36 protein-coding genes, 1 tRNA gene, 2 pseudogenes and 1 riboswitch are annotated in these 48,792 nt (G+C 36.5%); of the genes and pseudogenes, 23 read left to right on the plus strand and 16 right to left on the minus strand.

Annotation, left to right across the window (positions count from 1 at the left end; genetic code table 11):
* Positions 1 to 728: 728 nt before the first annotated feature.
* Complete coding sequence (locus Q1A47_RS06360) at positions 729 to 3,230, minus strand: PIG-L family deacetylase (RefSeq protein ID WP_166530197.1); 2,502 nt, start codon at positions 3,228 to 3,230, stop codon at positions 729 to 731.
* A gap of 498 nt (positions 3,231 to 3,728) precedes the next feature.
* On the opposite strand from Q1A47_RS06360, the gene Q1A47_RS06365 reads away from it, so the two are divergent.
* Genes Q1A47_RS06365 through argH form a run of 5 tightly spaced genes read left to right on the plus strand, consistent with a single transcriptional unit; the run spans position 3,729 to position 10,254 of the window.
* Positions 3,729 to 4,904, plus strand: a complete 1,176-nt coding sequence (locus Q1A47_RS06365; RefSeq protein ID WP_166530196.1) for an ROK family transcriptional regulator — start codon at positions 3,729 to 3,731, stop codon at positions 4,902 to 4,904.
* Positions 4,905 to 4,909: 5 nt separating this feature from the next.
* The gene (locus Q1A47_RS06370; protein ID WP_026680406.1) at positions 4,910 to 6,001 is read left to right on the plus strand and encodes an extracellular solute-binding protein; all 1,092 of its coding nucleotides are present in this window, start codon (positions 4,910 to 4,912) and stop codon (positions 5,999 to 6,001) included.
* A gap of 30 nt (positions 6,002 to 6,031) precedes the next feature.
* The gene (locus tag Q1A47_RS06375) at positions 6,032 to 7,129 is read left to right on the plus strand and encodes an ABC transporter ATP-binding protein (RefSeq protein ID WP_166530195.1); all 1,098 of its coding nucleotides are present in this window, start codon (positions 6,032 to 6,034) and stop codon (positions 7,127 to 7,129) included.
* A gap of 4 nt (positions 7,130 to 7,133) precedes the next feature.
* The gene (locus tag Q1A47_RS06380) at positions 7,134 to 8,819 is read left to right on the plus strand and encodes an iron ABC transporter permease (protein ID WP_166530194.1); all 1,686 of its coding nucleotides are present in this window, start codon (positions 7,134 to 7,136) and stop codon (positions 8,817 to 8,819) included.
* Between the two features lie 28 nt (positions 8,820 to 8,847).
* Positions 8,848 to 10,254: an argininosuccinate lyase gene (gene argH, locus Q1A47_RS06385; RefSeq protein ID WP_026680403.1), complete on the plus strand. Its 1,407-nt coding sequence runs from the start codon at positions 8,848 to 8,850 to the stop codon at positions 10,252 to 10,254.
* Between the two features lie 225 nt (positions 10,255 to 10,479).
* On the opposite strand, the gene Q1A47_RS06390 is transcribed toward argH, so the two are convergent.
* The 8 genes from Q1A47_RS06390 to Q1A47_RS06425 all read right to left on the minus strand — a co-directional run bounded on the left by Q1A47_RS06390 (position 10,480) and on the right by Q1A47_RS06425 (position 18,896).
* Complete coding sequence (locus tag Q1A47_RS06390) at positions 10,480 to 10,812, minus strand: hypothetical protein (RefSeq protein ID WP_152525404.1); 333 nt, start codon at positions 10,810 to 10,812, stop codon at positions 10,480 to 10,482.
* A complete protein-coding gene (locus tag Q1A47_RS06395; RefSeq protein ID WP_166530193.1) occupies positions 10,796 to 10,981 on the minus strand; it encodes a hypothetical protein in 186 nt (61 codons plus the stop codon). The genes Q1A47_RS06390 and Q1A47_RS06395 overlap by 17 nt, the downstream gene beginning before the upstream one ends.
* An 80-nt stretch (positions 10,982 to 11,061) precedes the next feature.
* Positions 11,062 to 11,196: a hypothetical protein gene (locus Q1A47_RS06400; protein ID WP_299631168.1), complete on the minus strand. Its 135-nt coding sequence runs from the start codon at positions 11,194 to 11,196 to the stop codon at positions 11,062 to 11,064.
* A gap of 376 nt (positions 11,197 to 11,572) precedes the next feature.
* Positions 11,573 to 11,645: transfer RNA gene (locus Q1A47_RS06405), tRNA-Thr, on the minus strand.
* Between the two features lie 628 nt (positions 11,646 to 12,273).
* Positions 12,274 to 14,571: a 5-methyltetrahydropteroyltriglutamate--homocysteine S-methyltransferase gene (gene metE / locus Q1A47_RS06410; protein ID WP_166530192.1), complete on the minus strand. Its 2,298-nt coding sequence runs from the start codon at positions 14,569 to 14,571 to the stop codon at positions 12,274 to 12,276.
* Between the two features lie 29 nt (positions 14,572 to 14,600).
* On the minus strand, positions 14,601 to 16,451 hold the full coding sequence (locus Q1A47_RS06415; RefSeq protein ID WP_026680399.1) for a bifunctional homocysteine S-methyltransferase/methylenetetrahydrofolate reductase: 1,851 nt from the start codon (positions 16,449 to 16,451) through the stop codon (positions 14,601 to 14,603).
* A gap of 226 nt (positions 16,452 to 16,677) precedes the next feature.
* Complete coding sequence (locus tag Q1A47_RS06420) at positions 16,678 to 16,839, minus strand: YezD family protein (RefSeq protein ID WP_080668636.1); 162 nt, start codon at positions 16,837 to 16,839, stop codon at positions 16,678 to 16,680.
* Between the two features lie 94 nt (positions 16,840 to 16,933).
* Positions 16,934 to 17,050, minus strand: a riboswitch (SAM riboswitch).
* A gap of 73 nt (positions 17,051 to 17,123) precedes the next feature.
* Positions 17,124 to 18,896 carry a glycoside hydrolase family 13 protein gene (locus tag Q1A47_RS06425; RefSeq protein WP_166530191.1) on the minus strand — a complete coding sequence of 591 codons (1,773 nt, stop codon included), beginning with the start codon at positions 18,894 to 18,896 and terminating at the stop codon, positions 17,124 to 17,126.
* 359 nt (positions 18,897 to 19,255) lie between these two features.
* On the opposite strand from Q1A47_RS06425, the gene Q1A47_RS06430 reads away from it, so the two are divergent.
* The 4 genes from Q1A47_RS06430 to Q1A47_RS06445 all read left to right on the plus strand — a co-directional run bounded on the left by Q1A47_RS06430 (position 19,256) and on the right by Q1A47_RS06445 (position 24,266).
* Complete coding sequence (locus tag Q1A47_RS06430; RefSeq protein ID WP_166530190.1) at positions 19,256 to 20,530, plus strand: extracellular solute-binding protein; 1,275 nt, start codon at positions 19,256 to 19,258, stop codon at positions 20,528 to 20,530.
* 452 nt (positions 20,531 to 20,982) lie between these two features.
* Positions 20,983 to 22,278 (plus strand): carbohydrate ABC transporter permease, encoded by a 1,296-nt coding sequence (locus Q1A47_RS06435; RefSeq protein ID WP_166530189.1) that lies wholly within the window; start codon positions 20,983 to 20,985, stop codon positions 22,276 to 22,278.
* Positions 22,279 to 22,283: 5 nt separating this feature from the next.
* On the plus strand, positions 22,284 to 23,126 hold the full coding sequence (locus tag Q1A47_RS06440; protein WP_026680395.1) for a sugar ABC transporter permease: 843 nt from the start codon (positions 22,284 to 22,286) through the stop codon (positions 23,124 to 23,126).
* A gap of 123 nt (positions 23,127 to 23,249) precedes the next feature.
* Complete coding sequence (locus Q1A47_RS06445; RefSeq protein WP_026680394.1) at positions 23,250 to 24,266, plus strand: LacI family DNA-binding transcriptional regulator; 1,017 nt, start codon at positions 23,250 to 23,252, stop codon at positions 24,264 to 24,266.
* A 60-nt stretch (positions 24,267 to 24,326) separates the two neighbouring features.
* Here the strand turns inward: Q1A47_RS06445 and Q1A47_RS06450 are convergent.
* The 5 genes and pseudogenes from Q1A47_RS06450 to Q1A47_RS06470 all read right to left on the minus strand — a co-directional run.
* Positions 24,327 to 25,172: pseudogene (locus Q1A47_RS06450) on the minus strand (6-phospho-beta-glucosidase); the annotation flags it as partial.
* 34 nt (positions 25,173 to 25,206) lie between these two features.
* A complete protein-coding gene (locus tag Q1A47_RS06455) occupies positions 25,207 to 26,274 on the minus strand; it encodes a MupG family TIM beta-alpha barrel fold protein (protein WP_166530187.1) in 1,068 nt (355 codons plus the stop codon).
* Positions 26,267 to 27,715: a PTS transporter subunit EIIC gene (locus Q1A47_RS06460; protein WP_121605711.1), complete on the minus strand. Its 1,449-nt coding sequence runs from the start codon at positions 27,713 to 27,715 to the stop codon at positions 26,267 to 26,269. The genes Q1A47_RS06455 and Q1A47_RS06460 overlap by 8 nt, the downstream gene beginning before the upstream one ends.
* A gap of 20 nt (positions 27,716 to 27,735) precedes the next feature.
* Positions 27,736 to 28,629, minus strand: coding sequence for an N-acetylmuramic acid 6-phosphate etherase (murQ, locus tag Q1A47_RS06465; RefSeq protein ID WP_121605710.1), 894 nt, complete (start codon positions 28,627 to 28,629; stop codon positions 27,736 to 27,738).
* Complete coding sequence (locus tag Q1A47_RS06470; protein WP_121605709.1) at positions 28,622 to 29,476, minus strand: MurR/RpiR family transcriptional regulator; 855 nt, start codon at positions 29,474 to 29,476, stop codon at positions 28,622 to 28,624. The genes murQ (Q1A47_RS06465) and Q1A47_RS06470 overlap by 8 nt, the downstream gene beginning before the upstream one ends.
* Before the next feature lie 450 nt (positions 29,477 to 29,926).
* Between Q1A47_RS06470 and murQ (Q1A47_RS06475) the strand changes: the two genes are divergently transcribed.
* Genes murQ (Q1A47_RS06475) through Q1A47_RS06485 form a run of 3 tightly spaced genes read left to right on the plus strand, consistent with a single transcriptional unit; the run spans position 29,927 to position 32,676 of the window.
* The gene (gene murQ / locus Q1A47_RS06475) at positions 29,927 to 30,775 is read left to right on the plus strand and encodes an N-acetylmuramic acid 6-phosphate etherase (protein WP_166530186.1); all 849 of its coding nucleotides are present in this window, start codon (positions 29,927 to 29,929) and stop codon (positions 30,773 to 30,775) included.
* Complete coding sequence (locus Q1A47_RS06480) at positions 30,765 to 31,763, plus strand: N-acetylglucosamine kinase (protein ID WP_080668717.1); 999 nt, start codon at positions 30,765 to 30,767, stop codon at positions 31,761 to 31,763. Before murQ (Q1A47_RS06475) ends, Q1A47_RS06480 begins: the two co-directional genes overlap by 11 nt.
* A 13-nt stretch (positions 31,764 to 31,776) precedes the next feature.
* Positions 31,777 to 32,676 (plus strand): MurR/RpiR family transcriptional regulator, encoded by a 900-nt coding sequence (locus tag Q1A47_RS06485; protein WP_034679317.1) that lies wholly within the window; start codon positions 31,777 to 31,779, stop codon positions 32,674 to 32,676.
* Positions 32,677 to 32,754: 78 nt separating this feature from the next.
* Here Q1A47_RS06485 and Q1A47_RS06490 read toward each other — a convergent pair whose 3' ends face one another.
* The gene (locus Q1A47_RS06490) at positions 32,755 to 33,174 is read right to left on the minus strand and encodes a helix-turn-helix domain-containing protein (RefSeq protein WP_166530185.1); all 420 of its coding nucleotides are present in this window, start codon (positions 33,172 to 33,174) and stop codon (positions 32,755 to 32,757) included.
* Positions 33,175 to 33,759: 585 nt separating this feature from the next.
* Between Q1A47_RS06490 and Q1A47_RS06495 the strand changes: the two genes are divergently transcribed.
* The 4 genes from Q1A47_RS06495 to Q1A47_RS06510 all read left to right on the plus strand — a co-directional run bounded on the left by Q1A47_RS06495 (position 33,760) and on the right by Q1A47_RS06510 (position 38,379).
* Positions 33,760 to 34,716: a GNAT family N-acetyltransferase gene (locus Q1A47_RS06495; RefSeq protein ID WP_026680690.1), complete on the plus strand. Its 957-nt coding sequence runs from the start codon at positions 33,760 to 33,762 to the stop codon at positions 34,714 to 34,716.
* Between the two features lie 365 nt (positions 34,717 to 35,081).
* Entirely contained in the window at positions 35,082 to 36,440 is a 1,359-nt protein-coding gene (locus tag Q1A47_RS06500) for an ABC transporter substrate-binding protein (protein WP_026680689.1), read from the plus strand.
* Between the two features lie 172 nt (positions 36,441 to 36,612).
* The gene (locus Q1A47_RS06505) at positions 36,613 to 37,506 is read left to right on the plus strand and encodes a carbohydrate ABC transporter permease (RefSeq protein WP_166530184.1); all 894 of its coding nucleotides are present in this window, start codon (positions 36,613 to 36,615) and stop codon (positions 37,504 to 37,506) included.
* Positions 37,507 to 37,536: 30 nt separating this feature from the next.
* Positions 37,537 to 38,379, plus strand: coding sequence for a carbohydrate ABC transporter permease (locus Q1A47_RS06510; RefSeq protein ID WP_026680687.1), 843 nt, complete (start codon positions 37,537 to 37,539; stop codon positions 38,377 to 38,379).
* A 232-nt stretch (positions 38,380 to 38,611) separates the two neighbouring features.
* Here Q1A47_RS06510 and Q1A47_RS06515 read toward each other — a convergent pair whose 3' ends face one another.
* Complete coding sequence (locus Q1A47_RS06515; protein WP_026680686.1) at positions 38,612 to 39,670, minus strand: dipeptidase; 1,059 nt, start codon at positions 39,668 to 39,670, stop codon at positions 38,612 to 38,614.
* A gap of 454 nt (positions 39,671 to 40,124) precedes the next feature.
* Between Q1A47_RS06515 and Q1A47_RS06520 the strand changes: the two genes are divergently transcribed.
* The 7 genes and pseudogenes from Q1A47_RS06520 to Q1A47_RS06550 all read left to right on the plus strand — a co-directional run bounded on the left by Q1A47_RS06520 (position 40,125) and on the right by Q1A47_RS06550 (position 48,677).
* Positions 40,125 to 42,152, plus strand: a complete 2,028-nt coding sequence (locus Q1A47_RS06520; protein WP_034678842.1) for a glycoside hydrolase family 3 protein — start codon at positions 40,125 to 40,127, stop codon at positions 42,150 to 42,152.
* Between the two features lie 28 nt (positions 42,153 to 42,180).
* Positions 42,181 to 42,693 carry a SipW-dependent-type signal peptide-containing protein gene (locus Q1A47_RS06525; RefSeq protein ID WP_026680683.1) on the plus strand — a complete coding sequence of 171 codons (513 nt, stop codon included), beginning with the start codon at positions 42,181 to 42,183 and terminating at the stop codon, positions 42,691 to 42,693.
* Complete coding sequence (gene sipW / locus Q1A47_RS06530) at positions 42,659 to 43,264, plus strand: signal peptidase I SipW (protein ID WP_051388299.1); 606 nt, start codon at positions 42,659 to 42,661, stop codon at positions 43,262 to 43,264. The genes Q1A47_RS06525 and sipW overlap by 35 nt, the downstream gene beginning before the upstream one ends.
* Positions 43,261 to 43,848, plus strand: a complete 588-nt coding sequence (locus Q1A47_RS06535) for a CalY family protein (RefSeq protein ID WP_026680682.1) — start codon at positions 43,261 to 43,263, stop codon at positions 43,846 to 43,848. The genes sipW and Q1A47_RS06535 overlap by 4 nt, the downstream gene beginning before the upstream one ends.
* 182 nt (positions 43,849 to 44,030) lie before the next feature.
* Positions 44,031 to 45,524, plus strand: coding sequence for a serine hydrolase (locus Q1A47_RS06540; RefSeq protein WP_166530183.1), 1,494 nt, complete (start codon positions 44,031 to 44,033; stop codon positions 45,522 to 45,524).
* Positions 45,525 to 45,664: 140 nt separating this feature from the next.
* Positions 45,665 to 46,921: pseudogene (locus Q1A47_RS06545) on the plus strand (DUF1343 domain-containing protein); the annotation flags it as partial.
* Positions 46,922 to 47,546: 625 nt separating this feature from the next.
* Positions 47,547 to 48,677, plus strand: coding sequence for an endonuclease/exonuclease/phosphatase family protein (locus tag Q1A47_RS06550; RefSeq protein WP_226983545.1), 1,131 nt, complete (start codon positions 47,547 to 47,549; stop codon positions 48,675 to 48,677).
* Positions 48,678 to 48,792: the final 115 nt, after the last annotated feature.

Consider the following 48,792-nt stretch of genomic DNA (forward strand, 5'->3'; position numbering starts at 1 on the left):
AAACCCCACGGAAAGGGAAGTGGACAGCCGGAGTGGTGGTCAAGCAGTAGCTATTATTCCATAATAGCTACTAGAGGGAGCGTAAATCTGAGCATTTAGTGATAAGGACTGAGCGAATTTCGCTCCGTTTTTCTTTTCTAGCAAACCTTTTAGTAGTTAAAGACATTATCAGGGTATTTTCTTGATCAATATGGTCTATTCAACATATAATTGGCAGTACAATAAGACCCTCACTTCAAGTAATAAAGTGAGATCAATATTGGTAAGTGGTGGGATAAACAAAATTCCCAACTGATTGAAGTCGCTTTATAAGGCTAACGTAGGAATAGGATACAAAAAAAGAATGCTACGGTATCCAATTAATCGCCAAAGCTGATCAGTGCCATGTCTTATTATGTCACGAAAGACTTTGATGAGTGAACAATGATTAAGTAAGATAATAGCAGAGTCTATCATTTCTATATTTAAAATAGAATAATCTTTTTATTAATATTGGAATATCATCGCCCAGTAAAGAAAAACACGTAGCTTTATTCAAGATTTCTTTTACCTCTCACTATAACTCTAAATGGAAAATAGTGAGCAAAATCATCTGTCGATGACTGATATGCTCCCCTTAAGGTAGACAGGTAAAAAATAAAATCCATTTTTATTATTTCCACTGTCTACTTGACAGGGAGCAGTTCAGACTTTACCAACTAATCTTCTTATGTTTATAACAGCTAATATTATTCATTCACACCGTAGCTAATTAAATTCGTAAATATTCTATAACCGCCTGGGACTTGGTTATCTATTTGTCGATAAAATACAAGATTTGTATACAAATAAGTCCCTTTGCCATATTCCGCCATTAAAATGCCGCTCGTAAATGGATCTTCATTTGGATCAGACATGCTAACAAAGGTTTCAAAGTTGCTGTCCCAGCTCATCGGGAAGTATAATCCTCTTTCCTGCACCCAGTTTTGCCAATCATTTTCTGTAATTGTATTAGGGTAATTAAATAACTTGTGCTCAGGCTTCAATATGTTCACAACAGCATTTTCATCCGTTACACGCCATTCGATAGATGGACTTCCGATTTTTAATTGGTAAGGTGCGCTATTTTGAGTGTCCCAGTTATCGCCCGGTTTGTGATATTGGACAACGAGGTGACCGCCATCTTCAACATATTGAAGCAAACGTTGATTATTGGTCACTAAGTCTGTTCGAGATAAATTCGCTCTTATACCTGTAATAATGGTATCAAATTGTGAAAGATCTCCGGATGATAGATCTTCTTCTTTTAACGTTGTAACATCAAATCCAGTCTCTATTAAATAATCGGCTACTTTATCAAAACCACTTTCAATATAGCCGATTTTTAAGTTGTCTGGTTTTAATAATTTAAAAGCTTCCGCGTTAATCATTGAAGGATATTGGTAATAGGAATCTTTTATATGATCATATTGAATTTCTTGTACCGCTGTTTGATAGGTTTTTCCACTTGAATTAACTTTTGCCTCAATAGATAGACTGCCTTCTTCTATTTTAGAAGGGGGAATTAGATTGAATGTCACCTCTTTTTCATCATATCGTTCTTCGAATGAAATGTTGCTCTGCTTTGGTTCACTATTCCATCCCTTAGGAAGATTTAATGAGACGCTACCTTTTCTTTTTCCAGAGCTATAATTTTTAACAGTGATCGTAACAGGTATTTTGTCTTGAACGTCAGCTGTATTTACCACTATATTTGTTGGATTCGTAGTGACACTAAGTTCTGGTAAAATGGCCAACGTTTCTGGAAGCTCTTCGATAGCTGTAGCTTTCGTACCTTTTCCATTCATTGAAACCTTTGTTTTGATAATAGGTTCCTCATAAGGTTGAAAATACCCTGCGTTTTTTGGTACTTCATAGTCAAAAATAATAGTTTTTGATTCATTTGGTTTTAATGACTTTATCTGCTTTGAATTTACGTTTACCCAATCTTTAGGTAGAAGTAGATCAGCATTTATTTTTTTGAGTGTTTTCTTTCCTTTGTTTGTAAGTTCCATTGTAATAGATGATTGCTCACCCTGTGTAACGATAGATGATGCTGCACGGGTTTTAATTTGTAAGTTTGAAGCTGTAAAAATAACTTTTTGTAACTGTTCCTTTTTAAGTTCGAGTTTATGAAGCAGATCACGCTTCATTGATGTATCAAATTCTGTACGTTTTGTTTTATTTATGATTCGTTCAACAGTTTTCAGTGATTGCTGTGACTTTACGAAAATGGATTCTCTGTTTGGATATTCTTGAATAATCGAATCTAAGTCGTTTTGTAATTTTTTTAAATGATTGCTTATATTCTTTTTAGATATTCGTTTTGCCCAATCATTAAAGTCATATGCTATCCCATCAAATAGTTCGGTATTGTTATCTTCTACAGATTTGATTAACTCTAAATGTATTTGCCGTGGTTCCGCTGGAATATCGTTTCCCATACCTTGGCTCTTGTGCATATATCGAGACGCTTCTCCTAATTGTGGATACGTCATTTCATATATAGGATCATAATCACCAATTTCAATGGAAGTAGATGCTGTATCTTTCGACGCAGCAGGTAGATACATTTTTTTAATCTGCCAAGTAGATAAACCATTTTCTAGTTGTTCTGGGTAAACATTAGGGTTTGCTGCATCTTCAAATGCTCTTTCAGTTAGAAGACTTATTGCTCGATGGTGTCCATGTTGACTATCAACATTTCGAAAAGAAGGCATAACAATATCTGGCTGTTGGGTTCGAATAAATCGAATGAGTCTTTCATAAGTTACATTCTCTCCCCATTTGTCTAGCGTTTCTTCTGGTGATTTAGAAAATCCAAAATCATAAATAGTGTCAGAAGTCGTCCTGCTTAAATGAAAAGCTTTTACACCAGTAATTTTTGCAGCTTCGATCATTTCATTAGAGCGAATGATTCCAAGCGCATTGCCAAGTTCATCACCTATTTCGTTTTGTCCGCCTTCTCCACGGTTAGCAATTAAACTTGTGGTTTTAACACCTAACCCCCTAGATAAATAGGCGAGAAAATCACTTCGTTCATCGTCGGGGTGAGCACCTGTATTTAAAAAAGTAACGGTCGTGCTCAAAGGATGAACAACATTCCAAAGTTCTTTATCGTGCTGTTTATCTGTTTCTTTTGCACTCCCATTGATAGATGTTAGGCTGAATACTAATAGCAAAACAAGTAAATTAGCAATAATTCTTCTCATGTATGAAACCCCTTTCAAAAAATGGATTAAAACACACTTCCCTCCTTTAAAATAATGTAGGTTAGTAAAATTTACTAACTAACTTGATGTAAACTACAACAACAAGATAACATAATTTGAACTAATGTAAATATTACAAAATATCTATTTATTTAAAATGAGTAGGGAAATAGTTGCAAAATTTTATTTTTCCCACATATAACTGGCAGTAAGACCTCAACTCAAACAATAAAGTAAAAACTAATGTTGGAAAGTGTAGGATCAACTGCCAGTAAATGTCCGATTGGTTCAAAGGCCTTTAGGTCATACCCTTGTGGTACTAACAATCAGTGTAGGTTTAATATCCCCAACTGATTGAAGTTTCACTTTATATGAATTTTTTAATTATTTTATCTTTACAATGATAAGGCTTTCATTTATAATAATTAAAGTTGTTAGATTAGTAAGTAAACTTTACTAACTAAAATGCAAGGAATATCAGTATAAGGAGCTTATATAATGCACAAAGGTAATCCATCCTATATGAAGCAGATGAATCGAAGGCTAATAATCAATTACATTAAAGAAAATGAAACGGTAAGCCGTGCAACAATTTCAAAGCAACTCTCGTTAAGTAAACCGACAGTTTCTGCTGTAGTGGATCAGCTTTTAAAAGAGGGCTGGATTTTGGAAACTGGTAGTGGAGAAGCTTCTTCGAGTGGAGGAAGAAAACCAGTTAATTTAAAGTTTAATCCTCATAAAGCTTATATTATCGGAGTTGATATTGGTGGTACAAAGGTAGCGATAGGCATTACAGATTTAAATGGATCTATGATTTCCTTTAGCGAGTTTCCTACCCAAGTTTATTTAGAAAAAAATTTATTTGAGCAGATAAAAAAGCATGTGGAGGAACAAAAAGAGAAATTAAATATTGATAACTCAAAGATACTTGGTATGGGTGTAGGTATACCAGGAGTAGTACATGTAGAAAAAGGAATAGTAAAGGAAGCTCCTGCTTTAAGGTGGATTAATTTCCCTATAAAAAAGGAGTTAAACAGCAAATTTAATTTCCCCATTTATATTGATAATGACGTTAATATTAGTGTGTTAGGGGAACATTGGAAGGGTATTGGAAGTACTCGTTCAAATCTGATCTACATAGCAATCGGTACAGGGATCGGTAGTGGATTAATTATAAATAATCGATTATATCGAGGTAGTAATTATAGTGCTGGAGAGATTGGTTATATGGTTACTGATAAGGAACATGCGCAGCAATATTATCCAGTTTATGAAGGTTATGGATATTTAGAAAGCGTTTCCAGTGGTTCTTCTATAGGGAGTCAATTATCGAAAAAATTAAAGAAGACATTAACAGCAAAAGAAGCTTTTAAACTGTATGAAAAAAATAATAAACAAGCAGTAGAAATAATTGAAACTGCAATAGAAAATCTTGGGATTGGTATAGCGAATTATATCTCTTTATTTGATCCAGAAATGATTGTTTTAGGAGGTGGTGTAAGTGAATCGTATTCATTAATAATTAATAAGATGCAACCTATTATTGATCGGTTCACACCTGAAAAATGTGATGTTGTAAAATCAATTCTTGGAAAAGAAGCAGGGGTTGTTGGGGCAGTTGCATTGTTTTTAAAGGAGCATGACAGCATGTTAACAATTAAGGGAGAGGGGTAATTTTAGTGCGTCTATTAAAACGAGGTTATTTATTTTTTTTAGTAGTAATAGTGATAGGTATCCTTTCTGGATGTCTTGCTGGTGGCTCTGAAGAGTCAGGAGGAAAGTCCAAAAACGAATCTGGTAGTGATCTAGAAGAAAAGGTAGTTGTTTATTCTCCTCATGGAAAAGATATATTAAGTGAATTTGAAGCACAGTTTGAAGAGGAATACGGAATTGAAATGGAATTCTTAGATATGGGATCACAGGAAATTCTGGATCGAGTAAGGTCTGAAAAGAATAATACCCAAGCAGATGTCTGGTGGGGAGCACCACAGGTGAATTTTGATCAGGCTAAGGATGAGGGATTACTTGCTGAGTATAAGCCTTCTTATGCAGATGCCTTGGATGAAATGTATCATGATGAAGACTGGACTTGGTCCGGAACCTCCATTACACCAGAAGTTATCTTATATAATTCGAAAGAAATCTCCGCAGAGGAAGCACCTAAAGATTGGGACGATTTACTTGATCCTAAATGGGAGGATGAACTCATTATTCGTTATCCATTAGCTTCTGGTACGATGCGGACAATTTACTCATCGATGATATACAGAACGTATAAAGATACGGAAAGCCCTGATGAAGGTTATGAATGGCTACGTAAGTTAGATGAAAATACAAAAGAATACTCCGCAAATCCGGAGATTATGTACAATCAGGTAGCTAAGGGCGTTGGGAATTTGTCGGTCTGGAATATGCCCGATACCGTTATGCTTGCTGAAGAGAAAGGCTACCCGTTTGACTATGTTATTCCAGAAAGCGGTACACCAGTTCTGACAGAGGGGATAGCAATCATAAAAGATGCACCGCATCCTAAAGCGGCTGAAGCATTTTACGAATTTGTGAATACAAAGGAAGCTGCTAAATTGCTTGCTGAGACATATTACAGAATTCCGACAAGAGAAGATGTAGAAGATTTACCGGAATGGATTACTGAAACGGAGATTAATCCGATGGAAATTGACTGGTCACTGTTTCAGGAAAAACAAAGTGAATGGATGGAGTATTGGGACAATAATATCAAAAATGCAGAAAAAGATTTAAGCGAAGAATGATTGGAATAATGTCAAAGGGGGTTGTTGTGCATGTCAACAGTGAATTTATCTGCAATTACAAAGCAATTCGGTGATGTTACAGCAGTAGAAGAGTTGGACATCCTAATTAAGGAAGGGGAATTTTTTACATTTCTTGGTCCTAGTGGCTGTGGAAAGACAACAACGTTACGAATGATAGCGGGGTTCTATTATCCAACGAAAGGAAAAGTAACATTTAATGATAAAGATATGACTACTGTCCCCCCTGAAAAAAGAAATACAGGCATGGTTTTTCAAAACTATGCCTTGTTTCCCCATATGACAGTTTTTGAGAATGTTGCCTTTGGATTAAAGGTCAGAAAAATAACTAAATCTCAGACTAAAAAGCGTGTGGAGGACATACTCAAAAAAGTTAGACTTGATCAGTATATGGATCGGCAAGTAAGTCAACTGAGTGGGGGACAGCAGCAGCGTGTTGCATTGGCACGAGCTTTAGTCATCGAACCTGACATTCTTTTACTGGATGAACCATTAAGTAATCTAGATGCTAGATTACGAGATGAAATGAGAAATGAAATCCTACGTCTGCAAAGGGATTATGGCATAACAACAATCTATGTTACCCATGATCAGGCAGAAGCATTAACGATGAGTGATAGAATTGCAGTTTTTAACATGGGAAAATGTCAACAAGTAGGAACCCCTACAGAGATTTATAATCAGCCAGTTAATGATTTTGTAGCGGAGTTTATTGGTGAAACGAATTTAATACCTATAGCTTTTAAAAAGGAAAAAAATAATGAGAAAATTTATCACTGTGAACAATTGGATGCAGACATTCAAGTTCAGGCAACAGAGGTAAACATAGCCGAATACAACCGTAATGATCAGCTTTTAATGTCGATTCGTCCCGAATCCGTACAGATAGATAAAGCGTCACTAACAGGGGAAAACGTATTTAAAGGTGAAGTAATACTTGTACAATTTACAGGTGCCTCTGTACACACTTATATTAAGCTAAGTAGCGATGCAATTATTCGGGCAACGGATTTAAATGAAGGTCCAAGTACATATCTAACCAATGGATCAAAGGTAAATGTAAAGCTTCCCGCCGATCAAATAAGAGTGATCCCAAAGGCTAGGATGTGATGAAATGCTAAACGCTGAAAAAAGGAAAACATTACTTTTATTAATACCGGTTATTTTAGTTTTAATTGGGTATGTCCTCTATCCTTCAATTGAGACACTACTTGAAAGTTTTAAGAAAAATGGTGTTTTCTCATTAGAAAACTATTCGGATTTTTTTGGAGAAAAATCTGCTGCAAATTTTGAAGCATTATGGAATTCTGTCTACATTTCACTTTTATCTGTACTTTTAAGTGCATTAATAGGAATCCCCTTGGCTTATATATTTAATAGGTATGATTTTCCTGGACGCCAATTTTTCTCTAATATTGCAATAATGCCAATAGTACTTCCTTCTCTTGTTGGGGTAATGGCATTTATGTATTTATATGGAGAAGCAGGACTTGTTCCAAATGCTATTAAAGATGTACTAAATCTATCAGAGGTTCCATTTAGCATTGGCGGAATAACTGGAATCTTGATCGTACACGCTTATACGATGTATCCATACTTTTATATGACGACATCGTCAGCGTTAAACAATATCGATCCTTCTTTGGAGGAAGCCGCGTATAATCTTGGTTCAAATAAGTTTAAAGTTTTTTGGAAAGTTACATTTCCATTGTTAACACCAGGTTTAGTAGCAGCTTCATTATTGGTATTTATGGTTTCAATGGCGTCATTCAGTGCCCCATTTCTTCTGGCAGGCGGCTTTCGAGTTCTAAGCTTGCAAATATACTTTTCTAAAATCAATGGGGACCTCGAAATGGCTGCTACTCAATCGGTTATTTTGTCAGTTGTCTCCATATCATTCTTGCTATTTATGCGCTGGTATCAAGATAGGAAAGACTATCGAATGGCTAGTAAAGGGATAGGAGCTCACCGAAGTGAAGTAAGTAACCCTGTATTAAAATGGTGCATGGTAACTTTAGGGATTCTAGCAATGATCGTTTTACTGTTGCCACATGCTACTTTACTTATTTTATCGCTCGTGCCAGAGGGAGCTTGGACATGGCAAACGTACCCAACAGCATTCAGTTTAGAAAATTTCATCCTGTTATTTGAGGATCCAAATATATGGGATCCAGTTAGAAACAGTATGGTGATGTCTCTTTTGGCATGCTTAGGTGTATTCGTATTTGGAATCATAACTTCATATGCATTGGTTAAACGTAAATTTATTGGAAAGAATCTTTTGGATATATTAGTTATGATTCCATGGGCATTACCCGCTACAGTTGTGGGGATGAATTTAATTCTTGCATTTAACGAACCTTCAGCTTTTTCATTTGGAAAAATTTTAGTTGGCACGTTTTGGATCTTACCATTAGCTTATTTTGTACGATTTATTCCATTGGTTGTTCGATCAACAACTGCTGTTTTAGAACAAATGGATGACTCTATAGAAGAAGCTGCTCAAAATCTTGGAGCCAAATGGTTCTATACATTTAGACGTGTTGTCATACCTATTATTATGCCAGGCGTACTTAGTGGTACATTGTTGGCTTTTGTACAGGCAGTTGGAGAATTTCCTACTTCAGTCCTGTTATATACACTAGATAATCGACCAATTTCAATAGAAATTATGAATCAATTAAGGATGTTCAATATAGGACAGGCATCTGCCTACGGAATGATTCAGGTTGGACTAATTGCAATCGTGATGTTTATTTCATATAAATTTCTCGGTGTGAAAACAGAGAATACATTGTAAATTTACTGAAATATAGAGGTGTATGAATATGGATTTTGTAAAGCAATTTGAAATGGATGAAGGTGTTGGCTTCCCCGGAAAAACATATATAACAGAATTACTAAAGCCTGTTTTTGATGACCAAAAAAAATATTTATTTCATGCTATGTTTATGATCCATAAAGCTCACACAATTATGCTAAAAGAACAGGGGATCATTAGCGAAAATGACGCTGATCGTATACTAGATGGAATAGCAAAAGTGGAGTCGATCAATAAGGATGAAATAGAATATTCGATTCTTTACGAAGATTTATTTTTTCTAGTTGAATCAAAAATTGGAGAGATAATTGGAGAGGAATTGGCTGGTAAAATGCATATCGCAAAAAGTAGAAACGATATGGGAGAGGCGATGTATCGTATTGTCATTAGAGATTATATTAATCAGTCAATCGAGGCAGCAAAAAAATTAGCGGAAGCATTATTATATCAAGCAGAGTTACATGTAAATTCAATTATGCCTGCACACACACATACGCAACCTGCCCAGCCCACTACTTTTGGGCATTATTTACTGGCGATATACGATAATCTTCAAAGAGATATTAAAAGATTAGAACAAGCATATCGAACAGTTAATCAGTCTCCGATGGGAGCAGCGGCTATAACGACCACTGGTTTTCCAATTAATCGAGAACGGGTGATGGAGCTTCTGCACTTTGATGGATTAATTGAGAACTCTTATGATGCCATTGGTACAGGCGATTATTTAATGGAGTCGGCACAAGCTTTAATTAGTCTAATGACGAATTGTGGTAGGTGGATTCAAGAGTTTTTAAGAATGGCATCTAAAGAGGTAGGATTGCTAAAAGTGTCAGATGCATATGTGCAGGTAAGCAGTATTATGCCTCAAAAAAGAAATCCAGTTTCGATGGAACATTCACGTGCAATTGCTAGTAGTGCGGCTGGAGAGGGGATGACTGTTATTCATATGATTCACAATACGCCTTATGGAGATATTAATGATACGGAGGATGATTTGCAACCTCATCTATATCTAGGCTATCAAAAAGCTTTACGAGTTCTTAAATTAATGCGAGCGGTTATCGTAACAATGAATTTTGACCAAGAAAAGGCGATTCAACAGGCTAAGAATCATATGATCACTATAACAGAATTAGCCGATGTATTAGCTCGTGACTATCAAATTCCTTTTCGGAGAGCGCATCAGAAAGCGAGTAAGATAGCAAAAAAAGCGTTGAACCTTGATAAAGAATTGTACGAAATCCCCGTCGATCAAGTGAATGATTGGCTTGAAGATGTAACGCTTTCTAACGAGGCTTGGGACATGATTGTTGATCCTATTTGTTTTGTGGAAAGAAGGAGCATTACAGGGGGGCCAAGTCCGAATGTGGTTACAGAAATGATCGCTAGAAGGAAAAATAAAAGCGAATAAGCGAAGAAGAAAATGAGGAAGAAAAAAACGAACAACTGAAAATGATGATTCGTGTGACGAAGCTGCTCTGGATATATACTCCCTTTCCGTGGACGGCTGGTGAGCCTCATGGTGCTTACCCACAATAGGGGCTCACTAATGCCTTTTCACCAAAGCTTCGGAAAAGCCCTATTCTTTTTCATAGTCTAGGAAATAAAGGGAATAGTACGAGAATACGTGTTTTATTTAATTTTTAATGTATTCAACCACAGACGGTGCTGGTTCTTTTTCAGTGTAAGCTATCCAGTATTTTATCTCTCTCGTGTAACTTTCTGTTTGTTGATGGTAATAGGTTACTGATTTAACTGGCACATCAAACACATTTACTTGCTTCACCTCAGGATCATCAGGTTTTATAAGATATACATATCTCGAATCTTCATATTGCAAAATGGTAGCGTCACCAGATCCAGCAATCCACTTTAACGTACCATTATTATTTTTTATTATAGCTAAATCCAATCCTCCATTGAAATTGACAGTAACACTGTAAATATAATCATCAATTATCAAGGTCAATTATTTCTTCATATTTAAATTCATTTTCATCCATTAAATTCTCTAGTTGTTCTTGAAAGGAGGAGTTTTCTTGGCTTTTGTTCTTCTTCGCTGTTTCTGCCTCCTCTTGTTCATTAGAACACCCCACTAAAAACATGAACAGACATAAAATAAAGAATAATTTTCTCAATTTAAATCGCCTCCTGTATTTAATAACGTATAAAAAAAGAAAACGTTTCAGTAATAATTTTTAGTAAGATTATACATACTTTAAAACTGATGAAGGCGTCTAATTTGATTTTTATCCCGCATATAACTGGCAGTAAGCCCCGCTTCAAGCAATAAGGTGAAGCCAATATGGAAAAGAGTGGGGTCGACTGCCAGTAAATGATCCGATTGGTTCATCTAACAATCAGTGGGTTGATAAACCCTCCCCACTGATTGAAGTTTCACTTGATATTCTTACTTCTGCAGGTTTTTCTATAAATATTAAATCTCATTCTTTTTCTGTTCATTCCTTTTTGATTATTTTCGTCATCAATATGTTTGGATGCACATGGAGAAAGTCGTAGAAGCTGGAAAACCTCGAAAAAAACCAATTTCTAATAGTAACTGTGATATGGATGGCAACAAGAACTATGTAAAAGGTTGATTTAATGGAACAAGAATTTAATTCAATATATTTTTAGTTTTTCCTTCAAATGTAACGAATTACTTAAAAGTATAAAAAAACGATTCCTGATAATCTCAAGAATCGTATTATATCCATATTTATATCTGATGCTGGTGAGAGGATTCGAACCTCCGACCCCTTCATTACGAGTGAAGTGCACTACCAGCTGTGCTACACCAGCAAATTCATAATGAATATGATACTACCATTTCTATTTTTCTTCAAGTCTCTTGCTTATCCTATGTTTTTTCCTTTAACCAGAAAAAACTTTACTGGACTTACCTATCGATAAGAACTATAAAACATGTAAAGGAATAGAGTGATGTTTACGATTAATAATCTGATTAATGATTTTTAACTATGAGAAAAACATATTCAATTATAGGGAGAAATTTTTAATGGGGCTGGGACAAAACACAACTTCTTTACTCAAAATACGAATAATCTTTTCATCTCATATGACTAGCAGTAATACCCCCACTTCAAGCAATAAGTGAAACCAATATGGATAAGTATCGGATCGACTGCCAGTAAAAGTCCGATTGGTTCCAAGGCCTTTGGGTCATACCCTTGTGGTACTAACCATCCGCGGAGATAACAAAACTCCCACGGATTGGGTGTTCCCACTGGATAAGGAAGGCTCCGGTAGCGATACATCGCAAGCAGAAAAAGCGTTCTTCATTTTCAAGGAGAGTCTCGCATATTTCAGGTACTAGATGAATGTATTTTGATCAAAAAACGAACAATTCGATCTTATTGTTCGTTTTTGTTGTTTCTTCATTACTTTTATTCCAATTCCTTCATGTAAATTAGTACTTTTGGTAACTTAAATGCTCCTTTCGTATATCGGCAGCAGCCTCAACCATTATTTTTAAGGCTCCAATGGTCTCTTCCTCATTTCTTGTTTTTAATCCACAGTCGGGATTTATCCAGAATTGCTTTGGAGGAATGGTCTGTAATGCACGATTAATATTCTGTATAATCTCCGACTTTGCAGGTATTCGGGGACTATGTATATCATATACACCGAGTCCAATTTCTTTTTCGTACGTATTCTCTTCAAACGTAGTTACCATCTCCCCATGACTTCTTGATGTTTCAATAGAAATGACATCTGCATCTAATGCATCAATGGTTTCATAGATATCATGGAATTCTGAATAGCACATATGCGTATGAATTTGTGTGCTATCTTTCACAGCTGAAGTTGCTAAGCCGAAAGCATAAACTGCTGCTTCTAAATAATCTTCCCATTTCCTTTCATCTAACGGTAACCCTTCACGTAAGGCAGGCTCATCTACTTGAATAATTTGAATACCATTTTCTTCAAGTGCTTCAAGCTCTTTTCGCAGTGCCAGAGCTATCTGGTTTTGTATCGTAAAACGTGGAGCGTCATCATGGACAAAGGACCAATTTAAAATAGTGACAGGTCCAGTTAGCATTCCTTTCACTGGCTTTTCTGTTAACGATTGTGCATATACACTTTCCTTAACTGTCATTGCCTTATTAAAGGATACATCACCAAAAATCAAAGGTGGTTTTACACAACGGGAACCGTACGATTGCACCCAACCAAATGCTGTGACCTCAAAACCATTTAGTTTTTCACCAAAGTATTCAACCATGTCAGTTCGTTCAAACTCGCCATGAACTAGAACGTCAAGCTCAAGCTCCTCTTGAATAGTAATCCATTTATCGATGTTATCTTTTATAAATTGCTCGTATTTTTCATTAGATATTTCCCCTTTGCGCCACTTTGTTCTTGTTTTTCTTACTACTGGGGTTTGTGGTAAGCTCCCAATTGTCGTCGTTGGTAATAATGGAAGTTTTAATTCGTGTTGCTGCTTTTTAATCCTCTGATTGAACGGTAATGGCCGCTTTGCATCGGAAGTATCTAGGCTCTGAAGCTCTTTTCTAACTTGGTCATTTGTTCGCAATGCTGAACTATTAAAGCGCGCAAGCTGTTCTTGGTTCGTTTTTATTTTAGTGGCAATACTATGCTCTCCATCGTTGCAGCCCTTTGTAAGTGTAGTAATGTCTTCAAGCTTTTCGTCAGCAAAGGATAAGCCAGCTTTTATATCTGGATTTAAATCCACTTCTAGCTTTTTCGTTACCGGTACATGTAATAAGGAAGAGGAAGGCTGTAAAATAATATCTTGAATAGTCGTAATTGATTTTATTTCTTCAATAATAGAAAGCTTATCTGCTATGTTTTCTTGCCAAACGTTTCGACCATTAATAATACCAGCAGCTAATACTTTATCTTTAGGAAAACCAAACTGCTTAATTAGTTGTAAGCTATCACCATGAACAAAGTCAAGACCGATTGCTGCAACAGGGAATTCAATAATAGATTCATAATTGATCACATGTTCAAAGTATGTCTGTAAAATGAGTTTTAGTTTTGGTGCTGCTTCGCAGAATTGCGTATAGACTTTTTTTGCTTTTTGAATCACTGCATCATCTAATTTGGTTCCAAAGATAGGCTCGTCTATCTGGACCCATGTAGCTCCTGCTGATTCTAATTCCTCCAATATTTGCAGATACAATGGAACAAACACATCCAGTAATTCATCGAATTCTTCCTCTTTATACCCCTTTGCTAAGCTTAAATATGTGATTGGGCCTAAGATTACAGGTTTACCGTCGATACCTAATTCTTCTTTTGCTTCCTTATAAAAAGCAAGTGGACGATTTTCTGTTAGTATAGGCTGTGCATGTTCCAATTCGGGAACAATATAATGATAGTTCGTATTAAACCACTTGGTGATTTCTGAAGCAACAGCATCTTTAGTTCCACGGGCAATAGCAAAATAGGTTTCTAAATCAACCTTTCCACCATTGTAAGAAAAACGTTCTGGAATAACACCGAACATTGCTGATGTGTCAAGCACATGATCATAGAAAGAGAAGTCACCAACTGGTATTAGATCAATGCCAAGCTCCTGTTGCTTTTTCAAATTTTTTAACCTGATTTTATCTGTTTCTTTAATTAATTGTTCTTTTGTAATTTCTTCCTTCCAAAAGCTTTCCAGCGCTCGTTTCCATTCTCTTTTTTCTCCAATTCTTGGGTAACCTAAGTTAGAGCTAATTGCAGTAAATGTCATTCTTTTTCCTCCTGTAATTTGTATTTTGGTTATATTCGTTTCATCATTGATGAATGGTTTATCTCTAAAGATTTATGGATATAGTTTACTAATTGTATACTGATGTCATAACGCATAAATGGGGTTACTAAATAGATGCCTTGGAAATGTGTTAGCGCAGTATCAAGCAATTCCTTTGCAATCTCAATTCCTTGCTTGATGGACTGTTGCTTATCTACTGCTACGTTTTTCATTCGTTGCCGAATAATTTCTGGCATTTTAATTCCTGGTACTTCATTGTGCAGGAATTCTGCATTTTTGGTTGATGTCAATGGCATAATGCCTACATATATTGGCTTATCTATATGATGTGTTTCTTCGGCAAGCTCGATAATTTTTTCTTTACTGTATATTGGTTGTGTTAGAAAGTAATCAGCACCTCGATCTATTTTTCTTTCCATTCTCTTAACAGCTTTATCTAGTCTTGCAACATTGGGATTAAAGGCCGCACCAACTTGAAACTTAGTAGGTTGTCTAAGTGATTTACCAGAGAATGACAAACCTTGATTAAATTGTTTTATGAGTTTAATTAAGTCAAGTGATGTTAGGTCGAAAACCGATGTTGCCCCAGGGAAATCTCCTATTTTAGTAGGGTCTCCAGTAATGGCTAGGATTTCATTGATCTCAAGTGCATGTAATCCCATTAGATGTGATTGCAATCCGATTAAATTGCGATCTCTACAAGTTAAATGCACGAGTGGTTTGATACCGATTTCCTGTTTGATTTTTGCAGCGATTGCTATATTGCTGATTCTAGGTGTTGCCAATGAATTGTCAGCAAGTGTAATTGCATCAATACCTGCTTTATCTAAAGCTCTAATCCCTTCCAAATACTCCTCCGTATCTAAGTGTTTCGGTGCGTCGAATTCAACGATAATAGAATGTCTTTGCTTTACCATATCTATTAAGCGGGGCTCTTTATCTATTGGACTATTACGAATTTCAATCGGTTCTGCTTTAGGAATTACTTCTTTTTCCTGTAACGGCTCTAAATCTTTAACGCCCTCTGCAATTGCTTGAATATGGGCGGGAGTTGTTCCACAACATCCTCCAAGAAGCCTTACCCCTTCATTACGAAAATCTTTGGCACAGCTTTTAAAATAATCTGGCTCATTTTCATAGATAAGTTTTCCGTCACGATATGCAGGAAGACTAGCATTTGGATAAGCTGCAAGAAATGACCTTTCTAGTAAAGGGACCTCCTTTAAAGAATCAAGCATATGAAATGGACCTAAGCGGCAATTAATTCCGACAATATCTGCTCCTGTGTTTTGTAACCGTTGTAATGCCTCTGGTAAAGGGATGCCGTTTTGTAGTATACCTGCCTCATGCATGGATACATTCGCTATAATTGGTAGCGCTGTCTCTTCTCTAGCTATTTCAAGTACAGTTGTCAACTCTTCTAGATCGTAGTAGGTTTCTAAGATTAGACCGTCTACCCCCTCCAATAGTAAACAATATAACTGTTCTCTAAAGCTTCTCTTAATTTCATCATTCGTGGCTTGAAGTGTTTGTGTACCATGTATACCACCAATCGTTCCAAGCACAAATACATCCTCACTAGCCGTTTGCTTTGCTATTTTTATAGCGGCTGTATTGATTTTTTTTACTTGATCCTCTAATCCATATCTGGCGAGCTTAATATAATTGGCACCATACGTATTTGTTTGAATTAAATCAGCACCAGCATGAATATATGCTTGGTGAATTTGTGCAATTTGTTCTTCTAATGTAAGATTTAATTCTTCAAAGCAGTGATCCACTCCATAGGAATAAAGTAAAGACCCCATTGCACCATCACCAATAAGGATTCTTCTATCTAATTCAGTTAATAAATCCATCTCTCATCACACTCCTTTCCAATTTTTATTTAAAAAAAGACACCCTACTAATACGAAGAATATATTCTTCTTCAAGTGGGTGCCTTTAGTCGTCTAATCAGCATAAGCGAAAGTTATTTAAGTAGCTTTACTTCGACTTTGCAAATATGGCCATTGGTGTTCCAATAAGCGCAACATACGAACAAAGTGGAGTAATAATGAAAGAAGTGAAAGAATTATTTTCCTATCACTTTCTCTTTACTTTTGGTTTTAATGGATAGCGTTTTTTCTCCGTTGTGTCAATTTGTGTAACCTCTCCTTCATGAACCGTAATTACTAATGATCCAAACTCGACCCTTTGAATTGCTGAAATAATATCGTTTATTTTCGTATCATCGATCTGTGCCATCTGATCCCTCCTTTTAAATCACCAAAATAGTTAGAGAAAAAAATAAAAACCTCTTTTCAGATTGAAAGAGGTTTGATTGGCTTATACATTACAGTTCCCATCTTTCAAACAACTTTCGTTTGCTGGATTTAGCACCGTATTACTCTTTTTGAATGAGTATGGTTGCCGCAGGATCAATGGACCAGTTTCCTCCCCTGACTCTCGATAGGTAAATTATGAAGTTTTGATTGTACTCATTATCTTAGAAAGTAAATAGACTGTCAAGAGAAAATTTTAAAAAATTATTACATTTCAAAAATACGATAGCTAAGTGGCTGTATTATTAATGGATCGGTTTTAGAATCCAATGCTTTCCTGATCATTCCTTGTTTTGATAGGAACCATTCACTAATAGATTTAGTCTCGTCCATGATAGAATGGATGCTAAGCTTTGTTTTCATTTTTCCTGCGTGTAAAATAAAAACTAGGCACCTATTTATATTCCTTTTTTCATAGCAAATAAGATTTGCTTCATTATCATCATAAATAAATCTGAAATTACCATAATTGCCAAAAAGGGGATCTGTTTTTCGCAATGTGATGAGTGTTTGAATGAATTGAAATAGTTCAAGATTTTGCCTGTTGGTGTTCCATTCCATACATGAGCGACATCCAGGATCTTCACCACCTTGCATGCCAATTTCATCACCGTAATAAATGCAGGGTGTTCCCGCAAATGATAGTTGAAATAAATACATTAATTTTACTTTTTCTACATTACCATTTGCTAATGTTAACACGCGAGGCGTGTCATGACTATCCAAGAGATTAAAGGCTACTTCATTAATATTTCGTGGGTACATATGCAGTAATGTTGAAATTGACGCTGTAAAGTCAGATGCTTTTATTTCATTTTTGCCAAAAAAATCAATGACACTGTTTGTAAATGGATAATTCATAACTGCATCAAATTGGTCTCCATGTAGCCAAGGCATTGAATCATGCCAAATCTCACCTAAAATATAGGCATCTGGTTTGGCCTCTTTAACTGTACGACGGAAGTCTCTCCAGAAAGAATGGTCAATTTCATTAGCAACGTCTAAGCGCCAGCCATCAATGTCGAATTCCTTTATCCAATAACGAGCCACTTGTAATAAATAATTTCGTACTGCAGCGTTTTCTGTATTTAATTTGGGCATTGTCGATACAAAAGCAAACGTATCGTAATTTGGTACTGGTTCCGTACGGATAGGAAAATCTTTTATATGAAACCAATCCGTATAACTTGATTGCTCCTGTTTTTCTAGTACATCCTGGAACGGAGGAAAGTAAAATCCACTATGATTAAAGACAGCATCGAGCATTATTTTTATGCCCCGCTGATGACATTTTTTAACCAATTCACGAAACAGCTTCTTGTCTCCAAATTGTGGATCAATTTCCATGTAATCTATCGTATCGTACTTATGATTTGAGTGCGCTTTAAAAATCGGTGTCAAGTATATTCCATTAATTCCTAATGCTTCTAAATAGTCAAGGTGGTTAATTATTCCTTGGAAATCTCCTCCAAAAAAATTAGTGGGGCTAGGGCAGGTTGAATTCCAAGGTAAACTTCCCTTAGGATTTAATTTCTCATTATCATTTGCAAAACGTTCAGGGAATATCTGGTACCATATTGTTTTCTTAACCCAGTCAGGTGGGTTGAAAACATCTGTTTTGTTCAAGTATGGAAAACAAAAATAATGAGCTATGTCTTTAGGAGGATGTGTAAAAAATCCTCCCTCACTGTAAATATAGGATTCTTCATCGTCAGAACAAATGAAAGCATAACGCATTCTTCGGAATGTAGGTTTTACTTGTGTAAACCAAAAATCATGGAAATGAGTAGAGCCTGATTTTTCCATCGGTTTTATGGTTGTCTGCCATTGACCATCTATCCAATCATAAGGATCACCATGGATAAGATCAATGGATTGTATATCACTCTTTTTTGTTTGCAAGAAAATATGTAATGTATCACAGTCATATGCATAGGCGAAATTATTTTTTGGTCGGTGATAGATAGCTTCTTTGTGCATTTTTCTCCTCCTTTGTACAATCGTTTGCGCTATTTTAAAAATAAGACGAAAATTTAAGGAATGTTTATCCCATATATAACTGACGATAAGACCACACTTCAACCAATAAAATGAAAACAATATAGGGAAGCGGGGGATAAACAAAACCCCAACAGGTTGAAGATTCACTTTATCGATTATCTTAACATTATTTATTTAATAATGTAAGCGCTATATTATTAGAAGAGTAAATAATATGAAGTTTCTAAATTTCAGTTGTGTTTTTAAAGAGAATCTGTATAATTAATATACAAAGATTGCGCAAACGTTTTCATTAAAAATGCAATCTTTCAAATTAATAAATTTAGGAGGAGTACAGGGTGAAAAAAAGCTTCATTTATTTATTTGTATTGGTAGTAGTGGCTGGGATTCTAGTCGCTTGTGGACCAGATCAACCAAAGGAAGACTCTAGCAACGATGGGAAAGCCGCAGAGAATGAAATGCCGGAAAAACCAGATTCTCTGAAACTTTGGGTGAATGCAGAGGAAAAACAACAAGAAGCAGTTAAGCAAATTACGAAAAATTATACGGAAGAAACAGGTATTAAAGTAGACATGGTTCCAGTGGATATGTTGGAGCAGGTTGAAAAACTGGACGTGGAAGGACCTGCTGGGAACGGACCTGATATCATTTTTCAACCACATGATAGAATTGGTGATTTAGTACTTAGGGGATTAGTAGAACCAGTCAATTTCGGAAATAAAGAAAGCGATTACACAGATACCGCTTTACAAGCTGTACAGTATGAAGATAACTATTGGGGATATCCTGCCGTCATTGAGACGTATGCAATGTTCTATAATAAATCGTTAGTAGAACAGACACCGGAAACAATGCAAGATATTATGTCAATTGCGGAGAGAGATACAGATACAAGTAGTGATGAATTTGGATTCTTAATGGAAGCAGCTAACTTCTATTTTGTTTATCCTTTCTTTTCTGGAAATGGAGCATATGTTTTTAGGAATGAAGCTGGTAACTATGATATTTCAGATATTGGATTAGCTAATGAAGGATCTGTAAAAGGAGGGGAACTTGTACAAAAATGGTTTGATAATAACTATATTCCTCAAGATCTGACTCCAGATATTATGAATGGTTTATTCCAAGAAGGAAAAGTTTCAACTGTTATCAATGGACCTTGGATGGTACGAGAATACTCGGAAGCTTTAGGTGATGACCTGGGTGCAGCTCCATTACCTGTTTTAGAGAATGGAGAAAATCCGAAGTCATTTGTAGGAGTTAAATCCTATATGTTGTCTTATTATTCCGAGAATAAGGAGTGGGCAGAGCACTTAATGGCTTATATTACCAACTATGAAAATTCGATGATTTATTACGATGTTGCTGGAGAGATTCCTGCTCGTGATGATGCGATGGAAGATCCAGTAATTGCGGATGATTCGATCTTTTCAGCATTTGCGGAACAAACGCAGTATGGTGAACCTATGCCAAGTGTTCCTGCTATGCAGCAAGTTTGGGACCCAATTAATGATGCATTAAATTTTATCTCTAAAGGGGAACCAGTGAAAGATGTCTTGGATGAAGCCGTTGAAACGATTCAGGGGCAGATAGACGCATCTGGAGCAAATTAGGCACAAGACGCTGGGACATAACAAAAATGGACTAAAAACGAACAATAAAGGGAAAATTTAATCAGTAAGGGTTTTGTGTATCCCCCACTGATGGTTAGTACCACAAGGGTATGACCTAAAGGCCCTAGAACCAATCGGACATTTACTGGCAGTTGATTTCCCACTTAATCCATATTGGTTTCACATTATTGCTTGAAGTGAGGGACTTACTGCCAGTTATATGCGGGATAAACCACGCCAGCTTCTGAAACATACGTAGACTTCCACGGTAAGAAAGGCATCACAATGTATTAGCTTGAGAAGTCTCATCAGTTGTCCGCACAAAGCGAAGTGTTTTCGAAGAGCTTCGTTGTACGAACCATCATTTTTTTTATTGGGTCAAAACACTTTTGTCCCAGCCTCAAGATTTTTAGAGTTACCAAGTGATTTGTGAAATATAGGAGGAGACTGGAATGGCAACAAATGATAGTAGTAGCGGTACCTGGATAAAAAAACCTCGTAATATTGCTACGATTTTATCCATTATTCCAGGATTAGGGCAATTATATAATCGTCGTTTTCTGAAAAGTATTATCTTTTTGATTGTGACGGTATCATTCTTGGTTACAACATGGCATTATATTGATATTGGAATATGGGGATTATTCACTTTGGGAACAATTCCTCGAGATCATCATTCTATTCAACTACTAATACAAGGGTTAATTTCACTAATTATTTTAGGATTTGGAATTGCTATCTATGCTTTCAATTTGAAAGATGCTAGATCAGATGCAATAGCTAGGGAGAATAATAGACCAAATCCGACTTTAATTCAAGGCGTAGCAGCCTTTTATAACAATGGCTTCCCATACTTTATGATTCTTCCTGGTTTACTATTGCTTTTATTTATCGTGGTAGTACCGTTATTGTTTATGTTGGCATTAGCATTTACTGATTATAATCAATACAATGCTCCACCACGACACTTATTAAACTGGATTGGCTTTGATAATTTTGTGGATTTAGCTAATGTAGGTATTTGGAAAGATACATTCTTAAGTGTATTCACTTGGACAGTAGTTTGGACAGTAGTGGCTACAACTTTCCAAATTATTTTAGGATTGTTTTTAGCATTACTCGTTAATGACAAGCGAATTAAATATAAGCGAACGATTCGAACGATTTTAATTCTACCGTGGGCAGTACCAGCATTTGTATCGATTCTAATTTTTTCTGCCTTATTTAACCCGACTTTTGGTGCCATTAATCGAGATATCTTAAGTCAATTTGAAATCATGATTCCTTGGCTTTCGGATCCATTCTGGGCAAAGATAGCATTAATTATGATTCAAACCTGGCTTGGTTTTCCGTTTGTATTTGCTTTATTTACAGGAGTGCTTCAAAGCGTGCCTCAAGACATGTATGAAGCGGCTGACGTAGATGGCGGAACTCGGTGGCAAAAGTTTCGTCACATTACATTGCCTCATGTACTATTCGCAACAGCACCGTTATTAATCATGCAATATGCAGGAAACTTTAATAACTTTAACATTATTTATTTATTCAATGAAGGGAATCCAGCTGTTCGTGGTCAAAATGCAGGAGGGACGGATATACTGATTTCTTGGGTCTATAAACTTACATTTGAAACAAATAATTACAATATGGCTGCTGCAATTACAATTATAATGGGAATCATTATTTCTGCATTTGCGTTTTTCCAGTTTAGAAAAACGGCATCCTTTAAAGAGGAGGGACGTTATTAATGGCTATGTCACCAAAGAAAAAATCGAAAGTAGAGGTAGCACTCATTTATGTATTTTTTCTTATGATGTTCGTAATTATTGGTTATCCTTTATTTTGGGCATTAATGATGAGTCTCAACCCAGGCTCAAATATGTTGGTCACGGATTTATTTCCTGAATCTCCAACATTAGAACATTATAAATGGTTATTTACTGACCCGAATAGTGACTATATCATTTGGTATAAAAACAGTCTATATGTCGCGATAGTTAATGCGGTCGGTTCGGTCATTATTACTTCGTTAATAGCATATGTATTTTCACGATATACATTTTTGGGAAGAAAATATGGGTTATATATGTTTTTGCTTTTACAAATGTTTCCTGCATTAATGGGGATGGTAGCACTTTATATTTTGTTAAACACAATTGGTTTGACCGATTCGTTATATGGGCTTATGTTAATATATCTTGGAGGACAAATACCATTTAATGCGTGGTTAGTAAAAGGTTATTTTGATACGATTCCTAAGGAGTTGGATGAAGCTGCAAAAATAGATGGAGCAGGACATTTAAGGATATTCTGGACAGTTATGTTGCCATTAGCTAAGCCGATTCTTGCAGTAGTAGCTTTGTTTAACTTTATGGCACCTTTTATGGACTTTTTATTGCCACGTATCGTATTAACTAGTCCAGAAAAGTATACATTAGCTTTAGGCTTATATAATTTTATTAATGATCAATTTTCCACTAATTTCACTCGTTTTGCTGCTGGTTCAATACTGATAGCTGTACCAATTGCATTCGTATTTTTACTTTTACAGCGATATTTAATTTCTGGACTAACCTCTGGGGCTACCAAAGGGTAGGTTAAAGAAATTTAATTTCATCCACAATATGTAATTAGTTTGTTATAATAAGTTAAATAAACTAGCTACGCTACTATTAATGCATTTTTAAAAGTAAACGGAGACAGAGGGTGTGTGAATACTGTGGTAACAATTAAAGATGTGGCTAAAGTAACAGGTGTATCACCTTCGACTGTTTCTAGGGTAATTGCTGATAATCCACGAATTAGTCCTGATACAAAAAAGAAGGTAAGAAAAGCGATGAAGGAATTAGGCTATCATCCTAATGTTAATGCTCGCAACTTGGTTGCTAAGTCTACGAAAGCAATAGGAGTAGTCATGCCTTCCTCTGCTGATAAAGCACTACAGAATCCTTTTTTTCCGGAAGTTCTTCGGGGAATTGGTTCAATCACTCATCAAATGCAATATTCAATGACACTTTCCAGCGGTGAAACAGAGGATGAAAATTTTGCTGAGGTAGAACGAATGGTGTATGGCAGTTATGTCGACGGGATCATATTGCTATATTCGCGTGTAAACGATCGAATTATGAGTTTTTTACGAGAAAAGCGCTTTCCCTTTGTAATCGTAGGAAAGCCACATGAGCATATTAATGAAATTACGCATGTAGATAATGATAATTTCACAGCGGGAAAAGAAATTACTGCACATCTCATAAATGAAGGACATGAGCGAATCGCATTTATCGGTGGATCGAGAGATTTATTTGTAACGAGAGATCGAGAAGCTGGATATGAGAATGCGTTACTAGAAGCAAACCTAGCTGTTCGAAAGGATTACTTAATCCATACGGAATTTCTTAAATCTGGTGGAAGAGAAGCCGTTGCTAAGTTATTATCACTTGAGGTACGACCGACTGGTATTGTCGTTAGTGATGATTTAATGAGTCTCGGTGTATTAAGTACTTTGGAAGAACTAGGGCTGCAGGTTCCAAGAGATATTTCATTAGTAAGCTTTAACAATGTATATTTATCGGAAATGACAAGCCCAGCGTTAACCACTGTCGATATTCAAATATATCAACTAGGTGCACAGTCTGCAAAAGCGCTAATCGAAAAAACGAAGTCAAAAGATGAACCAGAAAAAAGAATAATAATTCCTCATCAGATTATTTATAGAGATTCTGTAGGAAGTATATAGAAGAAAACATGCCTGAATCGAAATATACGTTTCTTTTCAAGCATGTTTCTATTTTCACGATTAATTATTAAATTGCGGTAAATAATGTTTATGTGCTGCTAATAATTCTTCCATTATTTGTTTAGCTTTTAGATCACTCGTAACCAATGGATTTATACAAAGCGCTAGCAATGCTTTTTGAGATGAGCCAGATATTGCAGCATCAATAGCAGCAAGCTCAAATGACTTTATTTGTTGAATAAGTCCATTTATTGAAGGAGGCAGTGCACCTACTGTTAGCGGAATCGGTCCATTCTTAGTAACGACACAATTGACTTCAACAACCGTATCATTAGGTAGATTGGAAATGGCTCCATTGTTTATAACGTTTAAGGTTTGAATATCCCCTTTGTCGTTATGAATGGAGGAAATAAGGTCGCATGCTACATTACTATAATAAGCACCGCCTCGTTGTTCAAGCTGTGGTGGCTTGATATTTAGGCTTGTATCTTTATATAGTTCGAATAATTGATTTTCCAACTCCTTTACCACCTCGGCTCTTGTTTTGCCTTGACGGTATTCCTCTAACTCTTTTTCTAGGATTTCTCCAGTTTTATAATAATATCTGTGATATGGGGACGGGATCATTCCTAGTCCTTTTAGAAATTCTTCTTCCCATGGTATTGGTGTAATATTTTTCATCGATAATTGATTTTCTGAATTAGCTAGTAATGCAATCACTTCATGCAACCTCGATTTTCCATTCACATGTACGTCCATTCCGTATGACATATGATTTAGGCCAGCAAATGTAATGTGAATGTCGTCAACTGGTACATCTAACAGCTTGGCAATGGTTATTTTCATATTAATAGGTACATTACATACGCCAACAACTTTATGATGGCTACTATGTTTTAATTAGGAATATTATTTTATACTTCCCAAATAATTGAAACTGCTATGGTGTGATTTCTTTATCATAGTAAAATGGAACAAATCGAATGCTATCACCGTTCTTAATACAGTCTACAATGGGCAGGTACATCTCGTTAATCTCTCCAACAACATTTACTCGCTCATCTTTTGGATAATTTTCACGCATGATTTGTATTTCTCCAGAGTATCGTTTGTATTTCTCATTATCGATAGTGATTTTTCCTCTGAATCTTTCTGAACAGTGCTCTGATATGATTTTCTCTCCTTGACTCGCATAACCTCGCGATTCTTGCAATCGTATTAAACCGTGTGGTGAATCAATGCGAATGGTGTATACTTGATTATATAAGTAATCGTAATTATCCGTAAATGATACTGGAACAGAGATAATCTCATCTGATTGGTAGTCTTCAATTAGTTTTAACTGTTCTGATGAGATTTGTACATCACTTAAGAATACTTGATCAACCAAACTTTTTGTTATCAAATCAAGATAAGCTAAGTAAGGTGGCCAGCCGCGATGCTTCTCTAGAGTCGGTAAACCTTCATAAATTGGACCTCGTAATGCTTGATCACCTGGTATAAAAGCAATTATTTGGACAGATCCTTTTTGTTTGATAGCTTGATTCTTTGTTTCAAATAGCTTCTCATCTAATCCTGTTTCAGGTCGCGGATAAAAATTATGCATCGCATATAACAACTTCCCTTCTAGTGGCAATGGAACAGATACATCTAAGGTCGAGGCATTGAAAGCGATAGGAATCTTCTTTGCTAATTGTGTGATTTCTCTTTCATTAAAACCGTAATCCAAACGCAGTACAGAAATATGTAAATCTTTTACAAGTGAAAGTATATCTTTCTGCTCGAATATCGCTAATGTTTTCGGAGAAACATCAGCGATAATATTAAAGTCATTCTGATATAACCAATGGCACATTTCTTTTGTTTTGTTCACATAGTCATCGTCTACCTCTTCTGCAATATGTAAAGAAGTAAAAACAAGGGTATTTTTCCGGTTTATAGTCTTTAACATTGGCAATTGTTTTTCGAAGGTTGAGGTGTAAACAGAGAACCCAAGTGGATTATGCATTGGCTACATCCTCCTTTTTTATAAATAATAGTGTAATTATAAAGCCACAAATGTAAGAAATAAAAATACCGATTACGTAATGAATCATTTTATCTGCTTGCATTAATGGAATAGCTACGAGTCCTGACGGTCCCCAAGCATTCGCCATGACGTGTGTCATCATCACATATGCTCCACCAAAGCCAGCACCTAGGCCTGCTGTAATAAATGGTTTACCCAGTGGTAAAGTAACACCATAAATCAATGGTTCTCCAATACCTAGCAAACCAGCTGGTAAAGCACCTGCGATAATTTGTTTCATTCGGTGATTACCTACTTTTTTACAAATTAAATAGATCGCTATGGCAGCTCCTACTTCACCAGCACCTGCCATAGCGAGTACAGGAAATAAGGAAACTCCTCCTAGTGCTTCTAATTGAATCGCATAAATTGGAATTAATCCATGATGAAGACCTAATAGTACCATGGGTAAAAATACTGCGGCCAGAATATAGCCCGAGATAATATTAACTACTGTATTATCAGAACCAATGATCACACTTAATGCACTTACGAGCCAATCAGATAATACACCAGATACTGGCATTATAATGAATACGAATAAAGCTACGGCAATAAGAAGTGTTAAAACGGGTGTAGCAATCAGATCAAATACATCGGGTATTCGTTTACGTATCGCTTTTTCTATCTTTGCCAAAAGAAATACACCAAAAATAACACCTATGATACCGCCTTTTCCTGTTGTTAAAATAGAATTTAATGGCTCCTCTGCATCATAGAGGTTAAAAAGTTGAGAAAGTTCAACGATTGGTGCTGCTATTGATATGGCACCAATCATACCACCCAGTGCCTCGGTTGCACCAAATCGCTTTGCTGCATTTACACCAGTAAAAATTGCAAAATATCCTAAAAAGCCTGTTCCAATAAGCGAGAATAGCAATCGAATGGCTTCCCAAAAGTCATTTGTTAGTGTTCCTTCTCCTTGTAATGTACCAATTAAGCTACTAAATCCGTTAAAAATACCAGCTGCAATAATCGCAGGAATCATTGGAATGAAGATACCAGAGATTGTTTCAAGCGCAGACTTTAGTTTACTTTTTTTCTGTTTTTGCTTGATGGAAGCTTTATTGTCCTGCCAATTTTCGGTTACCTTTTGATGGTCATCAGTAGATACATCACTATCTTCTGACACTTTATATCGTTCCAATAGCAAATCCGCTAACTTTTTAGCTTTCCCTGGACCCACAATTATTTGGAGTGTTTCAGCTTGAACAACACCCATTACACCTTCCAATTCCTTTAAACTTTCTACTTCTACTTTATCTTCATCTTTCATTCGAATACGTAAACGGGTCATACAGTTGGTTGCTGCTTGGATGTTACCTTCTCCACCAATTCGTTTAACTATCTGATCAATTAATTTCTCATTTTGATTCGCCATAAGAACCCCTCTCTCATCTTTTATTGTATTGTCTTTCTTATATGTCCATTTGCTTTTTCAAGACTTGCTTTTGCAGTTGTTATATCACTCCCTAGTAAAATCATGGTAATGGCTAATTTTACATCTCCTTCTCCTTCTTTTAATTTGGCTTTTGCTGTCTCCATATCTACTTCCGTAGCAGCCATCACAATACGTAGAGCCCTTGTTTCAAGTTTTTGGTTGGTTGTTTGTAAATCTACCATTAAATTTTTATAGACTTTTCCAATTCCAACCATTGAGATAGTAGAAAGCATGTTTAAAATCAACTTTTGAGCAGTAGCAGCTTTCAACCTAGTAGAACCAGATAACACCTCTGGTCCAGTTGTTACTTCAATCGGAACTGTCGCAACCTTTCCAATTGGAGAATGTTGATTGCAAGCAATGGCGACGGTTTTTGCCCCAATCGAATTAGCATAGTTTAGTGCTCCAATCACATAAGGTGTTCGGCCGCTAGCCGCTAACCCTACTACAATGTCATTTTCTTTCAATTGAAGCTCTTTTAAATCCTGTTCTGCCAATGTCCTACTATCCTCGGCACCTTCAACTGCTTTTGTAAAAGCCTTTTCACCTCCAGCAATAAGTCCAATCACTTTTTCAGGGGGGGTACCAAATGTTGGTGGACATTCTGCTGCGTCAAGCACACCTAAACGTCCACTTGTTCCTGCACCGATATAAATTAATCTCCCATTACTTTCGAAAGACGAGATTATAGATTTTACCGCCTGCTCAATAGCTGGTAAGACAGGCTCGATTGCTTTGGCTACTTGTTGATCCTCTTGATTCATTACTTTCAGTGCTTCTATAACAGACATTTGATCCAAATTCATTGTCTTCGTATTTTGTTTTTCCGTTGTCATATTATTAAGGTTAATCATTGAGATTAGACCCCTTTCTTATCTGATTTTTTTCTAGAATAGCAATTGATTCTTCGTATTGAATATTCATATAACTCGTATATAAAATATCTACTAGATTCAACTGAGATATTCTAGAGGACATTGCTCCACTTCGAAACACATACTCATTTGCTGCAACAAAAAGATTATAATCAGATATTCCAGAAATGGTTGCGCTTCCATATTTTGTTATAGAAATAAGTTTGGCTTGATTTTCTTTAGCTGTTTTTGCGCATTGAATCATTTCCTCTGTTTCTCCTGAATATGAAATAACTATTCCGATGTCATTGTCTGTCATATTTTTTGCCATTAACAATTGTGTATGCCAGTCTTCTGCAACATAAACCATTTTATTAATTCGAGTAAATTTTAGTTGTGCATCCTTAGCAACAATAAGCGAAGCACCGATTCCAAACAACACAATCTTTTCGCAATCATGAATTGATTTCACACAATCTTCTATGACATTAATGTCAAGTAAACTTGACGTTTCTTCTAGTGATAAAATATTTTTATTGGTCACCTTATCAACCACTTCATTCACACTATCTACTTTGTTAACATCAGCAATCTGTTTATTCTTGTAACTGGTTCTAACAGCTTGCTCGTATAATAGTGACTTAGAAAATTCTTTATAACCTGAAAAACCATTCTTTTTACAGAGACGAATAATAGAAGAAGGTGATGAAAAAGTGTGCTCAGCTAATTGATAAATTGTCATTTTTGCTACTTCTTCTGGGTGATTTATCACAAATGAAATAATTCCTTGTTCTGTTGTACTTGCTTGCTCGTAATACTCCTTAAATCGAATTGTTGCGATTTTCACTCGATTGTTCCTCCTTACTATAGTTTGATCATAGTCATTGTAAAACTAAGTGTCAATAAAATATCTTTATAGTGAAACTTTATACCATATATTGAAATTATTTTATCTTTTATCGTCAATTATATGAAACTTTCTACTAATTTGTCTTAATTGCAGCACTGATTTGCGGTTTTGAAATTCGAAAATCAATTTATATGGAAAAATCTAACAAAACAAATATAGTTGGTAAAATTAGAGGAACAATTTCTAATTGATTACCTTCAACCATGGGACAAATTTGGCTTTAAGGAAAACAGAAAATAGAATTAATAAATATAAAATTTGTAATGACAATTACATGAGTTAGCAATACGTGAATAGTAAAAATAAGTGCATAAAACTTGAATAAATTCTATAAAGTTAATATAGTACCACATTTGCTAGATAATAATTGGGGGAGAGGTTAAGAAGATGAATTTAGATGAAATGTCTATTAGTAAGATTATGACTTATATGAATCAAGAAGATAAAACAGTTCCTTATACTGTTGAAAAGGCATTTCCACAAATTGAACCAGTAATTACAAAAGTAGTAGAAACTATACAAAATGGTGGCAAGGTTGTTTATATGGGGTCTGGAACTAGCGGTAGATTAGGGGTACTTGATGCATCTGAATGTCCACCTACTTTTGGTGTAAGTCCAAATCTGTTTACAGGGTTAATTGCTGGTGGAGATACAGCGATTAGGAATGCGGTAGAGAATGCAGAAGATAGTCAAGAAAGTGGCGCAAAGGATGCCGGTCAAACATTGACAGAGGGTGACCTATTAATAGCAGTTGCAGCTAGTGGACAGACACCTTATGTCATTGGGGGAATAAAGCAAGCGAAAAAAATGGATGTTCCTACAGCTGGAGTGGTTTGTTCCGATAATTCTACAATTAGCCAATTGGTTGATTTTCCCATAGAATTAATCGTTGGAGAGGAGATAGTACAAGGTTCAACCCGTTTGAAAGCTGGTACTGCACAAAAATTAGTTTTAAATATGATTTCAACGATCTCCATGATAAAATCAGGAAAAGTTTATCAAAATTATATGGTTGATGTACAAGCATCTAATGAAAAATTAAGAAATCGAACAATATCTATCATCCAAGATATTGCAGATGTAGACGAAAAAACAGCATTAGTGAAGTGCAATAATAATTTAAAAGCAGCTACTCTAGTAAGTAAATTTCAAATTGAGCCAAATAAGGCTTTTGAAATTCTTGAAGCCGCGAGTAATAATTTAAGAAGAGCAATGGCTATATTAAATGAGCAATAAAGCGAGTGAGGTGGGACAGTTGGTTAATGTTATCGGTATAGATGGTGGCGGAACAAAAACACATGCTATTTTGGCCGATTCGCATGGTAATACAATTACTCAATATATTACTGGACCGTCTAATCCCAATGCAGTTTCACCCGAAGCATTGGAGCATACATTTAAATCTATTTTCGCTCATCTTAAAAGGGAATATCCAGAAGAGTTTAATAAGGTATCTGGGGTGTATGCTGGGATAGCTGGTGCCGGAAGCAAGAATTCCCAGCAGCAATTACATAAATTGATTTCTCTCTATATACCAAATAATTGTAGGCTACAAGTAGAAGTGGATGCATTAAATGCATTGTATTCTGGAACTTTCGGGAAACCAGGAATTGTTCATATTTCCGGAACTGGTTCAGTATCTTATGGAATAAATCATCAGCATAAGCAAGATCGAGTAGGTGGCTGGGGACATTTACTGGGAGATGAAGGTAGTGGCTATGATATTGGGAAAAATGGAATATCTGCCGCATTGAGGTTTTTTGATGGAAGAAGTCATGAAACAATTCTCTTGGAAATGATTTATGACTATTTTAATGCGAAACATGTTCGAGAGGTTATCGATCAAATCTATTTTTCTGCTGAATCAAAGAAAATAATTGCAAGTATGGCAAAACTTGTGTTTAATGCATATAAGGCAGGTGATATTCCTGCAAAAGAAATAATAGAAAATGCGGCAAAGGAGATAGTGCTAAGTATTCTAACGCTTCATGAGAAGCTTTTTCCTGATAATCGATATGTGAAAGCGGTTTTATGTGGTGGAATCTTTCAGGATGATGCTATATTACCACCGCTAGTGAAGGAAGGAATTATGAATGGTGAACATAATATAACTATTGTTCAACCAACTTTATTACCAGCTCAGGGTTCCTTGATAGGATGTTATTTGAGCCTTGGGAAAAATATAACTCCAACGATGATTACAAATATGCGAAATCTAAAGTAGGGGGCGATATTAGATGTCACAAATGAAGGGTGGATTGGTTATCTTAAATGATATGATAAACAGTTTGCCTCCATCAGAACAGAAAATAGCAAATTATATATTATTACATCCGGAAGATTCTATACTACTTACAGCTTTACAGTTAGGCGAGAAGAGTGAAACGAGTAGTGCTGCGGTAATTCGTCTATGCAAATCGCTTGGTTTTAATGGTTTTCAAGAATTAAAACTACGTGTTGCAGGAGATTTAAGAGTGAATGAATCAGAAGGCTATCGAGATATCGAGCCCAACGAGGAATACGCAAAGATCATAGAGAAAGTAAACACTAATACGATACAGACATTAAAGGACACGGTGGACATTTTAAATATGGATCAGATAAAAGAAGCCGTTCAATTATTAATTAGAGCAAGATCTATTTTATTTGTAGGATTTGGAGCATCATATATTGCAGCGAAGGATGCAGAACAGAAGTTTCTCAGAGTTAATAAGCAGGTGCATTCATTTTCTGATCTACACATGGCGGCTACTGCAATTGCTAATAAAGGATCGGAAGATGTTGTAATTGGTATTTCCTTCTCAGGTGATACCTTTGAGGTGACAAAATTACTAGAGATGGCCAATAATAATAATTGTAATACGATTAGCATTACAAAATATGGTAACTCATCAGTTGCTAGTATTGCCGATACAAACCTTTATATTTCTGCTGCAAAAGAAGCAACATTTAGAAGTGGTGCAACAGCTTCTAGAATTGCTCAGTTGCATTTAATTGATGTGCTGTTCATGTGCTATGCTTCTGAAGAATATGACAAAACGGTAGAAAGATTAGATTCAACAAGAGAAGCATTAAGCAGTTTTAAACAACAATTTGATACGAAGCGAAAGATAAAAATAAAACGAGATAAAGGATGAAAGAGGCTGAGACAATAGAATGAAGAAACAATCAAAAACGAACGATAAGGTGGTTACCCCCAAAAGTTAGAGTTTATACTATGCAGCTGATTGGCTGGATTGCGTTCGGTACTCAACTGGACTCAGCCCAGCCAATTTTTCCTTTACCCCCTTTTGTTTTAATTCCAGGCCTTCCTTACCTTGTTTGCGAAATTTTTTCATCCAGAGTTTAACAATGGACGAAGTGCTCAACTTAAATTGAACAGCAGTTTCTGTATAAGAAGCACCTGTCTCTAACATAAATTGTATCGCATCTAATTTAAATTGAACAGAATACTCCTTCTTTGTATTTCTTCGTTCTAGTCCCTCCATACCGTGACGTTCATAGTTTTTCACCCATTCATATATTGGTGTAAAGCTACCCATATGATATTTTTTGGCTAAGGAACGATATGAAAGATTTCCATCTATATTCTCGGTGACAACCTTCACTTTAAATTCTTCACTATATTTAGCCACAAAAACACCCCCTGAAGTTAGACTTTTTACTCTAACTTCAGGGGGGCGTCATCGTATTTGAAATTAATTATCGCTCGTTTTTTGATTAGAATCATTCATTTAGCATCTGAAATAAGCGAGACTCCGGCGCGAACAGCACGAGTCCGAAGATCCACGTGGTAACGTGTTTTTCTTTACCAAGTTAGCTGAGGCCGTGCCCGTGGAAAGCGCGTATATTTTCACGGTGCGGCGATAATCCTCCTATTGATAACATGATTATTCGTATGTTGAGTAAAGAAGTTGTGTTTTGTCCTAGCCTCCTTTTATCCTACATATAACTGGTAGTTAGCGCCCCCGCTTCAAGCAATAAAGTGAAAGCAATATGGATAAAAGGAGAGATCAACTGCCAGTAAATGTCCGATTGGTTTAAGGGCCTTTAGGTCAAACCCTTGTGGTACTAACAATCCGCGAGCGATAAACATTTCCCTCACGGATGGAAGCTTCACTTTATTTAAAATTTACAATGAAATAGTTCTACACTATAATCTAGTAAAAGTGTGATTTTTTTGATTTTTCACTAAAATATGTCCGTAAAGGGGAGGAGTAATGAAACTAATATCGTGGAGTAAGGATAGAATAAGTGAATTGGTACAGTTATGGAATAAAGAAATCGGTCAATATTTTCCAATGAGAGAGGAATTATTTGGACAAAATAGTTTTGCAGATACGAATGTATGTTACGAAGCATCACAAATTGCGGTTAATGCTGAGAATAAAACTATTGGTTTCATTGTTGCTAAAAAATGGCAGGATGAAATTGAAGTAGGGTTACCCGCTAATACTGGTTGGATTCAAGTGCTACTTGTTCATCATAATTATCGTCATCAAGGTGTAGGTAAAGCATTGCTAGCTCATACAGAAAATACATTTAAACAAAGTGGAGTAACTAGAATTATTCTTGGACAAGATGTGTGGCATTATTTTCCGGGGATACCTAGTGTACTTCCACAAACATCAGCGTGGTTTGAGCATCAAGGATATCAAGCAAATGGTAAAGCGTTTGATTTACTAAGTAGTTATACGGCGTTAAGTTACCCCAAACCAAACAAGCCTGGTGTTGAATTATCTTTATTAAAGAAAGAAGAAAAGAGTTCGTTACTGACTTTCTTAAATCGATGTTTTCCAGGAAGATGGGAATATGAAGCCATTCAATATTTTAAGCACGGTGGAACTGGCAGAGAGTTTGTCGTATTGAAAAAAAATCAGCATATTATTGGTTTTTGCAGAATCAATGATGCAAGCTCACCGATAATAGCACAAAACGTTTATTGGAGCCCATTATTTAACGAAGCGTTAGGTGGTATAGGTCCGCTCGGGGTAGATGAGCAGGAACGAGGAAATGGTTATGGTAAAATGGTAGTTCAAGCTGGAATTCATTATTTAAGAGAACGTGGTATTAACCGAATTGTAATTGATTGGACCGGACTAGTGAACTTCTACAAGCAATTAGATTACGGTGTTTGGAAAAGCTATTGGTACTATGTTAAGGATTTAGTAAAATAGAAAATATTAAAAAATCAGTGGGCTCTCTTGCTTTTGTAAGAGGGCATTTTATATGTTCTATGAAGGATTAGCACAAATAACTATATTCTGTAAAATATTAGTAATATATTACATGTTATTTTGGTTTCTTAGAAAAAGCCAAATTCTAGTATTTAAAGGCATTGCTTAGTTATTTTCCTCATCACGAAAAAATAACTAGATAAATAGCAAGGTATAGGAATTAAAGCTTGTTCTTTACATACAATAAATAAAAAGCGCTTTGTTAACACTATTAGTAAATGCTGGAAAATGGTTGATTCCCATTAATAGATATCCTATTAGTGTGAATTCATATAAAAATTAAGTGAAAAAGGGGGAGTATACAGTTGAAGGGAATACTAAAATTCCGCTGGATATTGCTGTTTTTAGCTATATTTCTAGTGACTTTAGCCGTAGGGTGTTCTTCAGAGGATGACGCTTCGGAAGAAGGTACTGGAAATGATTCAAGTGAAGGTGCAAAGGAGGTGGAAGGCGAAATAGCAGGTGATTTGGAAATACAATATTTTGTTGGGGGATACGGGGATTCATGGTGGAAAGAAGTTATTGCTGATTTTCAGAAAGAATACCCGGATGTTACTATCATTGAGCATGCAGGACCTAATATTAATGAAGAAATGCGATCACGTTGGGTATCGAATGATCCACCAGATGTTGTATATATTGATGGAGCGGGTTCTAGCGAAACGCAAATGGTAGAAGATGGACAATTAATGAATTTAACAGATTGGGTAGAAGGAATTGAACTAGAAAATGGTGATAAATTAGTAGAGAGCTTTATTGTAGATCCTGGTAAATTCGATGGAGAGATTTATTCGTTGCCTTTAGTTTTTGATACGTGGGGAACCTGGTATGATCGAGCCTTATTTGAAGAGAAGGGGTATGAAGTTCCTACAGATTTTGATAGCTTTATGAATGCTATGGCTGAAATTAAAAAGGGAGAAGGAATTGATCCGTTTGTAACGTCAGGTCAGCATCCCTATTATTTCCTTCGAGGAATGCTATATCCAGCATTTGGAGCAGCTGGAGGTGATGAATTATTAGCGGATTTAATTACTGGAAAAGAAGGGGCATGGACGAGTGATATCGTTTTAGAAACGATGAAAAAGGTAGAGAAAATGCAACAAGAAGGAATGTTTGATTCGGGTCTTGGTGCATTAAATCATACGCAGTCACAAATGAATTTTCTTTTGCATAAAAACGCCTTTATTCCAGTAGGTTTCTGGTTACCGAATGAAATGGCTAATGATATTCCAAAAGGATTTGACTTTGGATTTATACCTTCTCCAATGCAGGATGTAGGTGAGCCATTTGCTATTGTACCTGACTTACGTCCATTGGCAATTGCAGAAAATGCTGAAAATCCAAAGGCGGCAAAGGCTTTTGTTGAATTTGCCTTCACTAGAGAGTATGCTATGTCCTTCTCCGAACATACGGGGGCAATTATGAATCTAACAGGGGTAGATTTAACTGCGAATGATAAGATACCTAGCTATTTGACAGAGGCTAATGCCATGATAAACGATCCAGAACAAGTACAAATCTATGAAAAACCTCATCCAATGAGCGCCGATTTGGAAACGCCAATCGGAAATGCGCTGATGTCATTAATGCTTGGGAATATGACGGCAGAGGAATTCGTGAAAGAAGCCGAAAAAGCAGCTGAAAATTACCGTAATAGTAATTAAATGACAATGTAAGTGATGCCCGTCAGCTTTGTTTCACTGCTGACGGGGATTATTATCCGCAAGTCAGTATGGATGATGTTTAAGCAAAGCCTAGGAAGAATGATGTCGTGCTTAGTCCTTTATTTAGGTTACAGATATTCATTTCTTATAGTTCAATAGAAAGAGTGATTTGATGGTACAGTCAAAAAAACAGAAATATCTGTTTCTAGCATTTTGTTTAGTGCCGACATTTATCATGTTCGCGATTTTTACACTTTATCCATTGTTTAGCGGTCTTTATTATTCCTTCTTCGATTGGTCAGGTGCCTCGCAACATAAAGAGTTTGTCGGTTTAGCAAATTACATCAGCTTGTTGAAGGATGCTATTATCCCGGATACGATCATTCATGATTATTTTCTCGTTGTTACAAAGGTGATTGGTATCATGATTCTTGCTATGTTTTTTGCAGTGGCATTAACACAGTTAAAAATCAAAGAAGCACCATTTTATCGAATTGTTTTCTTTTTTCCGAATATCATGTCTGTAGTAGTTATTGGCATCCTATGGACGTTTATATATAACCCCAATTTAGGACTTATTAATTCTGGGTTGGAGTTTTTAGGCTTAGAAAGCTTTGCCAAGCCATGGCTTGGCGATGAGAATTGGGCACTACCAAGTCTTGTTCTTCCATCCATCTGGGCAGGTATTGGTTTATTTTTATTGATGTTGATGGGAGGAATAGCGAATGTGTCCAAAAGCTATTATGAAGCAGCGGAGATCGACGGTGCAAGTCAATGGCAGCAATTTTGGAAAGTAACCCTTCCGCTAGTGTGGCCACAAATTAAAATTTCTGTCCTCTATATTGTAATTACTACACTGAACGGATCTTTCATTATCGTACAGGTCATGACTGGTGGTGGACCAAACAATGCTACACATGTAATGGGGTCATATCTGTATCAACAAGCATTTGTGCAGTATAATTTTGGCTATGGGGCTACCATTGGAGTTATGATATTGATTCTTTCGCTACTTACGGTACTAATATTACAGTTCTTTATGCGTAGAGAAAAAGTGGAATATTAATTCGATTGTGTATGAAAGGAGGAGCTACCGTTGAAGCGAAGTGTTGGACAAATTCTTGGAAGGACAGGGATTCGAATACCATTAATCCTTTGGACAATAGCTGTATTATACCCTATCTTTTGGATGTTTCTTGGATCCTTTAAGTCAAATGCAGAAATTTATCGTAATCCATGGGGGATACCGGATTCATTTAATATCCAAAATTTTGTAACAGCATGGTCCAATTACAATATTGATATTAGTGTATTTAATAGCTTGGTTGTAACCTTAGTCGGTGCATGTTTGACCTTAATTCTCTCTATTCCAACAGCATATGCTATCGAACGAATCCATTTTCGTGGAAGTAAACTACTATTTACCTTATATGTATCAGCGATGATGATTCCAATGGTGTTAGGCTGGATTCCGTTATTCTTCCTTTTAATGAAATTGAACCTGTTGGATAATATTTTCGGATTGGCAATTGTATATGCTGTAAGTCAACTACCATTTTCTATTTTTGTATTAACAAGCTTTATTAGTACAATCCCCAAATCATTAGAAGAATCAGCAGCTATGGATGGAATGTCGCCATATCGTGTTCTGTGGAAGATCATTACACCGTTAAGTCTGTCAGGTATTATCACCGTCACCATAATGAATGTTATTCAATTTTGGAATGAATATTTTATGGCTTTAATATTTCTACAAAGTAGCGAGAACTATACACTTGCTTTAGCAATTGATTATATAAGTAGTGAGGCGCAGTATACAAATGCATGGGGAACGTTATTTGCCAGCCTAGTAATTGCTATTGTTCCTGTTATTATTTTATACGCTATTTTCCAGCAACGAATTGCTAAGGGGATGACAGAAGGGGCAATAAAGGGATAAAAAAAGGTGGTGGATGACAAGTTTCCACTCACCTTTTTCTAATAGTCTAGGAAATTAAAGGAAATTATAAATGTAGCCCATGCGGATAAGTAGGGGCATGTTGAGCCGAGAGCGACTTCACGAATCGCCCTAATCTAAGACATCATCGGCTCGCAAGCTTATAGTGATTTCTTTATCTCCGTTGACTCGCTCCAGTCGTTACGTTTCTAATCGAGCGTTTGCGCTTTTGTTCTTAGTCCTTCCATGTATTTTTTAAAACGCGGATCCAATTGCCATGGGCAATTTTTTGTAGCTCTTTATCAGAGAAACCATGTAGTCGTAGCTTATTCATCAGGTTAGGTAATCCAGTAACGTCTTTCATACTGTCCGGAACGGTTGTACCATCAAAGTCTGAGCCTAGGGCCACATGCTCTATGCCAAATTGTTCCGCAATATATGCGATATGGTGAACGATTTCATCAAGAGAAATAGCTGTACCAAATTGTCCATCCGCTCGAATCATATTAACAGCATAATTAATTCCAACAACACCATTACTCTCTTTTATCGCTTGTAGCTGTTTATCAGTAAGATTTCTCGAAATTGGACAGATTGCGTGAACATTAGAGTGTGTGGCAACAATAGGTGCATCGCTTAGATTTGCCACATCCCAAAAACCTCTTTCGTTTAAATGCGTCGTGTCGATCATTATTCCCAATTCGTTACACTCGCGAACCAGGTTTTTCCCTGCTTTTGTAAGCCCATCACCTATATCGGGTGTAGCTGGATAGCGGAAAGGGACTCCATGTCCATACTTGTTTGGGCGGCTCCAAACTATTCCCAGAGAACGTAATCCAGCTTGATAAAGGATATGGAGGGCATTAAATTCTTCATCTATTGCTTCAGCGCCTTCCATATGAAAGATAGCAGCAATTACATCGCTGTTTAAACAATGTTCTAATTCTGCGGCATTTTTAACTACTTTTAATGTGCCATTCGATACAGATTCAAGTTTAAATAAGTTTGCAGCAAGCGTATTTGTGTAATTTAACGCTGACATTTGATTAATTGGTGGAGGTAACGGGATATCGTAGCCGTTTTTTGTTAAATATTTTTCCGGTTCTGCATCATAGTCCGAATTGGGAGTGAAAGCAGCAAAGAATCCCCCACAAAAATTTCCCCTTCGCGCACGAGGCAAGTCAATATGTCCTTTAGCGGTTTCAGAAAAAAATAAGCCCTCCATATCTTCTGGATCGTGCAAAAGTCTTAACAACGTATCGTTATGTCCATCAAATATAGGAAAGTCATTCATGGAAACATCTCCTTATCCGTTTAAGCTTAATCCTTAGTTTAGCATGCCATTTAAAAAAATAGTAGGTTCTAAAATTAGCGGTATTGGCTAGTAAAAGTTCCATAGTAATATAGTTCTTTTTTAATGCTTGTAACTGAAGCATATACTATTCTCCTATTAAATGGTGAATCATAGGTAGTTCATTCTAATCATTTTTTGAAAAGTTAGATTTATTTGATAAATAGTAGTAGATATTTCCATATTTCTTTGCTATTGTCAAAATAACTACATACATACGAAGGATTAACATCTATGACCTGAATATCTTGAGGGAAGGTAGGTGTTATTTTTTTAGTAGATTTGAGTGTGAGATTCATGTTGGCAAGTTGATTCAATTCGACATTAATCCTCTTTGAATTTGCACAAGAATGTTGGGTTCCCACGTAAGCTAATTTTCTAAAGGGAGGAAATATCATTGAAACATTACCGATTGATATCCATCATCTCGGTAGTCCTGTTCTTCATTATGTTTCCGTTATCTAGCTTTGCAAACCAAGAAAATAAAAAAGATGCAAGCAATGATGAAATTAGAGAAATCATCGAGGGGATGACACTTGAGGAGAAAATAGGTCAGCTCTTTGTTGTGCATGTTTATGGACAAACTCCTACTGATCCAGATTATGAAGACATTAATTTGCGTAATCATCGTGGCGGAAAAAACTTTCAGGAAGTTATTGAAAATTACCATGTCGGTGGAATCATCTATTTCAACTGGACAGGAAATATTGGCATGCCGCTTGATGCTGCACAAGTAAATGGATTATCAAACGGATTACAGGAAATTGCGATGGATCAAGATTCTTCCATCCCATTATTTATTTCCACAGATCAAGAGGGGGGAATTGTCCAAAGAGTAACAAGTCCGGGTACTGTATTTCCAGGGAATATGGCGCTTGGAGCTACAAGGTCGGAGGATTATGGCACGCGTAGTGGCAGTATTATCGGAGAAGAACTGAACAGCCTTGGAATTAACATGAATTTTGCACCAACGGTAGATGTTAATATGAATCCAGAAAATCCAGTTATCGGTATTCGCTCATTCGGGGAGGATCCAAATCTTGTATCTAACCTTGGTGTAGCTCAAGTAAAAGCTTATAAAAAGGAAAATGTAATATCTACAGCCAAGCACTTTCCTGGTCATGGTGATACAGCAGTAGACTCTCATTATGGATTGCCAATTATCGATCACGATCTGGAAACACTGCATGAAGTAGATTTAAAGCCATTTAAAGAAGCCATTGATGCCGGAATTGAATCGATTATGACTGGGCATATCGTAGTACCGGCCCTTGATGATTCGGGATTACCAGCTACATTATCGGAACCAATTTTAACCGATTTACTTCGAGAAGAAATGGGGTTTGACGGATTAATTATTACGGATAGTCTAGGAATGTCGGGAGCAAACGTCGTACCACCTGAACGAGTACCGGTGGAGGCCTTTAAGGCAGGAGCTGATATTTTATTAAATCCGCCAAATGTTGAGCTTGCATTTAATAGTATGCTTGAAGCTGTTCAATCTGGAGAGGTTAGTGAAGAAAGACTGGAAGCGTCTTTATATCGTATTCTACATGCGAAAATGGACAATGGCTTGTTTGAAGATCCGTATACAGACTCAGAGGCTATTCAAAATATTGGAGTAGCTGAGCATTTACAAACAGCACAGGAAATTGCTGATAGAAGTGTAACGCTTGTTAAAAATGATAATAACGTGCTACCGCTTGAAGAAACGGAAAAAGTGCTAGTGACAGGTCCATCAGTAGCGAAGCCTGTTATGGTATCAAATCTTTTACAGGAAAAAGGGATCAATACGAGTAGTTATCCTACAAGCACATCTCCTACAGACCAACAAATAGAAGAGGCAGTTGCACATGCTAATACTGTAGATAAGGTAATAGTAACTTCTTATACAGCTAATACAAATGAAAGTCAGCAAGAATTGGTTTCAGCATTACAGGCATCAGGCAAGCAAATCATTGTATCTGCCCATCGAAATCCTTATGATATCATGGTTTTTCCTGAGGTGGATGGGTATTTAAGTACCTATAGTTATTTAGAGGTTTCTATGAATGCAGTAGCAGATGTTTTAACTGGTAAACAAAATCCATTCGGTAGATTACCAGTTACCATTCCAGAGCTGTACGATATTGGTCATAGCCTAGATTATATTGAAACAGAGCTTAGTGCAGATGGAATGAAGGAGCTTGTTGCTGAATTAGTTAATCAAGGTGAAATAATAAACGGTGAACGAAAACTAACGATGCATTTAACGGCAGTTAGTCGATATGAGCAAACTGGATTATCAGATAAAGTAATTAAGCATATGGATAGTTTCCAAAGATTATTAGAGCATCAGCTTGAAAATGATGCTATATCAGAAAAAGCATTTAGTTATCTGGATACGCAGGCAATTCTTTTAATAGAGCATTGGCAATCACAATAATAATTGCAATTATCGGGGGTATTGTACGTTGTTATGGACAAAACAGAAAAGAAATCATAAACGATGGGTACAACATGTTCTTGTGCGTACTTTAGCGAGTATGTACATTCTCTTTATGATTATATGCCAGATTTCTTCACCTACTACTGCTTCATTTTCAGATTCATCCAAGGTTAGCGGTACAATTGTAGCCTATAAGGAAGATAAGAAGCCTAAATCAAATGAAGATGATCCTGTGAATACTGATCAGACACAGAAAGAATCTGTAAAAAATCAGCCTAATAAGGAAGAAGATAAATTAGATAACAAGGAAGCTTCGGAGCAGGGATCAGCAGAAGCTGATGTAGAAGAAGCTACAGAAAGAGAAACTGAAAAGAAACAGCCTAGTGATGAAGATAATGCTGTTAATAAAGAGGAATCCTCTAGTAAACCAGAACAAGAAAAACAGAGAAATAAAGCAGAAAAAGAGGTTAACGGAGAAGTGTCTGAACGGAGTGATTCTGCCAATGAAGAACAAAGCGCTACTAAAGAAAATCAGTAGTGGGTTAACGAGCTTACTATTCATATTTCTACTATGTATGCTATTTCTTGTGTTCATTTCTAAGGTGACAGGAAATGAAGGAAATCTATTTGGATATCAACTGAAAACAGTTTTATCTGGATCAATGGAACCTAAAATCGATACAGGCTCAATAATCTCCATTAAAACTGGCGGGGATATGACAAGGTTCCATAGAGATGATGTTATCACATTTAATACGAAAGATGACATGATTGTCACGCACCGAATTACCGAAGTATTAAATGATGGAGAACAATATATTACAAAAGGTGATGCGAATGACGGACACGATCTAAGTCCAGTACTTTCAGAGAAAATCATTGGATATTATACAGGATTCACTATTCCGTATGTAGGGTACGTGATAAATTTTGCTAGTTCTCGTGAAGGAGCAGCCTTGCTCCTTATTTTGCCAGGATTTTTACTCCTAACTTACTCCTATATTATTATTCGTCGTACGCTCAGACAGGTGAAAGAAGTAATGGATGAAAAAGATATGAAGACTGGGAAAAAGACCCATTTTAATAAAAAAGGGGAGGATTTTCAATGAATATCAAAAAGCAATTAGGTATGGGAATGGTTTCAGCTGCATTAGGAATATCATTAATAAGTGGTGGTACATTTGCTTATTTCAGTGATAGCGAAACAACGAACAATACATTTGCTGCTGGTACGTTAGATTTAGCTGCCGAACCTACAGAAATTATTCAAGTAGAGAATATTAAACCTGGAGATTCGATGGTACGAGATTTTGAACTACAAAATAATGGAACACTCGATATTGATAAAGTATTACTTGATACAGATTATACCGTAGGAGATGCTAATGGTGATAATACCGCCGACTTTGGGGAGCATATTGAGGTTGAATTCCTCTATAACGCAGATAAATTAGATGAAGTAATCTACCAAACTACGTTAGCTGAATTACGACAGATGACCCCCGAGGCAGTGAATGAACATGTGTTTGATCCATTACTTGGAGAGCAAGGATTGCCAGTTGATTCCATTGATGATTTAGTAGTGAAGTTTAATTTCGTAGATAATGGTGAGGATCAGAATCAATTTCAGGGTGATTCTCTTCATTTAGAATGGACATTTACAGCAACCCAAGAAACAGGTGAAGAAAAATAACTGTTTATCCCGCATGTAGAGTGCCGTAGGACTCCCACTTTAAGTGCCAGAGTTAGTGAAAAATAGTCAAAGTGGGTGAAAAGGTACTTAGATGCCCGATTCGTTTAACTAATCTTCAGTAGGAGATGGAAGAAAACTCCTATTGAATGAAGTTTCACTTTATTTGAGGGGGGATGACCGGTATGAGAAGACAAGGTAAATCATTCTTGCTTATTTTAATATTTGCCATATCTATCATATTCACTAACCTTGAGGTTGGACAAGCCTCTGATCAGGAATTAGTACCTGGCGAACCGGCCAGTGTCGATATGATTGATAACCCATTACAAGATATCGATTATGCTATTGATCAAGCTATCGCTGAACAGGTAATGCCTGGAGCAGTTGTATTTGTTGCTAGAAAAGGGAAAATTGTAAAACACGAAGCGTACGGATATGCAGCACGATATACAGATGCAGATTTTACAGAGATGGAGCAGCCTATTGAAATGCAAAAAGATACGATAGTTGATATGGCTTCCATTTCAAAATTATTCACTGCAACAGCAGTCATGCAATTATGGGATCAAGGTATGTTTGATTTGGATGATCCTGTAGCTGATTATATACCTGAGTTTGCTGTAAATGGAAAAGAATCGGTTACTATTCGTCAGTTGCTCACACATACTTCAGGGTTTGCGCCGAGTCCTTCAAGATCTCTTTATTTAATAGAAGGGGGGAGGGATGGCCGGTTAGACTTCGTTTTGAATGAATCATTGCAGAATCCTCCAAATACAGAATATGTATATAGTGATGTTAATTACCTTACATTAGGTATATTGATCGAACGGTTAAGTGGAACGAGACAAGATCATTTTGTAGCTGATCACATCACAGACCCCTTAGGAATGGAAGACACCATGTATAACCCATCGTCTACACTACGAGAGCGTATTGCTGCTACTGAATATCAGCCGTGGACAAATCGAGGATTGGTATGGGGAAGTGTTCATGATGAGAATGCTTGGTCACTTGATGGTGTAGCTGGACAAGCTGGTATCTTTAGCACAGCAGCTGATCTAGCGACATTTGCACAAATGATGTTGAACAAGGGAGTATATAGTGGAGAAAGAGTACTGTCAGAACAAGCTGTAGAATTAATGAATACGAATTGGAATGACGCATTTCCAGGGCAAGATCAAGGATTAGGTTGGGAATTGAATCAGAGCTGGTATATGGATAACTTAGCAGAAGAAAATACGATGGGGCATACAGGTTATACGGGGACTTCGATTGTAGCAAGCCCAAATCAAGAAACAATCGCTATACTATTAACCAATCGGGTACATCCAACTCGTGAAACCGTATCTACAAATCCGATTCGCCGCAAGGTTTCTGAGCTTACTGCCGCAGCGATACATGCTTGGAGTGCAGAAAGTATGAAAGCGCAAGTAGAGATATTAGCAAGAAAAGGCGCCTTTACTAGCGAGCGAGCTGCCTATATGGTTAAACTTCACCTAACTGCGATTAGTAGATATGAAGAAATAAAAGATACTGAAAAAGTAATGAAGCATCTACAAGGATTTCAAGATCTATTAGACTACCAAAAGCAAAATCAATTGATTTCTGAGGATGCTTACACTACTTTGATAAATGATTCTGCATATTTAGTTAATAAGTGGAGATTGAAAGAGTAGTGAAAAGTAAGTTCCTAAGAGAATAATTTTCTATATGTGAAGTGAAAGACAGCTATGACTCACAAGTAATAAGGTGGGATTAGCTGTCTTTTTTGCTTCATATCCATATTGAAGTTGGAGAATTCCAGGAGGGGTGAATGATGAAAAAGGTAGTTGTAATAGTTTTAAGTCTAGCATTTATATGTTATACACTATCCATGGTTTTGGCAGATAGTACGAATGGAAGACTTGAAAATACGCAAGATGAATTAAAACTGGGTGTCGAAGTTTTATTAGATGAACAAAAAGAATTAATAGAGGGGAAGCGTGTTGGTTTAATTACCAATCCTACGGGAGTGGATCAAGCGTTAAATAGTATTGTTGATCGGTTACACAATGATCCTGCTGTAAATCTAACAGCACTTTATGGCCCAGAGCACGGCGTTCGTGGCGATGCACAAGCAGGAGAATATGTAGAGTATTATATTGACGAACAAACGGGCTTGCCAGTTTATAGCTTATATGGAGAGACAAGAAAGCCAACTCCAGAAATGCTAGAAAATGTGGATGTCCTGCTATTTGATATTCAAGATGTAGGAGCGCGTTTCTACACGTATATTTATACTATGGCTTATGCGATGGAAGCAGCGCAAGAGAATGGAAAAGAATTTATTGTTTTGGATCGCCCTAATCCATTGGGAGGGTATGACGTAGGAGGGCCCGTTCTTGATCCGGACTATGCTTCATTTGTAGGAAACTATCCAATTCCATTACGTCATGGATTAACTGTAGGAGAGTTGGCAAATTTATTTAATGAGGAATTTGCTATTGGTGCCGATCTAAAGGTTGTGGAAATGAATGGCTGGGAGCGCGGTATGTATTATAATGATACAAATTTAGAGTTTGTGATGCCGTCACCTAATATGCCGACGTTTGATACTGCTCTTGTATATCCGGGAGCAGCTTTAATTGAAGGAACTAATGTATCAGAAGGACGTGGTACGACAAAGCCATTCGAATTAATAGGAGCGCCTTTTATAAACAGTACTGAATTTGCACAGGCTTTGAATGAATTGGAAGTACCAGGTGTGTTATTCCGAGCAGCTTCGTTTACCCCGATGTTTTCAAAGCATAGCGGAACACTTACTCACGGTGTTCAAATTCATGTTATCGATAAAGAAGCATATCAGCCAGTAATTACTGGGCTGCATATTTTAAAAGCAATTCATGACATGTATCCGGATGAATTTGCATTTCGGGCCGAAAATAGCTCCGGTATATCTTTCTTTGATAACCTAATTGGTAATGGGTGGGTCCGTGAAGCAATTGAAAATGGTGACGCAGTTGAAGAAATGGTGATAACTTGGAATCAGGAGTTAGAGAGATTTAAGCAAACGCGAAGAAATTATTTACTTTACAAAATACTTGTAGATAATATGCAAGCAGCTGTGGATAGGTTCACAGAAAGTGGTGCCATTGAAGAAGCTGCAAAGCGGAAATTAACAATGCATTTAACAGCAGTAGCTCAATATGAAGAGAAAGGACAAGCTGATAAAGTAAGAAAACATATGAAAGGCTTTAAGCTCTTATTAGATCAGCAGAAAGATAGTCAACGAATTGTAGAGGAGGCTTATAGCTATTTAATGAAGCAAGCCAACGATATGATTAAACAATGGCAATAAAGAACGAGGCTGAGACAAAAAGAATGAAGAAACGGTTAAAAACGAACGATGATTAGTTGAAATTAATTATCGTTCGTTTTTTGATCAGAATCATTCATTTAGCACCTGAAATAAGCGAGACTCCGGCGGTAACAGCACGAGTTCGAAGATCCACGTATTAACGTGTTTTTCTTTACCAAAGTTAGCTGAGGCCGTGCCACGAGTATAGTTTAACGGTGCGGCGATGATACTCCTATTGATAACATGATTATTCGTATTTTGAGTGAAGAAGTTGTGTTTGTCCCAGTCTCGTTTTTGAAGCAATATTTTAAACGCTATCCGAAGTAACTTTAAGCATTTATTCAAAGGAGATGTGTACAAATTGAAGAAAATTGCTATAGTTTTATTTTCATGCATCGTTTGTTTTCCCACTTTATCCATCTTTAGTGCTGCTGAATTTAATGACTATGTAAATGAAGAGGAAATACCTATTAAAGTGGCTACCTATAATATGGCTGCTGGAAGGGGAACGGATGGAAACTATCAGTTGGAGCGAATAGCTGAAACCATCCAAGAAACTGGAGCAGATATCATAGGTCTTCAGGAAGTTGATGTTCATTGGGGGGCTAGGAGTAACTACGACAATACCATTCAATTACTTGCGGAAGAACTGGATATGTATTACTATTTTGCTCCAATTTATGATATGGAACCAGCCCAAGGTAGTGACCATCGTAGACAATTTGGGGTAGCTATGTTAAGTAAATATCCCATTACAAATGCAGCTAATAGGCAAATCACCAGACTTTCTACTCAAGATCCTAATCCTGAGCCGAGACTGGCACCAGGATTTTTAGAAGCAGAAATCACAATTGAAGGAGCGGTGGTTCACTTTTATGTTACTCACTTAGACTATCGTTCTAATCCAGCAATTAGGGAAATGCAAGTTAGTGATATGAGTGCAATTATGTTAGAAAATAATTACAATATTTTAGTTGGAGATATGAATGCTAGACCGAATGCAGAAGAATTGCATCCGTTATTTCAATGGTATGATGATGCATGGCATATCAATGATGTGCAAGGATATACGTATCCATCGACAGTTCCTAACCGGAGAATCGATTATATTTTTACGTCACCTCGTATGAAGATAGACGCTGCTCAAGTAAACATGTCCAATGCATCTGACCATCTTCCAGTCACAGCAGATGTAACAATCCTTCGTGAAAATCACTCCTATTCGATAAGAGGAATGAAATCGCTTATAGACTATTATGAACAACGAGGGGAGTTAACAAATCAGCAGCTGATCAATCGAACTCGATTACACTTAGATATACTTCATTATTATGAGGAAAAAAATCGAAAAGATAAAATGATAAAACACTTGGACAGTTTTGTAGACTTGCTTACCTATCAAAAAAATCATCAAATGATCTCAGATGAAGCGTACGATGTACTTGTATCAGATACAGAATTTTTAAGAGCGTGCTGGAGTTCTGAAAAATAACAAACGTGTAGGCGATGTATACGTACATCGTCTTTTTGATAAGTTAAGAAAGTATAAAATCAGTGCAATGACTGCGTTAAGCCAAGTAGTTATTTTGAAATGGTTGATGTATATT

The sequence above is a fragment of the uncultured Virgibacillus sp. genome, from assembly GCF_947495635.1.
Taxonomy (GTDB): domain Bacteria; phylum Bacillota; class Bacilli; order Bacillales; family Amphibacillaceae; genus Virgibacillus; species Virgibacillus salarius.

Bases quoted from the DNA above. Each gene is read 5' to 3' on its own strand.
- Q1A47_RS06360 (WP_166530197.1), bottom strand. From the start codon at position 3,230: ATGAGAAGAATTATTGCTAATTTACTTGTTTTGCTATTAGTATTCAGC.
- Q1A47_RS06365 (WP_166530196.1), top strand. From the start codon at position 3,729: ATGCACAAAGGTAATCCATCCTATATGAAGCAGATGAATCGAAGGCTA.
- Q1A47_RS06375 (WP_166530195.1), top strand. From the start codon at position 6,032: ATGTCAACAGTGAATTTATCTGCAATTACAAAGCAATTCGGTGATGTT.
- Q1A47_RS06380 (WP_166530194.1), top strand. From the start codon at position 7,134: ATGCTAAACGCTGAAAAAAGGAAAACATTACTTTTATTAATACCGGTT.
- argH (WP_026680403.1), top strand. From the start codon at position 8,848: ATGGATTTTGTAAAGCAATTTGAAATGGATGAAGGTGTTGGCTTCCCC.
- Q1A47_RS06400 (WP_299631168.1), bottom strand. From the start codon at position 11,196: ATGAACCAATCGGATCATTTACTGGCAGTCGACCCCACTCTTTTCCAT.
- metE (WP_166530192.1), bottom strand. From the start codon at position 14,571: ATGACATTTACTGCAATTAGCTCTAACTTAGGTTACCCAAGAATTGGA.
- Q1A47_RS06415 (WP_026680399.1), bottom strand. From the start codon at position 16,451: ATGGATTTATTAACTGAATTAGATAGAAGAATCCTTATTGGTGATGGT.
- Q1A47_RS06420 (WP_080668636.1), bottom strand. From the start codon at position 16,839: ATGGCACAGATCGATGATACGAAAATAAACGATATTATTTCAGCAATT.
- Q1A47_RS06425 (WP_166530191.1), bottom strand. From the start codon at position 18,896: ATGCACAAAGAAGCTATCTATCACCGACCAAAAAATAATTTCGCCTAT.
- Q1A47_RS06435 (WP_166530189.1), top strand. From the start codon at position 20,983: ATGGCAACAAATGATAGTAGTAGCGGTACCTGGATAAAAAAACCTCGT.
- Q1A47_RS06440 (WP_026680395.1), top strand. From the start codon at position 22,284: ATGTCACCAAAGAAAAAATCGAAAGTAGAGGTAGCACTCATTTATGTA.
- Q1A47_RS06455 (WP_166530187.1), bottom strand. From the start codon at position 26,274: ATGCATAATCCACTTGGGTTCTCTGTTTACACCTCAACCTTCGAAAAA.
- Q1A47_RS06460 (WP_121605711.1), bottom strand. From the start codon at position 27,715: ATGGCGAATCAAAATGAGAAATTAATTGATCAGATAGTTAAACGAATT.
- murQ (WP_121605710.1), bottom strand. From the start codon at position 28,629: ATGATTAACCTTAATAATATGACAACGGAAAAACAAAATACGAAGACA.
- murQ (WP_166530186.1), top strand. From the start codon at position 29,927: ATGAATTTAGATGAAATGTCTATTAGTAAGATTATGACTTATATGAAT.
- Q1A47_RS06480 (WP_080668717.1), top strand. From the start codon at position 30,765: ATGAGCAATAAAGCGAGTGAGGTGGGACAGTTGGTTAATGTTATCGGT.
- Q1A47_RS06485 (WP_034679317.1), top strand. From the start codon at position 31,777: ATGTCACAAATGAAGGGTGGATTGGTTATCTTAAATGATATGATAAAC.
- Q1A47_RS06495 (WP_026680690.1), top strand. From the start codon at position 33,760: ATGAAACTAATATCGTGGAGTAAGGATAGAATAAGTGAATTGGTACAG.
- Q1A47_RS06505 (WP_166530184.1), top strand. From the start codon at position 36,613: ATGGTACAGTCAAAAAAACAGAAATATCTGTTTCTAGCATTTTGTTTA.
- Q1A47_RS06515 (WP_026680686.1), bottom strand. From the start codon at position 39,670: ATGAATGACTTTCCTATATTTGATGGACATAACGATACGTTGTTAAGA.
- sipW (WP_051388299.1), top strand. From the start codon at position 42,659: ATGAAGAACAAAGCGCTACTAAAGAAAATCAGTAGTGGGTTAACGAGC.
- Q1A47_RS06535 (WP_026680682.1), top strand. From the start codon at position 43,261: ATGAATATCAAAAAGCAATTAGGTATGGGAATGGTTTCAGCTGCATTA.
- Q1A47_RS06540 (WP_166530183.1), top strand. From the start codon at position 44,031: ATGAGAAGACAAGGTAAATCATTCTTGCTTATTTTAATATTTGCCATA.